This is a genomic window from Mesorhizobium sp. 113-1-2 (assembly GCF_016756475.1).
Taxonomy (GTDB): domain Bacteria; phylum Pseudomonadota; class Alphaproteobacteria; order Rhizobiales; family Rhizobiaceae; genus Mesorhizobium; species Mesorhizobium loti_C.
Genome location: NZ_AP023242.1, coordinates 229,016 through 285,289, shown reverse-complemented (window position 1 = coordinate 285,289; position 56,274 = coordinate 229,016). Strand labels below are relative to the sequence as shown.

General features: G+C 63.3%; 55 protein-coding genes (2 of these 55 only partly in view). 26 read left to right on the top strand and 29 right to left on the bottom strand.

Going from position 1 to position 56,274, the window contains the following annotated elements:
- Window positions 1-630: the 5' portion of a polysaccharide biosynthesis/export family protein gene (locus JN279_RS01310; protein ID WP_202351800.1), read on the bottom strand. The gene continues 630 nt to the left of window position 1, outside the view; the window shows 630 of its 1,260 coding nt (coding positions 1-630); it begins with the start codon at window positions 628-630; its stop codon lies off the left edge, out of view.
- 84 nt (window positions 631-714) lie between these two features.
- Window positions 715-1,392 (bottom strand): sugar transferase, encoded by a 678-nt coding sequence (locus JN279_RS01305; protein WP_096452994.1) that lies wholly within the window; start codon window positions 1,390-1,392, stop codon window positions 715-717.
- A 600-nt stretch (window positions 1,393-1,992) separates the two neighbouring features.
- On the opposite strand from JN279_RS01305, the gene JN279_RS01300 reads away from it, so the two are divergent.
- A complete protein-coding gene (locus JN279_RS01300) occupies window positions 1,993-2,268 on the top strand; it encodes an exopolysaccharide production repressor exox (RefSeq protein WP_096452996.1) in 276 nt (91 codons plus the stop codon).
- Window positions 2,269-2,480: 212 nt separating this feature from the next.
- Here the strand turns inward: JN279_RS01300 and JN279_RS01295 are convergent, their stop codons facing one another.
- The 6 genes from JN279_RS01295 to JN279_RS01270 all read right to left on the bottom strand — a co-directional run bounded on the left by JN279_RS01295 (window position 2,481) and on the right by JN279_RS01270 (window position 8,369).
- Window positions 2,481-4,325: an ABC transporter ATP-binding protein gene (locus JN279_RS01295; protein ID WP_096452998.1), complete on the bottom strand. Its 1,845-nt coding sequence runs from the start codon at window positions 4,323-4,325 to the stop codon at window positions 2,481-2,483.
- 8 nt (window positions 4,326-4,333) lie between these two features.
- On the bottom strand, window positions 4,334-5,365 hold the full coding sequence (locus JN279_RS01290; RefSeq protein WP_096458400.1) for a serine kinase: 1,032 nt from the start codon (window positions 5,363-5,365) through the stop codon (window positions 4,334-4,336).
- A complete protein-coding gene (locus tag JN279_RS01285; RefSeq protein ID WP_096453000.1) occupies window positions 5,362-7,284 on the bottom strand; it encodes a lasso peptide isopeptide bond-forming cyclase in 1,923 nt (640 codons plus the stop codon). The genes JN279_RS01290 and JN279_RS01285 overlap by 4 nt, the downstream gene beginning before the upstream one ends.
- A complete protein-coding gene (locus JN279_RS01280) occupies window positions 7,281-7,631 on the bottom strand; it encodes a lasso peptide biosynthesis B2 protein (RefSeq protein WP_244734354.1) in 351 nt (116 codons plus the stop codon). The genes JN279_RS01285 and JN279_RS01280 overlap by 4 nt, the downstream gene beginning before the upstream one ends.
- A 148-nt stretch (window positions 7,632-7,779) precedes the next feature.
- Window positions 7,780-8,079, bottom strand: coding sequence for a PqqD family protein (locus tag JN279_RS01275; protein ID WP_096453004.1), 300 nt, complete (start codon window positions 8,077-8,079; stop codon window positions 7,780-7,782).
- Window positions 8,080-8,216: 137 nt separating this feature from the next.
- The gene (locus JN279_RS01270) at window positions 8,217-8,369 is read right to left on the bottom strand and encodes a lasso peptide (protein ID WP_010913078.1); all 153 of its coding nucleotides are present in this window, start codon (window positions 8,367-8,369) and stop codon (window positions 8,217-8,219) included.
- Window positions 8,370-8,886: 517 nt separating this feature from the next.
- On the opposite strand from JN279_RS01270, the gene JN279_RS01265 reads away from it, so the two are divergent.
- From JN279_RS01265 to JN279_RS01230, 8 genes are all read left to right on the top strand, one after another.
- Window positions 8,887-10,011 carry a nucleotidyltransferase family protein gene (locus JN279_RS01265; RefSeq protein ID WP_096453006.1) on the top strand — a complete coding sequence of 375 codons (1,125 nt, stop codon included), beginning with the start codon at window positions 8,887-8,889 and terminating at the stop codon, window positions 10,009-10,011.
- Between the two features lie 65 nt (window positions 10,012-10,076).
- Window positions 10,077-11,099, top strand: coding sequence for a glycosyltransferase family 2 protein (locus JN279_RS01260; RefSeq protein ID WP_202351799.1), 1,023 nt, complete (start codon window positions 10,077-10,079; stop codon window positions 11,097-11,099).
- Window positions 11,100-11,387: 288 nt separating this feature from the next.
- Window positions 11,388-11,789, top strand: coding sequence for a hypothetical protein (locus JN279_RS01255; protein WP_202351798.1), 402 nt, complete (start codon window positions 11,388-11,390; stop codon window positions 11,787-11,789).
- Between the two features lie 168 nt (window positions 11,790-11,957).
- A complete protein-coding gene (gene exoK / locus JN279_RS01250) occupies window positions 11,958-12,839 on the top strand; it encodes an endo-1,3-1,4-beta-glycanase ExoK (RefSeq protein ID WP_202351797.1) in 882 nt (293 codons plus the stop codon).
- A 49-nt stretch (window positions 12,840-12,888) separates the two neighbouring features.
- Window positions 12,889-14,220 carry a UDP-glucose dehydrogenase family protein gene (locus tag JN279_RS01245; protein ID WP_202351796.1) on the top strand — a complete coding sequence of 444 codons (1,332 nt, stop codon included), beginning with the start codon at window positions 12,889-12,891 and terminating at the stop codon, window positions 14,218-14,220.
- A gap of 61 nt (window positions 14,221-14,281) precedes the next feature.
- The gene (locus tag JN279_RS01240) at window positions 14,282-15,727 is read left to right on the top strand and encodes a GMC oxidoreductase (protein WP_202351795.1); all 1,446 of its coding nucleotides are present in this window, start codon (window positions 14,282-14,284) and stop codon (window positions 15,725-15,727) included.
- A gap of 13 nt (window positions 15,728-15,740) precedes the next feature.
- Complete coding sequence (locus JN279_RS01235; protein WP_096453016.1) at window positions 15,741-16,190, top strand: hypothetical protein; 450 nt, start codon at window positions 15,741-15,743, stop codon at window positions 16,188-16,190.
- 60 nt (window positions 16,191-16,250) lie between these two features.
- Window positions 16,251-17,330: a glycosyltransferase gene (locus JN279_RS01230; protein ID WP_096453018.1), complete on the top strand. Its 1,080-nt coding sequence runs from the start codon at window positions 16,251-16,253 to the stop codon at window positions 17,328-17,330.
- A 104-nt stretch (window positions 17,331-17,434) separates the two neighbouring features.
- Here the strand turns inward: JN279_RS01230 and JN279_RS01225 are convergent, their stop codons facing one another.
- The 3 genes from JN279_RS01225 to JN279_RS01215 form a co-directional block, all read right to left on the bottom strand.
- Window positions 17,435-18,556 (bottom strand): alpha/beta hydrolase, encoded by a 1,122-nt coding sequence (locus JN279_RS01225; protein WP_202351794.1) that lies wholly within the window; start codon window positions 18,554-18,556, stop codon window positions 17,435-17,437.
- Between the two features lie 431 nt (window positions 18,557-18,987).
- Window positions 18,988-20,010 carry a phosphoribosyltransferase family protein gene (locus tag JN279_RS01220; protein ID WP_202351793.1) on the bottom strand — a complete coding sequence of 341 codons (1,023 nt, stop codon included), beginning with the start codon at window positions 20,008-20,010 and terminating at the stop codon, window positions 18,988-18,990.
- A gap of 52 nt (window positions 20,011-20,062) precedes the next feature.
- A complete protein-coding gene (locus JN279_RS01215) occupies window positions 20,063-21,559 on the bottom strand; it encodes a lipopolysaccharide biosynthesis protein (protein ID WP_202351792.1) in 1,497 nt (498 codons plus the stop codon).
- A 188-nt stretch (window positions 21,560-21,747) separates the two neighbouring features.
- Between JN279_RS01215 and JN279_RS01210 the strand changes: the two genes are divergently transcribed.
- The 6 genes from JN279_RS01210 (at window position 21,748) to JN279_RS01185 (ending at window position 29,479) form a co-directional block, all read left to right on the top strand.
- Window positions 21,748-22,920: a glycosyl transferase family 1 gene (locus JN279_RS01210; protein ID WP_096453026.1), complete on the top strand. Its 1,173-nt coding sequence runs from the start codon at window positions 21,748-21,750 to the stop codon at window positions 22,918-22,920.
- 15 nt (window positions 22,921-22,935) lie between these two features.
- Window positions 22,936-23,925 (top strand): glycosyltransferase family 2 protein, encoded by a 990-nt coding sequence (locus tag JN279_RS01205; RefSeq protein ID WP_202351791.1) that lies wholly within the window; start codon window positions 22,936-22,938, stop codon window positions 23,923-23,925.
- Entirely contained in the window at window positions 23,925-24,875 is a 951-nt protein-coding gene (locus tag JN279_RS01200) for a glycosyltransferase (protein ID WP_202351790.1), read from the top strand. Before JN279_RS01205 ends, JN279_RS01200 begins: the two co-directional genes overlap by 1 nt.
- Complete coding sequence (locus tag JN279_RS01195) at window positions 24,865-25,833, top strand: glycosyltransferase family 2 protein (protein WP_202351789.1); 969 nt, start codon at window positions 24,865-24,867, stop codon at window positions 25,831-25,833. Before JN279_RS01200 ends, JN279_RS01195 begins: the two co-directional genes overlap by 11 nt.
- 74 nt (window positions 25,834-25,907) lie before the next feature.
- Window positions 25,908-26,804 carry a UTP--glucose-1-phosphate uridylyltransferase gene (locus JN279_RS01190; protein ID WP_096453034.1) on the top strand — a complete coding sequence of 299 codons (897 nt, stop codon included), beginning with the start codon at window positions 25,908-25,910 and terminating at the stop codon, window positions 26,802-26,804.
- 287 nt (window positions 26,805-27,091) lie between these two features.
- Window positions 27,092-29,479, top strand: a complete 2,388-nt coding sequence (locus JN279_RS01185) for a polysaccharide biosynthesis tyrosine autokinase (protein WP_096453036.1) — start codon at window positions 27,092-27,094, stop codon at window positions 29,477-29,479.
- Window positions 29,480-29,569: 90 nt separating this feature from the next.
- Here JN279_RS01185 and JN279_RS01180 read toward each other — a convergent pair whose 3' ends face one another.
- The gene (locus JN279_RS01180; RefSeq protein ID WP_096453039.1) at window positions 29,570-30,466 is read right to left on the bottom strand and encodes a LysR family transcriptional regulator; all 897 of its coding nucleotides are present in this window, start codon (window positions 30,464-30,466) and stop codon (window positions 29,570-29,572) included.
- A gap of 269 nt (window positions 30,467-30,735) precedes the next feature.
- Between JN279_RS01180 and JN279_RS01175 the strand changes: the two genes are divergently transcribed.
- The 5 genes from JN279_RS01175 (at window position 30,736) to JN279_RS01155 (ending at window position 34,200) form a co-directional block, all read left to right on the top strand.
- Window positions 30,736-31,470 carry an SDR family NAD(P)-dependent oxidoreductase gene (locus JN279_RS01175; protein ID WP_096453041.1) on the top strand — a complete coding sequence of 245 codons (735 nt, stop codon included), beginning with the start codon at window positions 30,736-30,738 and terminating at the stop codon, window positions 31,468-31,470.
- A 67-nt stretch (window positions 31,471-31,537) separates the two neighbouring features.
- On the top strand, window positions 31,538-32,290 hold the full coding sequence (locus JN279_RS01170; protein WP_096453043.1) for an SDR family NAD(P)-dependent oxidoreductase: 753 nt from the start codon (window positions 31,538-31,540) through the stop codon (window positions 32,288-32,290).
- Between the two features lie 93 nt (window positions 32,291-32,383).
- Window positions 32,384-32,986, top strand: a complete 603-nt coding sequence (locus JN279_RS01165) for an NADPH-dependent F420 reductase (RefSeq protein ID WP_096453045.1) — start codon at window positions 32,384-32,386, stop codon at window positions 32,984-32,986.
- An 81-nt stretch (window positions 32,987-33,067) separates the two neighbouring features.
- Window positions 33,068-33,481 carry a nuclear transport factor 2 family protein gene (locus JN279_RS01160; RefSeq protein ID WP_096453047.1) on the top strand — a complete coding sequence of 138 codons (414 nt, stop codon included), beginning with the start codon at window positions 33,068-33,070 and terminating at the stop codon, window positions 33,479-33,481.
- Window positions 33,482-33,567: 86 nt separating this feature from the next.
- Window positions 33,568-34,200, top strand: coding sequence for a class I SAM-dependent methyltransferase (locus JN279_RS01155; protein WP_096453048.1), 633 nt, complete (start codon window positions 33,568-33,570; stop codon window positions 34,198-34,200).
- Window positions 34,201-34,400: 200 nt separating this feature from the next.
- Here the strand turns inward: JN279_RS01155 and JN279_RS01150 are convergent, their stop codons facing one another.
- Together JN279_RS01150 and JN279_RS01145 are read right to left on the bottom strand one after the other, a co-directional pair.
- The gene (locus tag JN279_RS01150; protein ID WP_096453050.1) at window positions 34,401-35,483 is read right to left on the bottom strand and encodes an acyltransferase family protein; all 1,083 of its coding nucleotides are present in this window, start codon (window positions 35,481-35,483) and stop codon (window positions 34,401-34,403) included.
- A gap of 134 nt (window positions 35,484-35,617) precedes the next feature.
- Window positions 35,618-37,525, bottom strand: a complete 1,908-nt coding sequence (locus tag JN279_RS01145; protein WP_202351788.1) for a propionyl-CoA synthetase — start codon at window positions 37,523-37,525, stop codon at window positions 35,618-35,620.
- A gap of 155 nt (window positions 37,526-37,680) precedes the next feature.
- Here JN279_RS01145 and JN279_RS01140 point away from each other — a divergent pair, with 155 nt between their 5' ends.
- From JN279_RS01140 to JN279_RS01125, 4 genes are all read left to right on the top strand, one after another.
- The gene (locus JN279_RS01140; protein WP_202351787.1) at window positions 37,681-38,529 is read left to right on the top strand and encodes a DUF2259 domain-containing protein; all 849 of its coding nucleotides are present in this window, start codon (window positions 37,681-37,683) and stop codon (window positions 38,527-38,529) included.
- A gap of 573 nt (window positions 38,530-39,102) precedes the next feature.
- Window positions 39,103-39,387, top strand: coding sequence for a PqqD family protein (locus JN279_RS01135; protein ID WP_096453052.1), 285 nt, complete (start codon window positions 39,103-39,105; stop codon window positions 39,385-39,387).
- A 19-nt stretch (window positions 39,388-39,406) separates the two neighbouring features.
- Window positions 39,407-39,841, top strand: coding sequence for a lasso peptide biosynthesis B2 protein (locus JN279_RS01130; RefSeq protein WP_202351786.1), 435 nt, complete (start codon window positions 39,407-39,409; stop codon window positions 39,839-39,841).
- Window positions 39,838-40,824 carry a serine kinase gene (locus JN279_RS01125; protein WP_202351785.1) on the top strand — a complete coding sequence of 329 codons (987 nt, stop codon included), beginning with the start codon at window positions 39,838-39,840 and terminating at the stop codon, window positions 40,822-40,824. The genes JN279_RS01130 and JN279_RS01125 overlap by 4 nt, the downstream gene beginning before the upstream one ends.
- A 10-nt stretch (window positions 40,825-40,834) precedes the next feature.
- Here the strand turns inward: JN279_RS01125 and JN279_RS01120 are convergent, their stop codons facing one another.
- The 15 genes from JN279_RS01120 to JN279_RS01050 form a co-directional block, all read right to left on the bottom strand.
- On the bottom strand, window positions 40,835-41,857 hold the full coding sequence (locus JN279_RS01120; protein ID WP_202351784.1) for a nucleotidyltransferase family protein: 1,023 nt from the start codon (window positions 41,855-41,857) through the stop codon (window positions 40,835-40,837).
- Between the two features lie 73 nt (window positions 41,858-41,930).
- Window positions 41,931-42,917: a dihydroxyacetone kinase subunit DhaK gene (dhaK, locus tag JN279_RS01115; protein ID WP_202351783.1), complete on the bottom strand. Its 987-nt coding sequence runs from the start codon at window positions 42,915-42,917 to the stop codon at window positions 41,931-41,933.
- A gap of 31 nt (window positions 42,918-42,948) precedes the next feature.
- A complete protein-coding gene (locus JN279_RS01110) occupies window positions 42,949-43,374 on the bottom strand; it encodes a hypothetical protein (RefSeq protein ID WP_019862863.1) in 426 nt (141 codons plus the stop codon).
- An 11-nt stretch (window positions 43,375-43,385) separates the two neighbouring features.
- Window positions 43,386-44,960, bottom strand: a complete 1,575-nt coding sequence (gene ptsP / locus JN279_RS01105) for a phosphoenolpyruvate--protein phosphotransferase (protein WP_202351782.1) — start codon at window positions 44,958-44,960, stop codon at window positions 43,386-43,388.
- Window positions 44,961-45,001: 41 nt separating this feature from the next.
- Window positions 45,002-45,304 carry an HPr family phosphocarrier protein gene (locus JN279_RS01100; protein WP_096453060.1) on the bottom strand — a complete coding sequence of 101 codons (303 nt, stop codon included), beginning with the start codon at window positions 45,302-45,304 and terminating at the stop codon, window positions 45,002-45,004.
- A gap of 18 nt (window positions 45,305-45,322) precedes the next feature.
- On the bottom strand, window positions 45,323-45,712 hold the full coding sequence (gene dhaM / locus JN279_RS01095; protein ID WP_010913108.1) for a dihydroxyacetone kinase phosphoryl donor subunit DhaM: 390 nt from the start codon (window positions 45,710-45,712) through the stop codon (window positions 45,323-45,325).
- On the bottom strand, window positions 45,709-46,311 hold the full coding sequence (gene dhaL, locus JN279_RS01090; RefSeq protein WP_096458414.1) for a dihydroxyacetone kinase subunit DhaL: 603 nt from the start codon (window positions 46,309-46,311) through the stop codon (window positions 45,709-45,711). Before dhaL ends, dhaM begins: the two co-directional genes overlap by 4 nt.
- A gap of 72 nt (window positions 46,312-46,383) precedes the next feature.
- Window positions 46,384-48,027, bottom strand: coding sequence for a dihydroxyacetone kinase subunit DhaK (locus tag JN279_RS01085; RefSeq protein WP_096458417.1), 1,644 nt, complete (start codon window positions 48,025-48,027; stop codon window positions 46,384-46,386).
- 71 nt (window positions 48,028-48,098) lie between these two features.
- Window positions 48,099-49,112, bottom strand: a complete 1,014-nt coding sequence (locus tag JN279_RS01080) for an ABC transporter ATP-binding protein (RefSeq protein WP_096453062.1) — start codon at window positions 49,110-49,112, stop codon at window positions 48,099-48,101.
- A complete protein-coding gene (locus JN279_RS01075) occupies window positions 49,105-50,217 on the bottom strand; it encodes an ABC transporter ATP-binding protein (RefSeq protein WP_096453064.1) in 1,113 nt (370 codons plus the stop codon). Before JN279_RS01075 ends, JN279_RS01080 begins: the two co-directional genes overlap by 8 nt.
- Window positions 50,218-50,219: 2 nt before the next feature.
- On the bottom strand, window positions 50,220-50,426 hold the full coding sequence (locus JN279_RS01070; protein ID WP_096453066.1) for a hypothetical protein: 207 nt from the start codon (window positions 50,424-50,426) through the stop codon (window positions 50,220-50,222).
- The gene (locus JN279_RS01065) at window positions 50,423-51,373 is read right to left on the bottom strand and encodes a carbohydrate ABC transporter permease (RefSeq protein WP_096453068.1); all 951 of its coding nucleotides are present in this window, start codon (window positions 51,371-51,373) and stop codon (window positions 50,423-50,425) included. The genes JN279_RS01070 and JN279_RS01065 overlap by 4 nt, the downstream gene beginning before the upstream one ends.
- Entirely contained in the window at window positions 51,370-52,317 is a 948-nt protein-coding gene (locus tag JN279_RS01060) for a carbohydrate ABC transporter permease (protein WP_096458420.1), read from the bottom strand. The genes JN279_RS01065 and JN279_RS01060 overlap by 4 nt, the downstream gene beginning before the upstream one ends.
- Before the next feature lie 221 nt (window positions 52,318-52,538).
- Window positions 52,539-53,870 carry an ABC transporter substrate-binding protein gene (locus JN279_RS01055; protein WP_096453070.1) on the bottom strand — a complete coding sequence of 444 codons (1,332 nt, stop codon included), beginning with the start codon at window positions 53,868-53,870 and terminating at the stop codon, window positions 52,539-52,541.
- Window positions 53,871-54,103: 233 nt separating this feature from the next.
- On the bottom strand, window positions 54,104-54,802 hold the full coding sequence (locus JN279_RS01050; protein WP_096453072.1) for a PIG-L deacetylase family protein: 699 nt from the start codon (window positions 54,800-54,802) through the stop codon (window positions 54,104-54,106).
- 27 nt (window positions 54,803-54,829) lie between these two features.
- On the opposite strand from JN279_RS01050, the gene JN279_RS01045 reads away from it, so the two are divergent.
- Complete coding sequence (locus tag JN279_RS01045) at window positions 54,830-55,720, top strand: DMT family transporter (protein WP_096453074.1); 891 nt, start codon at window positions 54,830-54,832, stop codon at window positions 55,718-55,720.
- A gap of 47 nt (window positions 55,721-55,767) precedes the next feature.
- Window positions 55,768-56,274, top strand: the 5' end (the start) of a protein-coding gene (gene hrpB / locus JN279_RS01040) for an ATP-dependent helicase HrpB (protein WP_096453076.1). The gene runs 1,956 nt beyond the window's last position; 507 of the gene's 2,463 nt are visible here — the first part of the coding sequence; the start codon lies at window positions 55,768-55,770; the stop codon falls past the right edge of the window.

Below are 56,274 nucleotides of genomic sequence, written 5' to 3'. Positions count from 1 at the left end.
CTCGACCTCCTTCGGCGCTTCGAAGCTAGCCTTGCCGGCCAGATCGGCATCGATGCGGGCTCGCCTGACGAGCAGCCGGACGCGCTGGTCGTCGGAAATATCGAAATTGCCCTTGGCGGTGACCAGGTCCTTGCCGAGCTGGGGGCCGTAATCGGTGCTGCGCCTCATGCCGCCGGCGACGCTGATCGCTTTCAGCACCGTCAGTTCGGGCACGTAGGGAAACTGGCCGGGGTTCTGCACTTCGCCCGAAATATAGAAAGGCCGGAATTGCGCCATCTCGACCGAGGCCTCGGGCTTGTCCGACAGGGCGAGCTTGTGCTGCAGCGCCTCGCTGATCGCCGCCGCCACTTCCGCCGTGGTCTTGCCGGCCGCCGGCAACTCGCCGACGAAAGGCACCGACAGCGTGCCGCCCGGGCCGACCGTGTATTCGCCGTTCACCGCCGACCAGTCTCGGAACGTGCCCTCGACGGTCTGCCATTCGGCGATGCGGATGGTGAGCTTGTCCTGCGAGCCGAGATGGTATTCACCTGATATGGCGACCTGGGGAAGAAAAGCCAGCGACATCGCAAGGCAGGTGGCCATAAGCCGAGAGCGGCCGGAAAAACGGCCGCTGCCAAAGGCTTCGAACATGTCTGTTTTCAACTGAACGTTCCGATCCGTTTTAGCCCCATCGCCCGATGAGCTTGCCGCCGGATGCCTGGTGGCGGCGGCCGGTCAGTAAGAGCCGCGTGACATCCAGACGGCCGGCACGGTCTTGATGATGATGCGCACGTCGCCGAACAGCGACCAGTTCTCGACATAGTGGCGGTCGAAGGCGACGCGGCTGTCGTAAGAGACGTCGTTGCGGCCGCTGACCTGCCACAGGCCGGTCAGGCCGGGCCGCGACTTCAGGTAGTAGACGGCGGCGCTGCCGTAGATTTCCAGCTCGTCGCGCACCACAGGGCGGGGCCCGACAAGGCTCATGTCGCCCTGCAGGATGTTGATGATCTGCGGCAGTTCGTCGAGGCTGAGCTTGCGCAGCACCGCGCCGACGCGGGTGACGCGCGGATCGTTCTTCAGTTTGCGGGTCGCTATCCATTCCGCATTGGCGTCCGGATTGGTGGCGAGATAGGCGGCCAGCACCTTATCGCCATCCGGAACCATGGTGCGGAATTTCAGGCACGGAAAAATCCGTCCGCCGCGACCGATTCGCCGATGACCGTAGAAAATCGATCCACCGTCGGAAAACTTGACCAGCAGCGCTATCATGATGAACAGCGGGCTAAGAGCGATCAGACCAACCAGTGAACCGGCAATATCGAAGCTGCGCTTGATGAGGCCGCCGATCGGCGGCGGAAAATCGGTGTCAGCCTGCGAAAAGTCCGCCGTGGCCGACTTGGCAATATCCCTCATACGGAAACTCCATGCGTTGAACGAATGGTTCACCACACGATACCAAAAAAATGTTGCAGCGCAACACACAATTTCCCGGGCCACTGAAATAGTCGCGTCATGAATTGACTAAATAATAAGCTAGCAATGCACATTTTTCAGGATGCTTAGCACATTTGTGACAAGAAATGGGCAAGCCGAAAAAAATGCGGACCTTTTTGGGGCGATTTTTGGGCAAGCCGTTCTCGCTGGCCGGGAACGGTACATATTAGTGCTTTAGGAAGGTGCGAAGTTCGCGAGTATTAACATAAAATACTACATAATATTGCGAGTTGTACTGAAAAGGGCTGGTGGCTTCAGGTTGAGTGAATTGCGGTGGTGTGCATTGCAGCATGGCAGAGTCGACCGCGCAAGCTCAATCAAAAATATGTGCGGTTGCCCTTGCCGCCTCCTGCTCGCCTTAATAGAATTGCAAATTATACCTGTCAGAGTGGCGACAGGTTGAAAGGCCGGAAGCAACCGGTCGATAGCGGGCACCTTTACAAGCCCGCAGAACAAGGGACGGCGCTCGGGTGGGGCTATCGTTTGATATAACCCGGGCCGGTTTATGGGCTGTTGGGTATGTCGCTTCCAAAATTCATCGTTGGGATGATTTTCGCTCTCGCAATCGTTGTTGCCTGGTCTTGGCTTGGCGGCGCTTCGCTGGGCACGACGTTGTTGCGCGTCATCATCTGTGCCGTGATCATCCAGGCCGGCTATTTCGTGCTCGTCTATGCCATGATCGCCAGAAGTGCGCCGACGCCGGCTGACAGGCTGCGTGAAGCCGAGAGAAAGCTGAGTTCGGCCGACGTGACCGAAGGCGAGAAGCTGGGCAATGCCCGGCGCAGCCTGCACTAGGGTATGCTGATATTCAGCTGATGCCGGCCTGCAAACGGCGACTTCCTGCGCTTTCGGCCTTCGCCGGCCGAAGCAATCACAAGTGGCCCGTGGCAGTTAAGGCTACGGCCGGCGTAGGCCGGTTCTCGGAAGCCACCCCGTTTGGTCGCTTCGCGCCCGTCTTCGACTCCGGCGCGGCCTGACCTGAATCTCAACACACCCCAATCCGGCCCTCAGGCCACATTGGCAGGTTCGGTTTCCGACTGTTCTCCCGACAGCATCCTGGACAGCCGGCTCGCCGGCTTTGCCTTCAGCCGCTGATACTGTCCGACTTCCACGACACGGCCGTCTTCCATCGCCACCACCCAGTCGGCGAAGGCGATCATCGACGGCCGGTGCGCGATGGTCAGAATGGTCATCGTGCCGCGCAATCCGTCGATCGATCGGGCGATCAGCGACTGGTTCTGCCAGTCGAGCGCACTGGTTGCCTCGTCGAGGATGAGCAGCGACGGCTTTCGCAGCAGCGCCCGCGCCAGTGCGATGCGCTGACGCTCGCCGCCGGAGAGCCGCACGCCGCGGTCACCGACCACCGTGTCGAGCCGTTGATCGAGCCGTTCGACGAATTCGCCGGCATGCGCAGCGCGCAGCGCGGTCCACAATTCGTCGTCGCTGGCCTGTGGCGCGGCCAGACGCAGGTTCGCCGCGATCGTGTCATGCAGCAGGAACACGTCCTGCGGCACATAGGCCACCTGGTCGCGCCAGCGCCGGCGATTGCCGGCATCGATCTCGACGCCGTCGACGAGGATCTTGCCGGCGGTCGGTTCGAGCAGACCGAGCAGCATGTCGGCGATTGTGCTCTTGCCCGATCCCGAGGGGCCGATCAGGGCGGTGACCTTGCCGGCCGGCAGGCCGAAGGTGATGTCGCTCACCACCGTTTTGCCGGTGCCGTCGTCGTAGCCGAAGAAGACACCGCGAATGTTCAGCCCGGTATCGAGCGACAGCTTCTGCTTATCCGCCGATTCGGCATGGCCCGGCTCGCGCTCGGCGTCGAAACGGGCCTGCAGGCCGCGCATGGCGGTATAGGCGGGCAGGTTGATCAGCACCTGCTGGGCTTGCGTCTGCATGTCCATGAAGCGCGGTGCTATGCGCATGAAGACCAGCAGCAGCACGACGATTTCGGCCAGCGACAGGTTGAAGCGGACCAGTGCCACATAGATGAACAGGCTGAGGCCCACGACGCTCGCCACCTGGAACACCGCGGTGCCGATCGAGCTGTTGCTGACATAGTCGATGTTGTCGGCCTTCATCTTTTCCAGTGTCGCCTGCAGCTGCGCGAAATAGCTGGCCTCGACATTCAGGCTCTTGGCCACCTTGATGCCGCCGAGGAATTCCGAGACCGTCCGGTACTGATCCTGGCGATTGCTGGTCAGGACCCTGCCAAAGGCGGTGGCGCGTGCGCGAAACGGCTGCAGCACCACGAACATCACGATGCCGATGACGATCGCAAACGCCGTCATGACCGGTGAGATGAACATCGAGATCACGAGATAGCCCACCAAAAGCACTGATATCTGCACCAGCATCAGCAGCGAGAAGGCGGCGCCCTGGACACGATCGATGTCGCCGGTCAGGGCGTGGTCGAGATCCGAGCTGCGCATGCGCGAGAAAACGCCCCAGCGCGCCTTGCCGATGCTCTCGAACAGGTTCATGCGCAAACGGTTGATGAAATCGAAGAGAAGCCTCGCCATGTAGACCGACTTGAAGCGGTTGAACGCGGCCTGCACGGCAACGAGCGCGACCAGCGCGCATAGCACCGTCGTCAGCTGCAGCGTTCCGTCCGGCACCAGCCAGCGCACGAAATCATTGTTCGGCAACCGCACCGCGAAATCCTGGTCGGCGCGTCCAACCAGATGCAGCAGCGGCACAAGCAGCAGGATCGAGATGCCTTCCGTCAGGCTGCCGAGGATCAGGAACAGCAGCGCCGTCCAGGTCCGCCGCCCGCCGATCTGGGCGATGACGGCGCCGAACGCGGCGACATCGCGAAACAGCGACAGGCGAAGGATTGAGGACTTCGACATGATTGCGCTCACCGCTGCCGACGGCCAGCCGCCAGATCTCTGACCCCAAGATCCTGGGTCGCCGGATCCTGGGCGGCCAGATCGGCTTCGATCAGCTCCACCGCCTCGCCAATCCTGTCGAGGCCGGTTGGAACTTCCAGCCGGAACACGCCGACATGGTTAGCGATTGCTGAACATTGGCGAAAATGCAGTGCTGCGAAATCGCCGGACAGCGCCGCGCGGCCGAACCGCGTCACATAGGAGAATTTGATGATCGCCGGCAAAGCGGCGATGCCGGGCAAGGGCGTGATCCCGGCCCTTTGGCCGCGCTCGAGGACATAGATCCTGGTCGCCGGCACCGCGCCGCCGGAGAAGGCGCCGTGCAGGCGATGCTGCATCTTCTCGATCGCCGGATGCACTTGCGGTCGCACCTCCGCCTGGCCGAGCGAAATCGCGGCCGCGGCGTCGGCGGCAAGCTTGATCTGGGGAAAGCCCGGAACGATCATCGGCGTGTCGGGGTCCGCCAGATCCAGCGCCACGACATCGTCGGTAAGCAATTCATAACCGGCCCGGATCAGCGCGCTTGCAGTCGTCGATTTGCCGGCGCCCTTGTCACCCATGAAGATGGCGCCCCGGCCGGCCACTGCAATGGCGCTGGCATGCAGGACGAGCAGGCCACGCCGATGCAGCAACAGCGCCATCACCGGCCCGAGCAGCGGGAAGGCTAGCAGCGCGTCGTCGACGCCGGGCGCCGGCTCGATGTCGATGCGGCTGAAATCGCTGATCAGGAAGGCGCCGACGGCATGCCATGCCAGATATTGCCGGTCGGGCCCGAAGCGGAAGATTGTTGCGGTCTCGGGCGAAGGCTTCGGCATGTCGATCGTGCCGATGGCGATCAGTATATCCGGCGCCGCAGGCTCCGCCGGCTCCAGCTCGGGCAGCGCCACCTCGGACGCGATGGTCAGGCCATAGGCCCGGTAGTATCGCCGCTCCCGCATCATCCCGCCATGAGGAGCAGGGTCACCAGGATATGTAGCGAGCGGCTGGTTGCGGGGCATTATGCGGGGCTCCCGCCGTGCTGGACCTGGCGCAACCACAGCGACAGCGAGGCCGAGCGCCAGACATATTGGACATCAAGGGGGGCTGCCTGATCGGGTTGGCTGAGCAGCCGTGCATAGGCGGCGCTCACTTGTGGCAGGTTGACATAGGGCGCGATGCGGCCGGCATCCGAAACCAGCAGCTGTTCCAGCAGGTCGCGGTGGTTGCGCACCATGCCGTTGACGAGATTGGCGGTGAAATCGATCTTGGTGCGCCGCCATTGCACCGCCGCCGGCAGGATGCCTTCCATGGCCCGGCGCAACACATAGCGGCCAAAGCCGTGGCTGAGTTTTTCCTCGCCCGGCAGCGCCAGGCAGAATTCGACCAGCGGCTTGTCCCAGAAGGGGTAACGCGGCTCGACGCCGAAATTGGCCGCCGCCTTGTCGAGCACCTCGAAAGAATGCGGCACATAACCGTTGGACAGGATCCAGCGATGGCTGAGCGCGTCGCTGGCCTGGACGCCAGGCGGCATGTAGCCGGCCCGGTGGAAACGCTCGATGAGCTCGGTACGCCTGGCCAGATCCGGATTGATCAGGTCGCGCCAGCTGCGGCCGCGCTGCATGTGCGTGGGCTTGCGTATTCTGTTCAGGACACGGTTTGCCAGCTGTCTCGCCTTGGCGATCCGCCAGGCCGGTCCGTAGAGGGTCAGGAACTGGAAATAGAGGCCGAGCGTGCTGTCGCCATAGGTGTTGGAGGCGCTGCGGACCTCGCGCCAAAGGTCCAGCCACCTGCCGCCATTGGCAAGCTCGTGCAGATGGCCATGGCCCTGGGAAACGACCTCGTCGCCGCCATGGCCGTCGAGCAGCACCTTGATGCCCCTGGCGCCCGCCGTCCGGTAGATGCCGCGGGTCAGCGTCAGCCCTGGCGCCAGGAAGGTGCCTTCCTGTTCCTCCAGCACCCGTTCGAACTCGGCGAAGGGTGCATAATTGCCGACAGGAATCAGCGTCGGATCTGTCTTCTGCTGATCCAGCACGGCATCGATGAAGGCTCGCTCGTCCATCGGCGAGCCCTTCTCGAAAATCAGCGAGAAGGTCGGCAGCTTTGGTTTTCGCTCGGCGGCGTTCTGCAGGCCGGCGACGCAGGTGATCGACGAGGAATCAAGTCCGCCGCTCAGCATAGCGCCGACCGACTGACTTCCGCGCATGCGATTGCGCACCGATTGCGAGAACAGATGGGCGAATTCCTCCGCCGCATCCGACCGCAACGGCCGCGCCGACGGCTCGATCTGCCAATATCGGCGCAGCACCACCTGTTGCGCGGTGACAGTCAGGCTGTGACGCGCCGGCAGGCTGAAGACATCGCTGTAGGGGGTGGATTGCGGGTCGTCGGGAAGCCCGGCCAGGAATCCCGAAATGCTGCGCTCGCTGATGCGTGCACCGACCCCGTCCAGGCCAAGCATCGGCCCGATCTCGGAAGCGAAGGCAAAACGCCGGTCCGCGGCGTGGTAGTAGAACGGCTTGACCCCGAAATGGTCGCGCGCGCAAAACAACAGCTGCCGCTCGGCGTCCCAGATGGCAAAGGCGAAATCGCCATGCAGATACACGGGGCTGGCTTCGCCCCAGCGCAGATAGGCCCGCATCAGCAATTTCGCGTCGGCAACCGTCCGGTCGCGCATGCCGAGCCTCGCCATCAGCTCGTCGCGATTGTCCAGCCGACAATCGGCGGTGATGGCGAGCTTGCCGCCAGCCATGGTCAGCGGGCCGGGGCCGGCTTCATCCGTGGTGTTGAGCCAGGCGTGGCCAAGCGCGATGCTGTTGTCCAGCCACCACGAATTTCCGTCGGGGCCGCGATGGCGCATGCGGGCCAGCATCTGCTGGATGTCGCTCGCCCCGTCCGCCGCCGGCGGTCCCTGTCGCAGCAGGATTCCGGCCACGCCGCTCATCGGCTGCCGTGATCGACCAGATGCGCGAATCCATCGACGGAGCCGCCAAGCACGACATGGTTGTCGCTGACCAGCCAGGCATGCGCCTTCAACTGCTCGCCCGTGCCGCGTTCGATGCCGATGCGGATGTTGGAGGCATTGCCCTGGCGCGCGAGAATGTATTGCCCCGAAAGCGCCTGGGTAAGACAGGTGGCGCGCGGCACGAAACGTGCGGCCGCGGCAACCCCCCAGGCGACGAGCCGCAACTCGCCCATGCTGGCGCACTGGCGCGCATTGAGCCGGGTCACCATGCCGCGAACACGGTTGTAGGAGAACAATGTCAGCCCCAGCCGGATGGCTGCGACCACCAGCAGGCAATGGCAGAGAAAAAGCGCTTCCGAGCCGTTCAGGGACAGAACCCTGGCCAGGTTCCGGCTGGGCCGGCGTTTCGCAGGCCTCGGTCTTTGGTCCGTCGCAGGTCTTTGCCGTGAGATCATGGCCTTTTGCGAAGCCTGCCTAGACAAGTGCCTCATGCTGCAGCCTCGCAAGTCCGTTTTCGGCCAGGCCTTTCAGCAAGGTGTCGACGTCGGCCTTGCAGCGCTCGGCGTCGACATTGTAGCGCTCCAGCACGGCGCCGCGGATGTCGGCGATCGACTTCGGCTCCTGGATCAGTTCCCAGATGAACGCGCCGACGCCGTTGAGGCTGTAATAAATATTGGATTTCAGGTTGAGCAGCGCGAGGCCATCACCGAATTCGCAAGCTACGGCATCCTTGGTGGCAGTTATGCTATCGCGCTCCGATGGGTTCCAGTTCATGCCAAAACCTCGTTTGCAACACACGGTCTACGCGTCGTCAGTTCAAGAAAGGGAAAGTCGGGGATTCTCATCCCCGGCTCCATTCACGTTGTTAAATCCTGGAGGCCCAACGTCACTCCTCCAGGATCAGGCTAGTCTCAGGAGAACGTCAGGTCGCCAATTGGGGTGTGCGCGGGAAACGACGCGTCGATTGCCGTGCTGCCACCGCCGCCCTGGGTGATGGTCTCAATGGAACCATGTACCGTCAGGCTTGGCGTTTCGTACTCGTGCTTTTCAACATTCTGTTCCATTTTACTCTCCAATGAGGACTGGAAACGGCCTGTCGAGTGCCGTCAGCACTTTCATGCTGCAATGCAATAGCTGCATGGCAGCATTTATGAGTCAAGCCTGATTTACCTCTGATTAATCAATTACGGGTTGCGGACGTCACCATGCGTGTGCGCAATGCCCAAAGTTCCACCTCTTTGCACCTGAAAACAAGTGCGATCAGGCGTTGTGGCTGATGATTCTTTAAGCAATTGATTTTGCTTGCATAAAAAGTTCATAGAGGTGATGCTTTTTTAGGCATCGCTAAAGAGATGGATTTTTGTTAGCCGATCCGTGTTGAAGGTCGGCTGAAGCGCCTCGATAGGGCCGGAATTCCAATCGTATATTCCGTGGTCTTCGGAAACGTCGGCAAACGCCCTGGTTGCAAAATTTCGCACTGCGAAAGGAAAGACTTTACGGCGCCGAGGTTTTTGAGGATGCTTTGCTTCGCAGTTGCAGCATACGCGTCGCGCAAACCGCATTTTGGAGATCATGCGCTTAATGGCCTTGCCGGAAAGTTCCTATGAACGACTGCGCGCCGCCGACTGCGCCGGCGAGATCGCCTATGTGCAGGCCTGCCTGCGGTTGTATTTCGCTGGGCCGAAGGCCTCGACCGGCGAGGTCTCGGCGCCGAGCCTTTCCGCCGCCGTCGTCGCCGACATCGCCAGGCTGAACAAGGTCGCCATTTTCGTGCTGAAGGCGTTGTCGCGCGCCCCCGCGGGCGAAGGGCCGGTGGAGCTTTTCCAGTGGCTCGATACCTATCGCCGGCGGACGGTTTCGATGAATGCCGCCTGCCTCATGGATTCGATGGCAATCCACCAGGCGCTACGCGACAGGCAGATCGATTTCGTCTTTCTCAAAGGCCCGTTCCAGCAACATCTGCTTTACGACGACCATTTCATGAAGCCTTCGGGCGATGTCGACATATTGGTTTCCCCGGCCGGGTTCGCGAGAGCGCGCGACGCGCTGCGCTCGATCGGCTACGAGGTTGCCGGCAAGTCACGTTCCGTCTGGTGGGTCCGTTTTCTTGGCGAACAGCACATGATCCGCGGCAACGGGCCGTCCACGGTCGATCTTCACTATCGGCTCCAGCAACCCGGCTCGCCCAGCCCGCGCGATGCCGACGGGTTCCTGCGGCGCAAACGGCTGGTCGAGATCACCGGCACGGAAGTGCCGTTCACGTCGGTTGCCGACACGCTGATGCTGTCCTGCATCAGCGTCGCCAAGGCATTGTTCAACCGCGAGCCTTGCGCCGGCTATGTCTGCGATATCAGGGCCAGCGCCAACCGTCTCGACGAAGCCGATCAGCAGCTTGTGCTCGATGCGGCGGTGAGCCAGGGGCTGGACGATACGCTGCTGCTCGGCCTGCGCGCCGCCGATGTGCTGCTGGGCGGTACCGGCACGCTTTTGTCGGAGCGGGCCAAGCCGATCCTGTCGCGCATCGGCAATGAGGACCTGCTCAACATGGTCATCGCGCCATGGCTGTCGTCGCTGCGCTGGCCGCAGCGGCGAACGGTGTTATGGGAATTGTGCGGCCGGGCTCCCGTCCGCTACCTGGCCGAAGCCGGCTGGGCAGCGTCGGCGGACATCAGCCGCCGTATCTTCGAGCGGCCGGCCAGTCCGTGATGGCTGTCGCGTCGCAATACGTACAGGGCGAGGGCATATCGGAACCTGTGCAAGAGGCAAAACCCATGTCGATGACGAAATCAGAGGTCTGCGTGATCATCGCGGCCAAAAATGCGGGGCGCACGATCGCGGTCGCCATCGCATCCGCGTTGCGCGAACCTGAGGTGTCGGAGGTCGTCGTCGTCGACGACGGCTCCACCGACAATACGGCCGAGGTCGCCCGCTCCGCCGACGACGGCAGCGGCCGGCTTGCGGTGATGCGCCTTGACGTCAATCGCGGCCCCTCCTTTGCCCGCAATGCCGCGATCGCCGGCTCGAAAGCGCCGTTCATCAGCATTCTGGACGCCGACGACTTCTTCCTCGAGGGCCGGTTTCGCAACCTGTTTGCCGCCTCCGACTGGGATTTCGCAGCCGACAACATCATGCTCATCAGGGATGATGCGACGAGCGACGCAACCAAGATCGTCGCCCCCGATTTTGCCGCCGATCCGGAATTCCTCGACTTCGAGCGCTTCGTCGAAGGCAACATCTCCAGGCGCCGCGTGCAGAGAGGCGAGCTTGGCTTCCTGAAGCCGGTGATCAGCCGCGCCTTCCTCGACCGGCACCGGTTGCGCTACGACGAGAGCCTGCGGCTGGGCGAGGATTACGAACTCTACGCCCGCGCGGTCGCCCATGGGGCACGGTTCAAGGTCATCCGCTCCTGCGGCTACGGCGCCATTGTGCGCGCCGATTCGCTCAGCGGCCGCCACAAGACACAGGACCTGCAACGGCTGGCCGACGCGGATCTGGCGCTGCTGGCGATCGACAGCCTGCCGGAAGGCTCCAAGGCGGTGCTGCGGCGGCACGAGCGGCATGTCCGCGACAAATACCGGCTGCGCAATTTCCTCGACGTGAAGGCCGAGCGCGGGCTGGCTTCGGCCGCCGCCTATGCCTTGTCAAGTCAGTCCAACCTGGTTCCCATCGTCCAGGGCGTGGCCTCCGACAAGATCGAGGCGCTGTTTCGCCGCGTTGGCCTTGTCTCCGGCCAAAAGCGCGTGCCGCCGCTGCGTTTCCTGATGGCCGGGACCAGTGCCGGCAAGGAGCGGTAAGGCGCGGGGAATGCCCGGTTTAACCGCCAGCAGCACGCTCACTGCGCAAAGCATTTCCACCGGATTTATGAGTTTACGAATTGGGTGGTTGCCTCACGGCTCTGACGATGGCAGTCTATGTTGCGGTGCAGCAAATCGAACGACCAACCGAACTGGCCCCCGATCGGATTGGTCCGAGTCTCTCCTCTTCAGGGGAGTTGGACGATGCGGTACGCGTTTTTCAGCCCCGCTTGCGGGGATCGGCCAGGTGTCCGGCATGCACGCCGGCGATGACAGGAATTTAAGCTCATGGCCTCGATATTCGGCTTCAGATCAAGGGATCCGGCCCGCGACCGGCAGGCGGACGTTGCACGCCTCGACCGGCTGGCGAAGCTGTTCGAGCAGATTGCTGCCGAGATCGAAGCCGAGAAAACCGGTCTGGAGAGCCGCTACCGCAAGACGGCGACCAACGCGGCCTTTCTCGTCGAAGCCATGGAAAACGGCTCCGCTTCCGACAGACGCTCATCCGAAGTCAGTGCGCTGACGGAATCGATCCTGAATTGCGAGCGCCGCATCGCGGCGCTTTCACGCCAGAACGGCATGATGAAGGAACTCCGCCATTCGCTGGATTTGGTCTTCGACGCGGGCGGGCCGTCCGATACGGCCGCCGCTGTCGATTTCGCCCGGCCCGCGGGCGCAGGCCGGGCGTGACGATAGGGGCGTGGGACTACTTCAAAGGCATGATGCAAGCTTCAAAGGTATGATGCAGACACGAGAGGGAATTCGGGAGGGTCAAGAGAAGGCCAAGGTTGGCCCGTTTGGAAGCGGTTCAAACGTCGACTTTGGGTTGGGGACGCACAGCACAAAGGTGAGTTTGGTATGAATTCGGATCCGAAAACCACGTCCACGACAGCAATTGACGCAACGTCCTTCTCGCATGAGACCCGGCAAGCCGACCTGAGGCGGTTGGGTTTGATCGGCGGGCTGTTGCTGGCTGCGCTCGGCAGCCTCTTTGCGGCTCCCGCCCATGCACAGGATATCCAGTCGGCTCCCTCTTTCGTCGATGATTTCAAGAGCTTCGATCGCTCGCGCTGGTATGTGTCCGACGGCTGGAACAACGGCAGTCATCAGAATTGCACCTGGTCGAAGGGACTGGTCGCGCTTTCCGACGGCGTGCTGTCGCTTGGCTTCGAAAAGCAGAAGCTGAAGGATCGCGAGTTCGCCTGCGGCGAGATCCAGACCAAGCAGCGCTTCGGCTACGGCACCTACGAGGCGCGAATGAAGACCGACACCGGATCCGGCCTCAATGCGGCGTTCTTCACCTATATCGGGCCGTCCGATAAGCAGCCCTGGGACGAGATCGATTTCGAGATCCTGACCAAGGACACCTCCAAGGTGCAGGTCAACGCCTATATCGACGGCAAGGGCAAGAACGAGAAGCTGGTCGAGGTGCCGGGCGGCACCGACAAGGGCTTCAACGATTACGCCTTCGTCTGGCAGAAGGACAGTTTGCGCTGGTACGTCAACGGCCAGCTGGTGAACACCATCACCGACCCGGCGAAGCTGCCCAGCCATGCGCAGAAGATCTTCTTCAGCCTTTGGGGCAGCGATACCATGAAGGGCTGGATGGGCGCGTTCGCCGATCCGGGCCGCAAGCTTTCGCTGCAGGTCGAGCGTGTCGCCTTCACCGCGCTCGGCGAGCCCTGCCAGTTTCCGGAATCGCTCGTATGCAGCGTAAAAGAGTTGGGAAAGACCAATTGAACCGGCCGGACCGAAAACGGGTCGCGGCCATGGATGGGAATGAAACCGAATGAACTTGACGGTGTTTGGAATTGGCTATGTCGGCCTCGTGCAGGCAGCGGTGCTTGCCGAGGTTGGCCACCAGGTTGTTTGCGTCGACATCGACGAAAACAAGGTGGAGCGCCTCAACCAGGGCTTCGTTCCGATCTTCGAGCCCGGCCTCGAAAGCATCGTCAGGGAAAATCACGCCGCCGGCCGCATCAAATTCACCACCGATGCGGCGGCTGCCGTCAGGCACGGTGAAATCCAGATGATCGCGGTCGGCACGCCGCCCGGCGAGGACGGTTCGGCCGACCTCAAATACGTGCTGGCCGTCGCCGAGACCATCGGCCGCGAAATGGACACGGCCAAGATCGTCGTCGGCAAGTCGACCGTGCCGGTCGGCACTTGCGAAAAGGTGAAGGCCAGGATCGCCGAGACGCTGAAGAAGAGAGGTCGCGAGGACCTCTCCTTCGACGTCGCCTCCAATCCCGAATTCCTCAAGGAAGGCTCGGCCGTCGCCGACTGCATGAAGCCAGACCGCATCATCGTCGGCACATCGAGCGAGGCGACCGAGGCGGTGATGCGCGAGCTCTATGCGCCCTTCAACCGCAACCACGAAAAGATGATCGTGATGGATGTGCGCAGCGCCGAATTCACGAAATATGCCGCCAACTGCATGCTGGCGACCAAGATCAGCTTCATGAACGAGATGGCCAATCTGGCCGAGCAGCTCGGCGCCGACATCGAGGAGGTGCGCAAAGGCATCGGCAGCGACCCGCGCATCGGCTACCACTTCATCTATCCGGGTCTCGGCTATGGCGGCTCGTGCTTTCCCAAGGACGTCCGCGCCCTGATCAAGACCGCCGAGGGCGTCAAATTCGACGCCAAGCTGCTGCGTGCCGTCGAGGAGCGCAACAACGACCAGAAATCCGTGCTGTTCGACAAAGTGAACCGCTATTTCAAGGGCAGTCTCAAGGGCAAGACCTTCGCGCTCTGGGGCCTGGCCTTCAAGCCCAACACCGACGACATGCGTGAGGCGCCGGCGCGCGTCCTGATGGAAGCATTGTGGAAGGCCGGCGCCACCGTGCAGGCCTATGATCCCGAGGCGATGCAGGAATGCCAGGCCATCTACGGCCTGCGCGATGACCTGATGCTGTGCGGTACCAAGGAGGCGGCGCTGCGCGGCGCCGATGCGCTGCTCATCGCCACCGAATGGAAGAGTTTTCGAGCCCCGTCCTTCGACGCGCTGAAGGACGCGCTGACGACGCCGGTCATTTTCGACGGCCGCAACCTCTACGACCCCAAGGTCGTGGCGCGCCATGGCATCGAATACCACTCGATCGGCAGAATGGCGGCATGAGAGCCGCGCAGAGCAAACAGAGTCTGGCACACGCGCCCGGCGCGGAAAGGAGTTGTGGCTGATGGTGCTGGACGTAAAGCCCGAGCAAATCACCGGGGATCATTTCGATCTTGTCGCGATCGGTTCCGGTTTCGGTTCGGCCTTCTTCCTGCATGAGTTCGCCAAGCGGCGCAAGGCGCGCATCCTTGTCCTGGAATGGGGCCGGCACAACACGCATGAATGGCAGCTCGACCAGAACGCCAACACCGACATCGATGACGAAACGACCTACAAGACCGACAACGCCGACAAGCCGTGGAATTACACGATCGGGCTGGGCGGCGGCACCAACTGCTGGTTCGCGCAGACGCCTCGGTTCCATCCCAACGATTTCAGGCTGAAAAGCACCTACGGCATCGGCAATGACTGGCCGATCAGCTATGACGATGTCGAGCCTTTCTACTGCGACGCCGAAGAGATCATGTCGATCTCCGGCGACCCCGACATGGCGGCGATGCTGCCGCGCTCGAAGCCATTTCCGCAACCGCCGCATCGCATGTCGACGCCCGACAAGATGATGAAGGCGGCCCAGCCCGACCAGCATTTCGTCATGCCGACCGCGCGGGCGAGGGTGCCGACCGCGCAGCGCAGTTCGTGCTGTGCCAATCTGCGCTGCTGGCTGTGTCCGGCCGACGCCAAATTCACCGTCAACAACGGCTTGATGCATGTCTTCGAGCATCCCGACGTTTCGGTCTGCCTCGGTGCTGAAGTGCGCAGGCTCGACCATGTCGGCGGCACGGTCCGCTCGGTCACCTTCGTCCATGACGGCAAGGAATATCAGGTCAGCGGCGATCTCTTCATCCTCGGCGCCAATGCCATCCAGAGCGCCGCGATTATGCTGCGATCCGGCCTGGGAGACGAATTCGTCGGGCGCGGCCTGCACGAATCCTATGGCTGGAATTTCGAGGTCTATCTCGACGGCGTCGACAATTTCGACGGCAGCACCATCACCACCGGCCTGAATTTCGGCCTCTATGATGGTCCGCACCGGTCCGAGCATGCGGCGGCACTGGTCTATTTCGAAAACCGCTGGCAGCACGGGATGCGCGCCGAGAAGGGGCGGTTGCGCCAGACGCTGCCGCTGGTCGTGGTCACCGAAAACCTGCTCGATCACGAGAATTTCGTCACCCTCGACGACGACGACAACGCCTTCGTCTCCTTCAAGGCACCGTCGGACTATGCGGTCAAGGGCATGGCCCGGGCGCTGGATAAATTGCCGGCGCTGCTTGCCCCGCTGCCGGTCGAACGGCTCTTCGACCGCGGCATCCGGCCAACGGAATCGCATGTCCAGGGTACGCTGAGGATGGGCACTGGCCCGGCCGATTCGGTGATCGACAGCAACATGATCCATCACCGGTTGAGAAACCTGGTTGTCGTCGGCACCAGCACCTATCCGAGCTGCTCCTGCGCCAACCCAAGCCTGACCGCGGCAGCTTTGTCGCTTCGGGCGGCGAGCCGCATCGCGTGAGAGGAGCGGGCCGATGATCGAAGTCACACGGCGCTCTGCACTGGCCATCCTGGCAGGCGGTGTTGCCTCGACGGGCGTTGCCTATGCGGCCGTCTCTTCGTTTTCGGACGAGGATCTGGTCCGCGTCACGCTGGAAAAATATCTCGGCAGGCTGAACATGCGCATCGAGCATCTGCAGCAGTTCGTGCTGGAGTTCCGCAACCGGAATCCGTGGGTCTTTCCAAGCGAGAAATTGAGCGATGCCGTCACTCTGGTGGAGGAGCTCAAATTGGGTGCGGCGCGTCGCCTCCTGCCCCAGCAGAAGCGGGAAGATCTCTTACAGTTCGACCGCTGGGTCATTGCAGAGTTTCATATGCTGACGGACTACGCCTGGCGCAGTTCACTCGACGATCCGATCCGGTTCACCGGATGGCACTCCTGCACCAACCCGTTCGCGACGCTTGACCCGCCACAGAGCGCGTGAGGCGCAAGTGGCCCCTGATCAGACGAGCCAGAATATCAGAATGCGACAAGGAGCCGGTTCATGAAAGTCCTCTTTGCCAGCGGCAACGGCTACCCGCCAGAGTTCGGCGGCGGCGTCCAGTCCAGCACGCATCATCTGGTGCAGCAGCTGATCGAACACGGGCATGAAGCGTCGGTGCTCGCCGCTTTGTTCGGCGACGGCATGTTCGGCCTCAAGGCGCGCGCCAAGATGAAGCTCTTGCGGCAACCCGCGGTCGTCGACAGCTTTCCCGGCTACCCGGTGATTAGGACATGGTTTCCTTGGGAAGCAGCACGCTTTGCCGTCAAGAAACAGAAACCGGATGTGACCGTGGTCCAGTGCCACAAATCGGTTCCGCTGGGCAAGGCACTGCAAGCCGAGGGTGTGCCGCTGGTCGTCTATCTCAGAAATGTCGAGTTCCACGAACTGGGCGGCGACCTGCGCGAATTGCGCTCCGCGCTCTACATCGCCAATTCCGAGTTCACCGCGCGCGCCTACAGCAAGGAATTTGGCATCGAGGCGACGGTGATCCCGCCAACCATCAATCCGATGCAATACAGCACGCCGACCACGGGCCAGTTCGTCACCTTGATCAACCCCTATGAGGAAAAGGGTTTTGAGCTGGCGGTGCGCATTGCCGGCGCCTGCCCGGAAATCCCGTTCCTGTTCGTCGAAAGCTGGAAGCTGGAGGACGACCATCGTGCGCGCATCGAAGAGACGATCAGGCCACTCGGCAATGTCACGCTGGAGAGCCGCACCAACGACATGAAGACGATCTATGGCCGCACCAGGATCCTGCTTGCGCCCTCGAAATGGGAGGAGGCCTGGGGCCGTGTGGCGTCAGAGGCCCATTGCAGCGGCATTCCGGTCGTCGGCTCGCGGCGCGGCGGCCTGCCCGAAGCGATCGGGCCCGGCGGCGCGGTGCTCGATTATGACGCTCCGCTCATCGACTGGGTCGCGGCCGTCAGGCAGCTGTGGAACGACAAAAAGGAATACGAGCGGGTTTCAAGCCTCGCGCGCGGCTTTGCGGGCCGCCCGGAGCTCGATCCCGATCGCCAGTTCGTCACCTTCTTCTCGATACTGGACAGGGCGGTGCAGCAACGAGCGCGCCAGGCAGCCTGATATTTCGGACAGGTCGGGGCGCCTGCAGGACCAGGCGCGAATTCGATCTTGGAGGCGGCATCAGCTGGCTTCAACGCTCGGTGGTGCGCTGAGTTTTTGACGGCTCACTTTGGTTTCTTGATCCGGTATCGTCCCTGCGACACGGCGGTCCTGTTTGTGACCTTGTTCTGGAGTACGCCCTTCAGCACCTGAACGATGTCGTCTCGGACGACAGGGAAAATCCGGTAATACTGATGCTGCTCCGGATCCTTCGCGAAGGTCGTCACGTCGGAACAGTCGATGGCAGTCACTTTGTCGCTGATGGTCGCCATATTGTCCGGGCCATCATTGCCCAGCCTTGGCCCGTTGAATTTTGTCCCGGCGCTCAATGTGTTGAGGACCCAGTCTTTTGAGGAATGGTAGACGGAGACGGATTGGCCAATCCGTGGCAGGAACTTCAATTTTGCCGGGTCATCGAAGGCGTCGGCGTCCTCGTCGGCGGCGGCCAGCACGATCTTGTCGAAGGTCCGCCTCAGAACCGCAGGGTTGGGGTTGTTCTGGCCAAGCGGCACCATTGCCGAGACCGACTCTCCGGTCTGCTTCGCCACCACCGGGTCGGGTAGTCTGAGAAGGGCCTGAAGCGCGTTCCGGAGCACATAGTTTCCCATGCTGTGGCAGAGCAGGTGGATGCTCTGCTGGCAGCGCAACTCCTCCGGCAAGGAGTCGACATAATCGTGCAACCGTCGGATCGTTCGGGCGACGGATGGACCCGATGCGGAAGCAGTCCCTCGATCATGTGTGTAGTCGTTGTAAGGCAGGGGAACCCCAAGTGGCGAAGCGATCGAGGGCCAGGTGAACACGAACATATTGGCGTTGAGGCCATAGAAGGCCGAGATCCAACCACCGCGCTCGATCGCATCGAAAAAGCTGTTGCTGAACCCGTGAATGAAGGCGATGGTCGGCCGTTTCGAAGCCACCATGTCATTCCTCAGCGCGTCGAATATCGTGTTGCTTCCCAACTGGGGCGTGTCGCCTTTGGCGAAGATCAGCTGTTCATCAGCGACCTCAAGAGAGCCGGGAACGAACACGTTGGTTCGCGCCTGGAGATCGACGTCGACGTCGGCGCTGCCGTAGCGAACGTTAAGCCCGCCCACAGGTCCGAGTTCGGAGCCGAAGTCGACGATACGACTGCCGCCCGGCTCGGTAAACGGCTGCCGATTTGTAGCGAAATAGACCTTGATCCTCATGGCTGCCCCCCAAGCTCCACTGCGTCCGTGCAAAGGTCAAACTGGATCTTATGCGTCATAACCCGCGCTTGGGGGAACGAATTCGCTACGCGGCGTCAGGATTTTCTGGCATTGCTTCCCCCATTTCCGCAAGGCCATGTGAAACATCAGCACATCCAAAGAATTTACTCAAGGCTTAGAGAAGTGAGGACCATGAAATGGTGTTCACGTCTTCGTCACAGGCCGCATGGAATCGATTCAAAGCGGGTTACTAGTGCCCCGCCAGATAAAGCGCTTGGTGCGAAGGCTGGAAGCCACGCGCTGATACTTCGACTCTTGGGTTGATCCCCCGGGCATTGACCGGCAGCGCGCGTGTGCGATTGGCATCGGAGCCAGAACAATTGCGTCGAGTCTCGGCCGGAGCATCGCGTCAGGGCAAATAGCGTTCGGGATCAGGCCGGGCGCTTGACCCGGCTTTTCAGCGTCTCGTAGCCACGCGCGCCCAGCAGGGCGCGGGCCAAGGCCTTGGCGGCGCCCTTGCGGCCTTCCTGCGAGTTGACCTGCCGCAGCCTGGCCGGCAGGTTGCGCGCCGCCTGGCCGAGCGCCGGCAGCGACAGCGTGTCGGGAAAGCTGACTATGTGCGTTTCGACGCACAGCACCGGCTTGCCCGACAGCTCCGTGATCTTCAGCGCCTGCGCGTGCTCGCTTTCGATGAACAGGATGGCGTTGGATTTCCGGTAGAAATCGGCCTTGAAACTGCCATGCGCGCCAAGCCGCTGGCGCTCCGCCTTGCTTGGCAGGTCGAGCATGATCAGTTGGTCGTAAAGGATCCCATTCCTGGCCAGCCAGGCCTCGGTCAGCGCGCGGTATTTCTCCAGCCGGCTGGTGACCAGCCAGCCGATCCTGTGGGTCGGGGCATGAAGCGGCCGCGCTTCGCTGAGGAATTTCTCATAGGCCGGACCGTCGTCGTTTTCCGCTTCGGTCGGGTCGAGGCACAACACGCCGTCGATATCGACGCAGCATTGCGCCAGGAATTTGTGATGCATGAAATTCCACTGGAACATGCGCGGATGCCGCACCACCTCGAAGACGAGGTCGGTTTCCGGGTGCTTCGGCTCCAGGCCGAACACCGCGGCATAGATGAAATCGCCCTCGATGCCGGCGGCCTCGATACGGGCGCGGGCATCGCGCATGGCGTTGCCGCCGGCGATGCTGTCGTCGATCACCAGCACCTTGCGCATGTCGGAGACCTTGCGGTCGAGTGCGGCGCGGCGCTTGGTGATGCCTGACGTGTAGACCCGGCCTTCCAGGAAGGAGTCCAGGTCGGTCATCGGAATGTTCGCCGCAAGGCTGACAAGCGTCGCCGCCAGCACGCCGCTTCTGGGGACGCCGACCACCAGGTCGATGTCGCGCGGCAGCCGGTGAAGGTTGCTGACGATCGTGTCGTTCATGTCGGAGATCGATCGGTAGTGCATGGATCAGACCTATGCTCGTGTGGATATTGGGTAGCCGGCAAAGGCGCCGAAATTATTGCGCCTCGCGCGGCGTTGCCGCCGGCTGTCTGGCCGGCAGCATCTTCAGGGCCTCGCGCAAGGCCTCACGGCCGGATGCGAAGGCCAGCGCGATGACGATGGTGATGAGGTAGGCAAGAATGGCGCCGCTGGCCAAGGCGATGACATGCTGCTGCGGCAGCATCGGCTTGATCAGCCAGATCGCCGCCAGCGCCAGATGGGCGCCGAGCACGAACGGCGTTGCCGCACGCAGCACATGGCTCGCCTGCAGCGGCCCGCTTTTGCCGACATAGAGCCACAGGAACGGCGTGCGCAGATATTCGCTGACGGCGTAGGCGATCGCCACGCCGAGCGCGCCATAGGGCAGGCCGATCGCGAAGGCGAGCACGGACGTCACGGCGGTGATGATGCCCCAGCGCATGAAGTCGCCGGAGCGGCCCTGGCTGACGAAAAGCCAGCCCGCCGGGTTGTTGAGCGGCTGCAGCAGCCCGGCAAAGCCGAGCGCCAGGAAGATCGCGGCGCTTGCGCGCCACTGCTCGCCGAGCACGAAGGGGATCAGCACGTCCGACATGGCGGTGGCGAAGGCGACACCGGGCAGCGCCACCAAAAGGATGAGCGGCATCACGCGCAGGTAGGCGCTGCGGTAGCGGTCCGGCTCGTCCTTCAGCCTGGACAGCGCCGGCACCATGACCTTCGACAGCGGATTGGTGATCTGGCTGAGCGGGAACAGAAGCAGCTTGTAGGCACGGTCATAAAGGCCGAGTTGCTGCTCGCCCCAATATTTGCCGATCAGCACATTGTCGAGGTTGCGGGCGAAGAAATTGGCGAAGTTGAAACCGGTGATGCCGGCGCCGAAATTGATCAGCTCGCCGATGCCGGAGACCTTGCGCGGCAGGCCGGGCCGCCAGCGCGAGCTTGCCCAGTAGCACAGCGTCGGCAGCACCGCACCGGTCAGCGTGCCCGCAAACAGCGCCCAGTAAGAGCGGTCGATGAAAGTCCAGGCTATCGATACGGCCAGCCCGGCGATGGCGCTGGCGACATCGATGACCGCCAGGCGGCCGAACTGCATGCGCCGCGTCAAAAGCGCCAGATGTTGGGCGCCAAGCCCGTAGGCCATGATCTGCAGCCCGAAGGCAGCCACCAGCCCGGCCACGCGCGGCTCGCCGTAGAAGGCGGCGACCAGTGGTGCCGCACCCGCGAGCACGCAGGCCAGGATGGCACTGACGGCGACATTGATCCAGAAGAGGTAGTTCACCTCCTCGTGCCTTATGCCGGATTTCTGGATCGTCGCCTGGGTCAGGCCGAAATCCTGGAACAGCGCGATGAAGGCCAGCACCGGCGCACACATCGCCACCACGCCGAAATCCTGTGGCGACAACAGCCGCGACAGCACGATGACGGATATGATCTGTGTCGCGACCCGCACCGATTGCGACATGGCGGTCACCACCGCGCCGCGCCCGACCGATTTGCGCAGCGAGCCTTCCGGCGGATCGAATGGGTTGGCTTCCAAATTCAGGATTCCTGATTTTTGCGCGGATTTCCGACACCTTGAAAATCCACGACCGCCGCCGTCCCCAAACTACGGCAATAATTTTGCAGTGCAACAGAAAATGTCCATCGCCGCGCCAAAAATGTTGCGATGCAGCAAGAGCTGTACTAGCATCCCTTTGGGTGGGGTCAAACAGCGGTCGAGTTTTCATGCTGCATGTCTTGTACCTGGTGCACGATGTCTCCGATCCGGCGGTTCGCCGACGGATCACAATGCTCAGGACAGGCGGTGCCCGGGTTACCCTGGCTGGCTTTCGCCGCACCGCGACCCCGATTGCCGATATTGAAGGATTGCAGCCGATCGACCTTGGCGCGACGCGTGATGGCCGATTCGCCCAGCGCCTGGCGGCGGTGGCGAAAGCGACGGTTTCGATAGGCTCGAAGCTGAGGGGCACGCCGCGGCCGGATCTCATCATCGCGCGCAATCTGGAAATGCTGGCGCTGGCCCGTCGCGCCAGGTCGGCTTTCGGTGCCACGGTGCCGATCGTCTATGAATGCCTCGACATCCACCGTCTGGTGCTTCGCGACGATGTTTTGGGCAAGGCACTGCGCGCCACCGAGCGCCATCTGGCGCGCGACGTGAAGCTGCTGGTGACCAGTTCGCCCGCCTTCATCGCCAATTATTTCAAACCTTTCCGCCAGGTCGCCGCCCCCGTCGAGCTGGTCGAGAACAAATATTTCGAGGCAGCGGCGATCTTGCCCGGCGAGCGTGAGGCGGTGGAAGCGCCTGTCGCCCCACCATGGCGGATCGGCTGGTTCGGAGCGCTGCGCTGCCGACGCTCGCTCAAGCTCTTGGCCGATTTCACGCATCGCATGGATGGACGTTTCGAAGTCGTGCTGCGCGGGCGTCCGGCGCTCTCCGAATTCCCGGATTTCCATGCCTTCGTCGATGCCGAGCCCTATCTGTCGTTTCGCGGACCCTACCGCAACCCGGAGGACATGGCGGCGATCTATCAGGACGTCCATTTCTCCTGGGCGATCGATTTCTTCGAAGAGGGGCAGAATTCGGAATGGCTGCTGCCCAACCGACTCTATGAGGGCTGCCGCTTCGGCGCCGTGCCGATCTCGATGGGTCACACGGAAACCGGACGGTTCCTCAGCCGACAGGACATCGGCATCCTGCTGCCCAAGGCGACGCCTGACGCGCTCGAAACAGCACTCGGCAAGATGGAGGAGCACCGCTTCGGCAGGTTGAAGGCGCGTGTGCTGGCTCACAATCCGAGGACGTGGAGCTACGATCGCAGCGACTGCAGGGCGCTGGTCGAAAAACTGCGCCGCCTGACCACCGTGCGCGAGCCCCTCGCGACCGAGGCCCTGGCATAGGATGAACATCGCCCGATGACGCAAGCGCTTCCCTCCAGCCTGATCGTGATCCCCTGCCTGAACGAGGCAGCCCATATCGGTGCGCTGCTCGGCCAGCTTTGCCCGGCGGCGGCAAGGCTTGGCGCCCGAATCGTCGTCGCCGATGGCGGCAGCACCGACGGCACGCTGGCCATTGTCGAACAGATCGCCGCCAAGGACCCGCGCGTTGTCCTGCTTCACAACAAGCGGCGCATCCAGAGCGCGGCGATCAACCTCGCCGTCGGCACTTATGGTGAAGGCGCGCAGTATCTGATCCGCATCGACGCGCATGGCGGCTATCCCGACGACTACTGTGATCGGCTGCTCGAGGAAGCGCTGGCCACGTCAGCCGATTCGGTCGTCGTTTCGATGCTGACCAGTGGCAGCGGTACCGTGCAGAAATCGGTTGCGGCGGCGCAAAATTCGAAACTCGGCACCGGTGGTTCCAAGCATCGCCACCTCTCCGCCGGAGAGTGGGTCGACCACGGCCATCACGCGCTGATGCGGATTTCGGCCTTCGGCGCTGTCGGCGGTTATGACGAGACCTTCAGCCACAATGAGGATGCCGAGCTCGACTACCGGCTGCGGCAGGCCGGCTACAAGATCTGGATGAGCGGCAAGACGCAGATGGTCTACTATCCCCGTGCCTCGCTCAAGGGTCTCTATTTCCAGTATCTCGGCTATGGCCGCGGCCGCGCCAAGAATGTGCTGAAGCATCGCGTCATTCCGAAAGTCCGGCAGATGGTGCCGCTGGCGGTCTTCCCGGTGGTGCTTCTGGCCGCCTTCTCCTTCGTGCACTGGATCGCGGCGGTGCCGCTGCTGGTCTGGGCCGCGGTGTGCCTGGGTTACGGCCTGGTGACGGCCATTCGCCAGCGCAATGCCGATATCGCGCTGGCCGGCGTCTCGGCCATGGTCATGCATTTCGGCTGGTCTGTCGGCTTCTGGCTGCAGCTTCTCGGCCTCGGCGCGCGACGTGGGGTGGCGTGATGGCGGTTCAGGTCAAGAACCGCAGCATCGACATCGGCGTGTGCACGTTCCGCCGGCCGGAACTGGCCGACACGCTGCGCTCGCTCGCCGCCATGCAGATGCCTGAAGGCTTCGATGTCAGCGTCATCGTCGCCGACAATGACGACACGCCGAGCGCCCAGGCGCTGGTGACGGCGCTGTCGCAGGAATTGGCGCTGCCGGTCCGCTATCGGCATGCCCCGGCGCGCAACATTTCGGTCGCCCGCAACGCGTGCCTTGATGCCAGCGAGGCGGATTTCCTCGCCTTCATCGACGACGACGAGACTGCTTCCACCCGCTGGCTGGCCGAACTGGTGGCGACGGCCGGGGACAGTGGGGCAACGGCCGTGCTCGGCCCGGTGCGGGCGCTTTATCGCCCGGATGCACCGGACTGGATGCGGCGCGGCGATTTCCACTCGACCTTGCCGGTCTGGGTGCGCGGCGAGATCCGCACCGGCTACACCTGCAACGTCCTGCTGCGCATGGGTTCGGACAGCCTGCGCGGCCGTCGCTTCAGCCTGGCGCGCGGCCAGACCGGCGGCGAGGATACCGAGTTCTTCGATCAGATGGTCAAGGCCGGCGGGCGCATCGCCTTTGCGCAAGAGGCCTGGGTGGACGAGGTGGTGCCGCGCTCGAGGGCCGCGTTCGACTGGCTCGGCCGCCGCCGTTTTCGCGTCGGTCAGACGCATGGCCACCTCCTGGGCAACAATGCGCGTGGCATCGGGCTGATCAAGCATGTCGGCCTGGCCTCCGCAAAGGCAGTCTTTTGTTTCGCCGCCGCACTTCCCGTCGTCGCCAGCCCGGTGCGCAGGAACCGCAGCGTGCTGCGCGGCATCATGCATGTCGGCGTCGTCAGCGGCCTTGTCGGCGTCCGCGAAATCCGCCTCTACGGCCAATCCTCACCTGGGGAAGGAGGCAAGCGTGCAGCCTGACGTCTCCTTCGTCCCCGATGTTTCCGTTGTGATTGCGGCCTACAATGCCGAGGCGACGCTCGACAGGGCGATCGCCAGCGCCATCGCGCAGAAGGGCGTCAGCGTCGAGATCATCGTTGTCGACGACCAGTCACATGATGCCACGCTCGATGTTGCGCGGGCCTACCCGCAGGACATCGTGCGCGTCGTCGCCCTGGCCACGAATCGCGGTCCCGGCGGCGCCCGAAATGCCGGGCTCGACGTCGCCCGCGGCAGGTGGATCGCGGTTCTCGATTCCGACGATGCCGTCTTTCCCGGCCGTCTCGCCGCCATGATCGGCCGCGCCGAAAAAGCCGATGCCCAGATCGCCGTCGACAATCTCCAGGTCGTCCGCGAGGACGGGGTCGTCGAGGATGCGATGTTCCCGCGGCAGTATCTGGAAAGCCTGCGCGAAATTTCGCTGGCCACCTACATCGCCGGCAACATCGTCTTCGAATCGAAATTCAACCTCGGCTACCTCAAGCCGATCTTCCAGCGCAAGTTCCTGGACGAGAACCGGCTTCGCTATGACGAGAAACTGAGGATCGGCGAGGACTACATCTTGTTTGCCCAGGCGCTCGCCAAGGGCGGCAGATGCGTGGTCGAGCCAGAGATCGGCTATGCCTATCATATCCGCAGCGGCTCCATCTCGCGTGTGCTCGAGCTTCACCATGTCGAAGCCATGCGCAAGGCGGATGCCGCATTCGCTCAGACCCATCGGATGGACGAGGCAGCCCAGGCGGCTTTCACCCGGCGCGGCCGCAGCCTGCGCAAGGCGGCCTCCTTCCTGGCGATGGTTCAGCACATCAAGGCGCGGTCCCCGCTCAAGGCGATCCGGACGGCGCTCAGCGACCCGGCGGCGGTCAGGCATATGGGGATGCCGATCGCCGTGCGGTTGCGACGAGTAGCGGCACAGTTTGCCGTGGGGGCGGGGAGGTGAAGATGCAGGCACATGGAGGGATTTTTCGTGGCCTGTGAAGGAACTGCAGTCGATCTCCTCAGAAGGAATTTGCGATGAAGAAAATCAGGAAGGCCGTGATACCGGTGGCGGGGCTTGGAACACGGTTCCTGCCGGCGACCAAGTCGATGCCGAAGGAAATGCTTCCCGTCGTCGACAGGCCTGTCGTGCAATATGCGGTGGACGAGGCCTTCGAAGCCGGCATCGAGCACATTGTGTTCGTGACCGGCCGCAACAAGGCGGTCATCGAGGACTATTTCGACCTGCATCCGGAATTGATTGGAACCCTGGAGCAGACCGGCAAGAAGACCCAGCTGGAGGCGCTCGAAAGCATGCTGCCGGTGGCCGGCGCCACCTCTTTCATCCGCCAGCAGTCGCCGCAGGGCCTCGGCCACGCCGTCTGGTGCGCCCGCGAGGTCATCGGCAATGAGCCCTTCGCCCTGCTTTTGCCTGATATGGTCTCCTTCGGCGGGCGCGGCTGTCTGGCCGAAACCGTCGACCTTTATGAGCGCACCGGCGGCAACGTTATCGCCGTGGAGCGTTGCGATCCGAGCGAGACCAACAAATACGGCATTGTCGGTCGCGGCGCCGATGTCGGCGGTGGTTTCGAGGTCTCGGCCATGGTTGAAAAGCCGGCACCGGCCAACGCGCCGTCGAACTTCTACATCAACGGCCGCTACATCTTGCAGCCCGAGATCTTCGCGCTGCTGGGCAACCAGCAACGCGGCGCTGGCAACGAGATCCAGTTGACGGACGCCATGGTCCGCCTGTCGAAGGACCAGCCATTCTTCGCCCAGCCTTTCCTGGGTCGCATGTTCGATTGCGGGTCCAAGGAAGGCTTCATCCAGGCCAACATCGCCTTCGCGCTGTCGCGCAATGACATGAAGGGCCCGGTTTTCGAGATGCTTCAGGAGTTCGTCCGGTCGCATGAACGCCAGGAAGAAGCCGCATAATGCCCATCTTTCGGGAGTATTGCCGGATGGCTGGCGGCGAGGGGCCGACAGGCCCCCGCCGTCTGGCATGAAGCTTGCGTTGCTTCTTGGCAATGCTCCCGATCGTTGCGGCGCCTGCAAGCCCAAGCATGATCCCGGAAAGTGGCTCCCGGTTTCCGGAAAGACAATGCTTAAAAACTGAGACAGGTCATGATCCCGGAAGTTTCGGAAAAGATCATGCCCAAACAAAGAGATAGAGCCTCAACCCGATGATCGGGAACGCAACAGGCTCTGGGATTGGACCGACGATGAATTATGCCAATTTTCCTCTCGACAAGAGGATGCCATTGCCGAATTCGGACGCAGCAAATGGCGAAGACTTCATCGATATCGAGCGGCTGCTTGGCATGGCTGCGCGGCAGGCCAAGGTGGTTGCCGTGTGCGCTGCCATCGGTCTTTTCCTGGGCATGCTCTATCTGCAGACAACGCCCCCCAAATATGTGTCGGTCTCGAGCGTGCTGATCGACGAGGGCCTGAACAAGATCGTCGACGATATTTCGGCGGCGTCGACGACCATGCAGACCGATTCCGCCATTCTGAGCCAGATCGAGATCCTGACCTCGACGCGGCTCGCCGCGGTGGTCGTCGACAAGCTCAAACTCGACCAGAACGAAGCGTTCATGAATCCGCCGCAGTCGGCGCTTGCCCGGGGCGTCGGCCTGATCCGCAGCCTGATCCAGTATGTCCACCCCAGCGCCCCCATGCCGGGCATGGGTGACTTCAGCAAGCTCGACCCCGCAACGCGCGATGCGCTGATTGCCGCGGCGGGCCGCGACTACGCCATCCTCAAGCTGCAGAACGAGATCCGGGCGGATCGTGTCGGACGAAGCTACGTCATCGCGCTTGGCTATCAGGCGACGGATCCAGGACTGGCGAAAGCCATCACCAAAGCCTATGCCGACGCCTATCTTGCCGATCAGCTCGATGCCAGCTTCGACGCCACCGAGCGCGCGGCGGTCTGGCTGCAGGGCCGGCTGACGGAACTGCGCGAAAGCTCGCAGCAGGCATCGCTGGCGGTCGAGAAGTTCAGGGCCGAACACGGGCTGTCCGCCAACAGCGACGGCCAGCTGATGAGCGACAAGCAGCTTGCCGACCTCAACGCCCAGCTCATCGTGGCGCAGGCCGACACGGCGCGCGCCAGCGCCCGCTACCAGCAGTACAAGTCGATCGTCGACAGCGGCTCGGACAACGCTTTCAAGGACGCCGCAATATCGGCCGACCAGCCGAGCAGCTCGGTCATTTCGGCGCTCAAGACCCGCTATCTCACCGTCGCCAAGCGGCAGCAGGATGTCGAGGCGAATTTCGGTCCCGATCATCCTCAGGCCGTGGCGCTTGCCAAGGAAAAGGCCGACATATCGAAGCAGATCTTCGGTGAGCTGAAACAGCTCACCGAAAGCTATCGCAACGAGTATGAGGTCGCGCAGGCGCGCGAGACCGCGCTCCGGGCCAATGTCGCCGCCGCACAGGGCAAGAGTTCCATCGACAACCAGTCGCAGGTCCAGTTGCGCGACCTCGACCAGAAGGCGACAGCGCTCACCACGCTCTATCAGACGTTCCTCGGCCGCTACGAGGAAGCCGCGCAGCAGCAATCCTTCCCGGTCGGCAAGATCCGCATCATCTCAGATGCCTCGACGCCGCTCTCCGCCTCGAGCCCGCGCACCGTCATCGTGCTCGGACTGTCGCTCGTGCTCGGCGTGCTGATGGGCGCCGGCTTTGGCGGCCTCAACGAATTCAACGAGCGGTTCTTCCGGACCGGCGAGGAGGTCCGCGACCGCGTCGGCCTCAAATTCCTCGGCTACCTGCCGACCGTCGGCAGCAGACCCGCCAAGGAGGACAAGCAGGCCGAGGCTCAGCCGGATGCCAAGACAGTCAGGTCGCCGGCCGCCAACGAAAGGCGGGCGCGCATGCGGGTCAGCATCGACGCTCCGTCATCGATGTTCGCCGAAACGCTGCGCAGCGCCAAGATCGCCTTCGATGTCGTGATGGAAGGGCAAGGCAGCCGCGTGGTCGGCGTCATCTCGGTGCTTCCCGGCGAAGGCAAGTCGACGGTCGCGGCCAATCTCGCAGGGCTGCTGGCCGCCAATGGCGCCAGGACGCTGCTCATCGATGGCGATTTGCGCAATCCGGGCCTCAGCCGCAGCCTCGGCATGGAGGCCGAGCAGGGCCTGATGGAGGCCGTGGTCAACGGCCAGACCTGGCAATCCGTCGGCAAGATCGACCGGCAGACCAAGCTCGCCATTATCCCCGCCGTGCTGCGCGGCAACTTCTCGCACACCAGCGAGCTCTTGTCCTCAGCCGGAATGCGGCGCTTCATCGAGAACGCCAAGGAGACCTTCGAATACATCGTCGTCGATCTGCCGCCGCTCGGGCCGGTGGTCGACGCCAAGGCCTTCGCGCCGTTGGTCGACGGCTTCGTGCTGGTCACCGAATGGGGCCGCACGCCGCGCGCCATGGTGCGCTCGATGCTGGAATCCGAACCCTACGTCGCCAACAAGATCGTCGGCGCGGTGCTGAACAAGGTCGACCTGAAGAAGCTCGCCAGATATGGATCGTTCGGGGCTTCGGAGAAATTCTTCGACAAATATTCGACCTACTATCTCGACAAGTCGGAAGTACGCACCAAGGCAGCGGTCTAGGCAGCGGCTACCTGGATTTCCGCCTTGACGGAATGGGCGGTGAAGCACTGTTCATGCGCCAAGGTTGGAATCCCGGCGACCAGCCGCGCGTCAGTCGCGCGATAGGGACAGTCCCGCGAGAAGCGGCGCGTACGCGGCGAGCCTGCGGGATACGAACTCGGTGAAGAGCCGCACGCGCTTTGTCTTGCGTGTCTCACCCTGTGTGAGAAGCCAAACCGTTCCGTACATGTGCAGGTCGGTACCTGGCACCCTCGCCAGCAGGGGGTCGGCATCGCCGATGAAGCACGGCAGTGTCGTCATCCCGAGCCCTTGCCGTACAGCAACGATCTGCGCCTCGCCGTCCGTGGTCCTGAATGGAACCGCCGTGGTGCGAACCTCACCCTCGCTGGCCCATTGCGGAATTCCATGACTGCTTATGACGATCCAGCGGATAGGATCAGGGGCGCCCGCACGCCATGCGGCCAGTCGATCCCGGGACATGTAGACGCCGCCGAACAGCTCCGCTCCCTTCAGGCCGTGAAGATTGAGCGGCAGGGTTTTGCGGTCGTAGACGACGCGCACCGCGACGTCGGCGTCTCGGTTGGTCAGATTTGCCAGCTCGCCGGACGACAAGATTTCCATCTCGATGTCCGGATGCAGACGCGCGAAGTCGGCGAAGTCCGGCATGAGCAGGTGTGTCGCGAGCGTCGGAGCCAGCGTCACCCGCAGAAGCCCGCGCACGCTCTGGTCGCGACCGAAGACGCGTGTCTCCAGCTGGTGCGACGACGCTTCCATCCGCTCCGCGAGCTCGAGGACCTCCTCGCCCGCGGCCGTCAGGCGGTAGCCCGAAGGCAGCTTTTCGAACATCTGCGCCCCAAGGCGGTCCTCGAGCTGGGCGATGCGTCGCAGCACGGTCGCGTGGTTGACGCCGAGGCGCTTGGCGGCGGCCCGCACCGAGCCTCCGCGTGCGACGGCAAGAAAGTAGCGAACGTCATCCCAGTCGATCATGGTGCAATCCCGCACCGCGCGGTGCGCCTTCCAAAGCCCTGACTATCGTACAACAGTACAGGGCGGCCATCATAACACTTGTCGACGAGCGGGCCCAATTCCGAACGGCGGAACCTTATCGTCACGGCTGCCGTTAATAGCCGTGCCGGATCGATTTCGCACCACCGATGTGCGCGCTTCCTCACTCAATGCCTGACCTCGGCAGACCCATCTTCAGGTCTCGGGACTTTCCCGAATGACCAAGGCGGAAGCCTGGAAGGATGCACGTCATGACCAGATTGAATGGAAAGACCGCCGTCATCACCGGCGGCGCTACCGGCATCGGCCGCGCCGCAGCAAAGCGCTTCATCGAGGAGGGCGCCTTCGTCTTCATCTTCGGCCGCCGGCAGGAAGCGCTCGACGCCGCTGTGGCGGACCTCGGGCCCAATGCCCGCGCGGTGAAAGGCTCGGTCTCGGATGAGGTCGACCTCGACCGGCTCTACGCGGCTGTGAAGGCCGAGCGCGGAAGCCTCGACATCGTCTTCGCCAATGCCGGGGCCGGAGGCCCGCTTCCGCTCGGCCAGATCACCGCCGAGCACATTGACGAAACCTTCGATACCAATGTGAAGGGTACGATTTTCACGGTCCAGAAGGCGTTGCCGCTGATGGGCCCGGGCGCTTCGATCATCCTGACCGGGTCGAGCGCCGGCACGACGGGCGCCCCGGGATTCACTGCCTACAGCGCGAGCAAGGCGGCAGTGCGCAATCTCGCGCGGACCTGGGCGGAGGACCTGAAGGGCACCGGCATCCGGGTCAACGTGTTGTCGCCCGGGGCGACGGCGACCGAACTCGCCAAGGAAGCGCTGGGCGAGGAGGGCCAGAAGGCCTACGGCGCGATGACTCCGCTCCAGCGCATGGCCGATCCCGCGGAGATCGCGGCGGTGGCTGCCTTTCTCGCGTCGTCGGACAGCAGCTTCATGACCGCCAGCGAGGTCGCCGTCGACGGCGGCCTGGCACAACTCTGACCCCGGCGCGGGCCACGCTTCTCAAACTTTACGAAAAACCAAAACACACGACCAAAGGCGAAAGATTATGAAAAAGCTCGAAGGTAAGGTTGCAGTCATCACAGGCGGAAGCAGCGGGATTGGCTTGGCGACGGCCAAGCGTTTTGTGGAAGAAGGTGCGCAGGTCGTGATCGTTGGACGACGCGAGAAAACCTTACAAGAGGCCGCGACCCTTATCGGGAGAAACGTGACAACAGTCGTGGGCGACGTCTCGCGCTTGGAAGATCTGGACCGGCTCTACGCCACCGTCAAAGAGAAACATGGTCACATCGACATTCTCTTCGCAAACGCGGGCGCAGGGACAGTCGCGCCGCTCGCGGCAGCTACTGAGGCCCATTTTGACCAGACCTTCGATGTGAACGTGAAGGGGTTGTTCTTTACGGTGCAGAAGGCCCTTCCCCTTTTCAAAGACGGCGGATCGATCATTCTGAACTCTTCGGTCTCGAATGTGATGGGGCTGCCAGCGTTCAGCGCCTACGCAGCAAGTAAGGCAGCTGTTCGCAGCTTCTCGCGGTCTTGGACACTGGAACTGAAGGACCGCAATATTCGCGTCAATACGATGAGCCCTGGCGCGATCGAGACTCCCGCCTTGGCGACAACGACCGGCCTTAACGCTGAGCAAGCCGAGCAGGCGGTCGCCCAGTTTGCTGCACAGATCCCAATGGGTCGCAGGGGCAAGCCAGAGGAAATCGCGGCTGCCCTCACGTTCCTCGCCTCGGATGAAAGCTCCTACATCACCGGTATAGATCTCGCGGTCGATGGTGGTTGGGCGCAGGTCTGAGCCCCGGCGCGGTCCCGTGGCTGGCCCTTCAGCCCCGCCAGTAGTGATCCCGCTTCTCAAACTTTAGTTCCAACACAAGATAGGAGAAACATTGTGAGCTACGCAATTGTCGGCTTCGGCAATATCGGCAAGGCCCTGGCCAAGGCGTTTGCCCGCAAGGGCATCGACGTGTCCGTTGCAACCACGCGCGACCCGGAAAGCTTTGCAGCCGATGCGGCCGCGATCGGACCCACGATCATTCCCAAAAAGCTGGCGGACGCGGTCAAGGCGGACATCATCTTTTTAGCTGTCCGTTTCGAGTCGCACCCGGATGTCGCGAAGGCGCTCGCCACCTGGCAGGGAAAGACCATCGTCGATGTGACCAATGCCTACGGCGTGCCTCCTGAAAAATTGGGGGGACAGCCTTCTTCCAAGTTCGTTGCACAGGCATTTTCGGGTGCAAAACTGGTCAAGGGCTTCAACCATCTGGTCGCTGCTGTCCTTGATCAGGATCCGGCCCTACATGGTGGCAGAAGAGTCGTATTTCTGGCGAGCGACGATGACGCTGCCGCAGCGGAGATTGCTGCGCTCGCGGAAAAGCTCGGTTTCGCGCCGATCAAACTTGGCGGGCTTTCGGAAGGTGGGTTGCTGGTCCAGGCGCGCGGAAATGGCTGGGGTCATCTGATCTTTAAGGACTTGGCCAAGTTCGACGGATGAGCACGACGTGCCAACAGGCAGGCGCACGATGCACGGATCGGGTCGAGCACGATCCGACCCAAGCGAAATGGAGAAATTCCCATGAGTATCGAGAAGAACATCCAGACCGTGAAGGACTTCTTCGCCGCGATCGGCAGCGGCGACAAGGAGGCTCTGTTGGCGCTGGTCGCCGAAGACATCGAGTGGATCATCCCGGGCGAGGACTGGCCGCTGGCAGGAACGCGCCACGGACACGCCGGGCTGGCGGATTTGCTTGAGACGGCATCCAAGTCGATAGAAACGTCCACCGAACCCCGGGAATTCGTAGCGCAGGGGGACCGGGTTCTGGTCGTCGGCTCCGCCAGGGGGAAGATCAAAGCCACGAACAAGACGTTCGAGGACGACTGGATCTTCGCCATCACCGTCCGGGACGGCAGACTGACCACCATCCGGGAATACGTCGACACGCAAGCGCTGGCCCGGGCCTCGCGGATGAACGCGTCCGGAACTGCGTAGCGCTTGCCCTCTGCAGCCATCGGCCCGTGGATTGCCCCATTGTACGCCGCGCGCTCGTCTAATGCCCAACCGTAAAGGAGATTCCGATGTACGACCAATCCAAGCTATCCGAGTTGATCCGGTTCGCACGTGTAGATGCGGGCTCCACAGTCATTGACGTCTACCCAGGCGACGGCGATTGGACGCGCCTGTTCTCCGACGCCGTGGGCCCCGGAGGTCGGGTCTACAGCTTCGTGCCGGCCGAAGTCGCCGACTTCAAGAACGATCCGGTTGGCCGCATGCGGACGCTCGCGAAGGAGCCGGGCCGAGAGAATGTCGAAGCCGTCTCGGCGGATCTCGTCGCGATGCCGGAGGTCACGCAGCCAGCGGATGTCCTGTGGCTGCACCTGTTCTACCACGACCTCCACACCGCGCTGATTCAGAAGAAGGGTGCGACGGCGGCCGACTTCAATCGAGCCGTCTACAAGCGGCTGAAGCCCGGCGGGTCCTACGTCATCGTCGACCACGCCGCCGCCGCTGGGTCGGGCACGAACGACACCCAGGCGCTGCATCGGATCGACCCTGCCTCTGTTCGCGAGGAGGTGGAGGCGGCCGGCTTCGTACTGGACGCGGAAAGCACAATGCTCGCGAACAAGGACGATCCGCACGCGATCAAGGTCTTCGATCCCTCGATCAAAGGCGAGACCGATCGCTTCGCCTATCGGTTCGTGAAGCCCTGACACGTCCCGGCGCTGAATTCATGTCGACCTCCATGATGGCAGCGTCATTGGAGTTTTCCGTGAAGAGCTGGAGGTCGGCTGCCAGACAGCAGCCGTGGCGGCGCCATCGCCTGATCAGGTTTTGCAAAGCCTGGACGTCGACGCCCCAGACCTGATGCCGGCATGAACGAACACGAATTTCCTCAACCGGCCGATGGCGTCTAAGCGGCCTTGAGCCGGTAGCGGAAGACGGTGTGGTCGAGCAGCAGCCGGATACGCGGTTCGGCCTCGGTGGCGACCAGCCAGCTTGCCGCGATCATGGTCGCGCCGACGACCGCCATCGACAGGAGATAAGGCACTCCGGCACGGACCATCGGCCCAAGCATTGCCGCGCCGACGACGTCGTGGATCAGGTAGAGCGGATAGGTCATCAGGCCGATGCGGCGCCAGCCGCTCCAGCTGAGGTCGAGCCGCAGCGACCACGCCATCAAGGCGATGGCGACGAGGAAGATCAGCATCGGTGGCGCATAGGGCATCACGGCATTGACCTTGATGCTATGGACGTCGACCGAACTGGCGATCTGCAGCACGCCGCCGCCGAGGAACAGCAGGCAGAAGGCAAGGCGCGAGGGCGTCAGCGCCTTGAACCGCATCAGCCAGAGCAGCACGCCGACGGCGAAGAAGCAGCCATGGTGCACCAGGGTGAGTTGCAGCCAGCGTGTCTCGGCGAAGTCCGCCCAGCCGAGCGGATAATAGAGGCACCAGAACAGCGTGCTGACCAGGCCGATGAAAATGGCGACCGCCTCCATCAGATGGAAGCGGCCAAGCCGCAGCAGGATCCAGACGACGGCGTAGAAGGCGATCTCGATGCCGAGCGTCCAGTAGACGCTGTCCACCCAGGGACCATAGGGCGCGAACAGGCCGGTGCGGACCAGCCTGACCGCCGCATCGGTCGGCCAGCTCAGGCCGATGAGAAGAAGCAGCACGGCGGTAACCGGTGCGCAGATCCAGACGGCCGGCGCCAGCCGCTTCACCCTGGCCTCGAAAAACCGCAGCGGCGTCGACTTCTCGGCGCTGAAGGCGATGACGAAGCCGCTGATGACGAAGAATATCTCGACGCCGACCCAGCCTGACCCGACCCAGGCGCCTATATCGGGTTGCGGGGGGATACCACCCGTGGCCTGCGCCGAGATGCCATCGGGATAGGCCCACACCCAGAAGCCATAGTGGTAGACCATCACAAGCACGGCGGCGAGGAACCGCAATATGTCGACGCCGCCAAACGTAATTTTCTGCTGAGCCATACCGCACCGTCGGATGGCCCCCCACCCATCACTGTAGGGTGGCTTGCTGCATTGCACAATAAAAGTATTGCTTGCCAATCAGCTTCAGCCAACCGGCAAGGAAAGGTTGTGCGGGGATCGCTCCCGCTTCAGCCTCAAACCCCGATCCCGCGCGCCTTCATCGCCGCGGTGATCTCGTCGAGGATGGCCGGGTCGTCGATGGTCGCTGGCATCGTCCACGCTTCCTTGTCGGCGATCTTCTGCATGGTCCCGCGCAGGATCTTTCCCGACCGCGTCTTGGGCAGGCGCTTGATTGTCACCACGGTCTTGAAGGCGGCGACCGGGCCGATACGCTCGCGCACCAGCGCGACGACCTCCTTCTCGATGGCGCCGCCGTCGCGCGCGACGCCGGCGTTCAGCACCACGAAGCCGAGCGGAATTTGCCCCTTCATCGCGTCGGCAATGCCGACGACCGCGCATTCGGCGACATCGGGATGGGCGGCCAGCACCTCCTCCATGGCGCCGGTCGACAGCCGGTGGCCGGCGACGTTGATGATGTCGTCGGTGCGGGCCATCACATAGAGATAGCCGTCCTCGTCCATCATGCCCGCATCGGCAGTCTTGTAATAGCCGGGGAACTCCTCGAGGTAAGCCTGGCGGAAGCGCTGGTCGGCGTTCCACAGCGTCGGCAGGCAGCCCACCGGCAGCGGCAGCTTGACCACGACATTACCGAGCGTTCCGCGCGGCACCTCATGGCCGGCATCGTCGAGCACGCGGATGTCGTAGCCGGGCATCGGCACGCCGGGCGAACCGTATTTCACCGGCAGCAAGCCGAGCCCGGCCGGGTTGATCGTCATCGGCGAGCCGGTCTCGGTCTGCCACCAATGGTCGACCACCGGTACGTTGAGCTTCTGCTCCGCCCATTTGATGGTTTCGGGGTCGGCGCGCTCGCCGGCCAGGAACAGCGTGCGGAATTTCGACAGATCGTATCTGGGAACGAACTCGCCCTTGGGGTCCTGTCCCTTGATCGCCCGGAACGCCGTCGGCGCGGTGAACAGCGCCACCACGCCATGGTCCGAGATCACCCGCCAGTAGGTGCCGGCATCGGGCGTGCCGATCGGCTTGCCTTCGAACAGGATGCTGGTGCAGCCATGCAGCAGCGGTCCGTAGACGATGTAGGAATGGCCGACCACCCAGCCGACATCGGACGCCGCCCAGAACACTTCGCCCGGCTTCACGCCGAACTCGTTCTCCATCGTCCATTTCAGCGCGACCATGTGGCCGCCATTGTCGCGCACGATGCCTTTGGGCTGGCCGGTCGTGCCTGAGGTGTAGATGATGTAGAGCGGGTCGGTGGCGAGCACCGGCACGCAGTCGACATTGGCGCCCGCCGCCCGCTCGCGCGCGACGGCGTCGGCATAGTCGATGTCGAAATGCTCCTTCAACTCGCAGCGCAGCTGGTCGCGCTGCAGGATCAGGCAGGCATCCGGCTTGTGGCGGGACATCTCGATCGCTTTGTCGAGCAGCGGCTTGTAGGCAACGATCCGGCCCGGCTCCAGGCCGCAGGAGGCCGAGATGATCAGCTTCGGTTTGGCGTCGTCGATGCGGGTGGCCAATTCATGCGAGGCAAAGCCGCCGAAGACGACCGAATGCACCGCGCCGATGCGGGCGCAGGCGAGCATGGCGATGGCCGCCTCCGCCACCATCGGCATGTAGATGATGACGCGGTCGCCCTTGCTGATGCCCCGGTTCTTCAGCACCGAAGTGAGCGCCACCACCTCGCGCTTCAGCTCGGCATAGGTGAATTTTTTCACCGTTCCGGCGATGGCGCTGTCATGAATCAGCCCGATCTGGTCGGCGCGTCCGCCGGCGACATGCCGGTCGATGGCGTTGTAGCAGGTGTTGCAGGTCGCGCCGGTGAACCAGCGGCCATAGACGCCGGCGGTGGCATCGAACACCTTGTCCCAGGGCGAATACCAGTCGATCGCGCCGGCCGCGTCCGCCCAGAATTTCTCCGGATCGCGTTTCCAGCCGTCATAGACCTCGTGATAGCGTGAAGCCATCCGTAACCTCCCCAGGAACCATTTGCCGTCTTTGCCAATAGCCTATGCTGTTTTTTCCGGCGCTGTCTCCCCTGATTTTCGTCTGAACCGGTCCCGGCTTGACCCTTGGCGCGCCGCATCGTGAAGTGAAGCCTTCTCGGGGGAGGATCTGAGCAATGCGTCATCCAGTGTCGATCATGGCAAAACCGGTGTTTGCGCTGACGATCGGCGCGGTGCTCGCCATCTCCACTGCAACCGCCCTGGCCGGAGATGCCGCGGCCAGGCGCATTATCGGCTTCTCACCCGACGGCGCCTACTTCGCCTTCGAGCAATATGGTGAGCTCGATGGCGGCGCCTCGGCTTCCGGTTATTCCGAAATCGATATCATCGACACGCGCAGCGATGAGTTCGTTGGCGGCAAGCCGATCCTGATCGTCGATGAATCCGAGGCGTCGACGCTGACGCTTGAACAGGCGAGAGCGCAAGCGGCTGCCAAGGCAAAACCCATCCTGGCCAAATATGCCATCGCTCCGCGCGGCAAGCAGACCGCCTCCGACAAGTTCACCTTTCCGGGCGAGATGGTTGCCTATTCCGACATTTCCCGCCTCGAACAGGCATCGCAGAAATGGCTTTCGCCGCTCTACGACGAGACCGGAATTTCGACCATCCAGCTCGACGAGATCCTGGCAGGCAGCACCAACGATTGTTCGGCGAGTTTCGACGACGCTCAGCAAGGCGGGCAGGCACCTCAAGGCGACAAGACCCTTCAGGGGGACAAGACTGGCAAGGCGCTCGGTTTCCGCCTGACGCTGCAGGGCCAGGACGGCAAGCTGTTCAAGACCTTGCATGAGGACAAGACCGTGCCGGGCTCGAGAAACTGCCCGACCTCCTACAGCCTGTCGGAATCCTACGAATACACGCCATCCGGCAAACCGGCGGTGATCGTCGTGCTAGTGCAGCGCTTCAGCCAGGGCTTTGAAGGACGCGACCGCCGTTTCATCGCCGTGACCGGGCAGCCCCGCTGAGAGACCGGCCGATAGCCGTCAAGAGAGGTTCACCGTTTCACGGAAACGGCGACCCTCTCTAACTCTTTGTTTTTACGCAATTCCCAAGGGAAAGCGCTACGCGCTTTTCCCGGGAAAACCGGTTCCCACTTTTCCTGGAATTAGTCTAACGAACGGTATTCATTGGACAAAATGTCGACTGCACTAGATCGGCAGGGCCACAAGCATGAGGCCTACGCCGCCGAAGATCAAAATGGCTGCCGCCAGGGTTTTCCGATGACGTTCGAAAGTCGTCGGAGCCCGCTCCCAGTTGTAACGCATACGCTATCTCCCCAAAACCCCGGGAGTCCTTACCTTACTTAGGGGAAGAAATGCAACTGTCCGGCCCGTCAACACACTTGCCTGTGGCGTCATCGCGACGACTATTTCTGGGACGGTTTTCGGCAGGGAGCAGTTGAGGCCGCATTCTTCGATCGGCAGGACTCCGTCGCAGAGGCAAAGCAGCGTGGGCCATCTCCCCGGCCGGCCGATAGACAGCGCCCCACCACCGCGCTATCTCATTTCGGGGTTCTTGCAGGCTTGTCGGGGTTGGTGATGGATATTGTCTCTGGAACGATCTTGCGGCTGGCGGACGACGCCTCGGTCCAGCATGTCGGCGACGGTGCCGTCGTGCTTCTGGCGCGCAGCGGCCAGCTCTATACCTGCAACGGCACCACCGAAGCCTTTCTCGACAAAGTCGATGGCGCGCGCAGCCTCGATCAGATCGTCGGCCTGCTTTGCGAGGAGTTCGAGGTCGACAAGGATACGCTGGGTGAGGATATGGCGGCATTGGCCGCCGATCTGGTCTCGGAAGGCATCCTCGCCGCCCCAGGTGCTTGATGGCTGAGGTAGGCGCATGATGGCTGACGGTCCGCTCCTGCGTGCCCTGTTTCGCTGCCATCTCTGGGCAAGCGCCCGGCTGATGCCGGCCCTCATTGCCGGGCGCAGCTTCGAGGACGTGCTGAAATGGGCGCCGCTCGCCTCCTCGACGCCCTATCGCGGCCTGCCTGCCGCCTACATCATCGCCCACGTCAACCGCACTGTGCGCCATCCCTGGTTGATGCGCGACCGCAGATGCCTGCGTGAAGGCCTGCTCGGCCATCGTTTCCTGCGCCTCGCCGGCTTCGATCCGGAGCTGCGTTTTGGCGTCGATCCGAAGTCGCTGCAGACGCCACGCGTCTCGGCGCATTGCTGGGTCTGCCTCGACGGCAGGCCGGTGGTCAGTGACAGCCTTCCCGGCATGGTCGAGATCTATCGCCACCATGCCGATGCCTCAAAGGCGCGCCCCGCGTGAGCAGGCCTTCAGCGTGTTATAGTCTCAACGGTCAAGTCCTCGGCATCTCGGCCGAACGCTCCGAGCTGTGGCAGGATTTCGACAGGATGCTGGGCATTCTGCGTATCGAAGGCGCCGTCGAGCCGGACTTTCGCCTTGATATTAACGAGGCGGATATCCTGGACGAGGCACCCGGCGGATCGCTCGTCTTCGACGGCGAAATACCCGAAGACGGCTACTGCCGGATGATTGCCGACGGCGGCACCACCCATCTCGTCTTTCCCGGACGCCAGACCGTTGCCATCAATGACGAGGAAGGGTGGGCCGAGCTCAGGATTCGCGCTGGTGCGAAGGCCGCCTGGACGCCGTCAATGCTGGTGCTGGATGCCGCACTCGACGCTGGCGGCCAGCATATGCTGCACACCGCCGGGCTGACGCTGCCGGGGCACGATGCCGTAGTCCTGATCCACGCGCCAAGCGGCACCGGCAAGACCACGACGTCGCTGGCGCTGGCAACGCAAGGCTTTGGCCTGTGCTCCGACGATGCCATGATCCTGAACGTCGTTTCGGGCAAGCCTCTGGCCTGGGGTCTGCCGCGCCACGTCAAGATCCACCAGAAGACCGCCGAAATGATCCCGCTGGTTGCGCCTTGCCTTGGCCCATCATGGGACAGGAATGGCGAACAGGCCGTCTCGCTCGAGCGGTTGAGCGAGATCGTCCGGATCGAGAGCCCGGTCGCCAGGCCGGTGGCGGCCCTGCTGCATCTGGCGCGGTCCGCCGACAACGAGACCCGATTGGTGCCCATGGCGCGGACCGACGCGATGGTGGCGCTGGCGATGGACAATGTCCGCACCGGCATGACCGGCCTGCTGCCGCTGCAGAAGCGCCGGCTGGCAACGATCGGCAGACTGGTGTCCTCGGTGCCGACCTTCACCCTCGAAGTGGGCGCGCGCCCGGCCGACGCGGCGGCGTTGATCAACGCCACATTGACCGAGCAGGACTGAAACCGGAGGTTCAGCCTGGGTACGGCCTGGCCCTGGCCAGCCGCTGGATCCAGCGGAAAGCATCGCGGCGCAGGCGCGAGCTGATTTTTTCCCGGGAATTGACCCGGAGCAGCGTGTTCGTCGTGATCAACCGCTTGGCGAGCCTTATCGAAAGGTCTGGTTTGATGCGCCCGGCGAGCTCGAGCGCGCGAGCCTCGCCGAACAGTTCACCGGTCACGTTGAGCACGATCGCCAGTTCGAGTTCGACGCCGGTCATGCGGGCGGCGTCGAGCAGGCGGGTTTCGGATTCCTCTGATTGCAGCGCTCGCACCCCTTGCAGCACGTCGACACAAAGCTGCAGGCGATGGAATTTGTGCCCGCCGGCCGCATGCACGATGGCGATCGTCAGAAGCGCGGCTGGCGTGTCCGTCGCCTCGCCGTCGATGATGCCCAGTTCGCGGAACCCCAGCGACAGGCGCCGCCGCATCCCGCTGTCATGCACCAGGTCGCCATGCAGTTCCACCAACAGGCTGGAATTCTCCTTTTCCAGCCATTTGAATTCCTGCAGTTGGTAGGATTCGGCCTCGTCGCTGCCGAGCACGAAGCCGCATGCCGCGATCACTTGGTTCGCCCGTGCCAGATTGGCGGGCTCGACCAGGATGTCGATGTCGGTGAACGGCCGGTCGGATACGTTGCGATAGAGCTTGCGCGCGAAGACCGGTCCCTTGACGATCCGCGCCGGAATGCCTTGCGCCTCCATCCCCTTCATGATGCGGGCGCCATGATATTGCAGCAGCATCGACTGGCCGGTGGCGATCGTCGCCTTGTCGCGCAAATCGTCGAGCTTCCCCCGTACGCCGGCGTCCGGCGGCGGATGCGCGTCGCCACGCTCCTGCAATTTACGCAGCATGATCGGCAGGACGCCGTGGAATTCGGCATTGTCGAGCAGCGCCGACAGTGCCTTTGCCGACAAATTGTCCTCGACCGCCGCGGCCTCCGGATCGGCGAAACGCAGCAGCAGTCTTTCTTCGGCTGACGTAAGCGATGGCAGCATCAACGCGGACAATGTCGCAAATCAGGGGAATGTTCCGGGAGATGGTTGCAGAAAAGCGTAGCTGAAGCCAGCTTTACATGCCCCAGCGCAAGGCCGCCGTGTGGACGGGCGCGTCCCACCAGCCGGTCATCTCGTCATCGAGCATGGTGAGCGTGATCGAGCAGCCGGCCATGTCGAGCGAGGTGACATAGCTGCCGACCAGCGAACGGCTTATCGTCACGCCGCGCGTCTCGAAAATCTTTCGCGCGCTGTTGTACATCAGATAGAGCTCCATCAGCGGCGTGCCGCCGAAGCCATTGACAAACAGCAGCGCCGGTCCTTTTGCCTTGTCGCCGAGATCGCCCAGGATTGCGGTACAGATCTCCTCGGCAATCGCATCGGCGCTCTTCAACGTGTCGCGGCGGCGGCCCGGCTCGCCATGGATGCCGACGCCGAATTCCATCTCGCCGTCGCTTATGTCGAAGGTTGGCTTGCCGGCCGCCGGCACCGTGCCGCTGGTCAGCGCTACGCCCATCGAGCGGGTGGCGGCATTGACGCGTTCGCCCAGCGCCTTCAGCACCGGCAACGCCAGGCCATGCTCGGCCGCCGCGCCGACGATCTTTTCCACCACCAGCGTACCGGCGACGCCGCGCCTTCCGGTCGTGTAGGACGAGTTCTCGACGGCGACGTCGTCATTGGTCACCACCTGCAAGACGCCATCCGACATTTCCGCCGCCATGTCGAAGTTCATCACATCGCCCTCGTAGTTCTTGACGATGAACAGGCAGCCGGCGCCGCTGTCGACGGCCTGCGCCGCCGCCAGCATCTGGTCCGGCGTCGGCGAGGTGAACACCTGGCCGGGGCAGGCGGCGTCCAGCATGCCATGGCCGACAAAGCCGGCATGCAGCGGCTCGTGGCCCGAGCCGCCGCCGGAGATCAGCGCCACCTTGCCCGGCCGCAAGGTCTTGCGGCGGACGAATTTATGGTCCTCGCCAAGCGCGAGGATATCGGCATGGGCGGCCACGAAACCGTCGAGGCTCTCGGTCAGCACCGTGTCCACCGCGTTCATAAATTTCTTCATGGCGTCCTCCCAAACAGCCCGGCAAGAATGGTCAGCTGCCACCCTTGCCGGCGATGCTGGTGATCTTCTGGATGAATTCGTTGATCGCCCGGTCGAGCGCCGCATTCTGCTTGTCGTCGCCGAAATCCGGCACGACAAGCGACACATGCCGCGTCTTGCGCATGCCCGCGGCGATCGACATTTTCCCCGGATGCGCCTGATGGTAGGCGGCGAGGAACTGATCCCGCTCGGCCGGACTGAAATGGCAGACGGAAAAGATAGCCGGCAAATGCTTGGATGGAATCGGCACCGTATAGGCCGGGCTCGAAATCTGCGTCACGAAGCTGCGGTGCTTGCCGAGCGCGTCGGCCAGGCGCTGGCGCATGCCGGACGGGCGCTGGTCGATCACCTGCGACAGGATCGTCTTGTAGGCGCGGATCGCCTCTTCGGAACCGGGTTCGGGTTTGATGTCAACCATGCCGGCCGCGCCTAGACCGAAACATAAGATATGGCCGCCTTGGCCATGGCGAGCTGCGCCGGCGCGACGGACAGGTCGCGCAAGCCGGTTTCGAGCAGCGAAGGGATCGCGGCCGGATCACCGCCGGCATCGCCGCACAGGCTGACGGGAATGTTGTTTTCCCGTCCAAAGGCCGTGACCGAGCCAATCAGCCGCAGCACCGCCGGATGGCGGACCGAATTGAGGTGGGCCACAGCAGCGTTGTCCCGCGCGGCCGCCATCACATATTGCGTCAAATCGTTGGAACCGATCGAGAAGAAGGCGACGCCGGCGAACGCCTCCGGCGCGATGGCGACTGAAGGCACCTCGACCATGATGCCAAGCGGCGGCATTTTGTGGGCAACACCGCGCACGGCAAGTGCTGCCTGCTCCTCCGCAAACAATGCGGCTGCTCGTTCATACTCATCGGCCATGGCGATCATCGGAAACATGACCCTGAGATTGCCGTGTGGCGCAGCGCGCAGCAATGCCCTGATCTGTACGCGAAAAATGTCGAGCCGCGCCAGTGACAGCCTGATGCCGCGCAGCCCGAGGAACGGATTGCCTTCCTCGACGGTGAAGCCCGGCACCGGCTTGTCGCCGCCGGCGTCGACAGTGCGGATCGTCACCGATTTCCCGTCGGCCCATTCCAGCACCTTGCGATAGGCGCGATACTGCGTCTCCTCGTCCGGCAATGTCTTGCCGAACAGGAATTCGGTGCGCATCAGGCCGACCCCGTCGCAGGTCGCGATGTCGATGCCGTCGACATCGGACGGGTCGGCGATGTTGACCTGCACCCGCACCGCCGTGCCGGCCTCGGTCATCGCCGGCCGCGCCAGAAAACTTTGCGCCATGCCCTGGCGGGTCGCGAAGGAGGCGGATGACTGCCGGAACGCGCCGATCTCCGCCGGCGAGGGCGCCAGCACGATGCTGCCATGCTCGGCGTCGAGCAGCGCGACGCCGGCAAGATCGGCAGGCGGTTCGCGCAGCCCCACGACCATCGGCACGCCACGCGAGCGCGCCAGCATGGCGACGTGGCTGGCCGTGCTGCCCGCCTTCAGCGCGATGCCGCCGCCATGGCTCCAGTCGGTTTCGAGAAAGCGCGTCGGCGCGATGTCCTCGCCACACAGGATGGCGCCGGAAGGCGCTGTGCTGCCGCCGTCCTCGGTCAGGGCGCGCAGCACCTGGTCCCTTATGTCGCGCAGATCCGTGGCGCGGGCGCGGAAATAGTCCTGGTCCGAGGCCTCGTAGCCGGCGATCTCGGCATCGAGTGCCTCTCGCCAGGCCACGTCGGCGGTCTGCCCCGAAGCGATCGATGCGAAGGCCGGCCCGCTCAGCGCGTCGTCTTCCAGCATGGCGATGTGGAATTCGAGTATGCCTGCGGCGTCGCTGTCGACAGTTTCGACCATTGCTGAAAGCCGCTTTACCGCCTTGCCGATCGCGGCTTGCAGCGATGTCGTCTCTTCCGCTGATGTGGCTTTGCCTGCATAGACGGCCGACGGCCGGTCGAGGTCGAACAGCGGCCCCTCGGCATAGCCGGCCGAGGCCGGAACACCCTCAATCCGCATGGCCCGCATTCCTTGCGGGCCGGCGAAGCCGCGCGTCAGCCTCACGCCGAGCGGACATGACCGGTGTCCTCGTCGAAATCGCGCTGCACAAGGTCGATCAGCGCGCGCACCGCATCATCGGCGCCATTGCCGCTGGCCCTGATGTGCAGCACCGTGCCCTTCGGCGCCTTGGCCGCCATCACCTTGACGATGCTCTTGGCGTCGAACCATGGCCCGTTGGCGGCCAGCGCGATTTCCACGTCGGCGGCAAAGGTCTTGGCCAGCTTGGTGAACTTCACCGAGGGACGCGCATGCAGCCCCACATCGTGGGTGATCAGGACGGTCGCTTCGGCGGCTGCGGACATTTCAGAGATCCCGTTCACTCACGACGGCGACAATTCATGCGCCGTCGCCACCACTTCCTTCAGCGAGGCGCCGCCGGAGGATTCGGTCGCCGCCATCACCGCACCTTCGACGATCGGCGCGTTGCAGACGATGATCTTCTGCGCACGCGGCTCGCCGATCATCTCCACTGCCATTTCCGAATTGGTCTCGGCGCCGCCGAGATCGACGAGGATGGCGACACCGGCTTCCGACCAGGCCTTGTCGATGGCGCCCATGATCGCCTCGACATTGGTACCGAGCCCGCCATGGCCGTTTCCGCCGCACCATGCAAGCGGCACTTCGTCGCCCACCATCTGGCGTACCATGTCGGCCGTGCCCTCCGCGACCAGCGGCGAATGCGACACGATCACGATCCCGACATTGCTCATGCGCTTTCCCCGATCGCTTGCCCCACAGAGCGCACCAGCAGCGCGCTCGAGCGCGCGCCGGCATCCATATGGCCGATCGAGCGGTCGCCGAGGAACGAGGCGCGGCCGCGCAGCGCCTTCATCGGCACGGTCGCTTCGGCAGCGGCATCGGCGATGTCGGCGATCTCCGCCGCCGTCTTGCCGCCGGCCAAGGCGTCATGCACCGGCTGCAGCACATCGAGCATGGTTTTTTGGCCAGGCTGTGACTTGCCGCGCGCGGCCACCGCTTCGATCGCCTTGCCGAAGGCGGCCGTCAGGCTGGCGCGATCGGGGTCCGTCGCGATCTCCTTGCCCAGTGCCATGAACAGCGTGCCGAACAGCGGACCGGAGGCGCCGCCCACCGTCATCACCAGCTTGGTGCCGATCGCTTTCAGGGCGTCGGGCAGCGGCTTGGCGGCGAACGCGTCAGCCTCGGCCCGCACGGCCTCGAAGCCGCGCTTCATGTTCAGCCCATGGTCGCCGTCGCCGATCGCCTGGTCGAGCGCCGTCAATTCCTCGGCGTGAGCGGCAATCGTATCGGCGGCCGCCGTGATCAGCCTGGCAAGGTTCAACGCCGCCATGTCGCCCAAAATCCCGGTTTCCAGTCTGCCGGCAGTAGCGAAAGAACGATCATTCGACAACTGGTGCATGAGTCAGGCCGAAACAAGCAGTGTGGCGGCGGCCGCGAACACCTCAGCCACCGCATGGGCGCCGGGGTCGACCACACCCTGCAATTTGGTGCCGACATAGGCGGATCGTCCGGCCTTGGCCTTCTCCATGGCGGCCGTGGCCTCGGCGCCGCGCCGGGCGGCCGCCGCTGCCTCTTCCAGACCGTTGGCGTCGAGCGCTTTCAGGGCTGGCTCCAGCGCATCGACCATGGTGCGATCGCCAGGCTTTGCGCCGCCGTAGAAAGTCATCCGCTCAAGTCCGGCAAGCAGTGCCTTGGACAAGCTGGCGCCGCCGTCGTGGGCCTGTGCCGCCGCCGTGAAGAAGATCGACAGCAGCACGCCGCTCGAGCCGCCCATCGATGCGCTCAGTATGTCGCCGATTGCGCCGAGCGTCGCCGCGCGGTTGACCAGCGGCAGCGTGTCGAGCCGCTCAACGATGCTGCGCGCTCCGGTCGCCACCGTCGAGCCGGTGTCGCCGTCGCCCGCCTTGGCGTCGAGCCCGTTCAACGTCGCTTCGAGCGAGATCAGCCTTTCGCAGACCGTGACGATCAAGCGCCTGGTGCCGGCATCCTGGCTGGGCTTGTGTGCCGCGCTTTGTCCGGCTGCTTTCGCCATCGGCACGACGGCAGGCGCCGCGACCGGCTTTGCCGGCATCCAGGCGTGTGGGCCGACCGGCGACAGCAGGGCGGCCTCGCGCGCTGCGTCGAGCCGGATCAGCGACAGCGAGAAGCCGTTCATGTTGAGCGCCGTCATCAGCGGCCCAGGACCGATCGCCAGCTTGACGGTCTTGGCCAGCGGCGAGGCCAGCACCGCATTGGCAACCAGCGACATTTCGAGCGGCGGCACCGAGCCGAGATTGTTGATCAGCAAGGCATAGCTTGCTTTCGGATCGAGCCCTGCCGCGAGGCGATCCGCCATGATCGCGACCAGCCTGTCGACACTTTGCAAGGCAATCCGCTCGACGCCCGGCTCGCCATGAATGCCGAGGCCCAGTTCACCGTCGTCCGCGCCAAACCTGTCTTCATGCGGCTGGCCGGGGATGGAGCAGGACGACAGCGACATGCCGAGCGAAACAATGTCCTTCGCAGCCGCCCGCGCCGCTGCCGCGATGTCTGCCAGATCACGGCCGGTCTCCGACAAATGCCCCGCGATCTTGTGCACGAACAGAGTGCCGGCGACACCGCGTGGCTGGGTGATGTCGGGCAGCGCGATGTCGTCGGCGACGATCACCATCTCGACGCGAAACCCTTCGGCGCGCGCCTTCTCGGCGGCCAGGCCGAAATTGAGGCGGTCGCCGGTATAATTCTTGACGATCAGCAGGCAGCCGGCCGGTCCGGTGACCGCGCGGATTGCCGCCAGCACCGCCTCGACGCTCGGCGAGGCAAAGATCTCACCCGACACCGCCGCCGTCAGCATCCCCTTGCCGACAAAGCCGGCATGGGACGGCTCGTGCCCGGCGCCGCCGCCTGAGACGACGCTGACCTTCGTCTTGTCCCAGTCGGCGCGCAGCACGACCTTGATCTCGGGATAGCCGTCGAGGCGCGCCAAATCGCCCGAGCCGATGGTGCGCAACAGGCCGTCCAGCGCCTCGGTGACGATCGTTTCCCTGCGGTTGAAAAAGTGCTTCATCGAATTCGTCCCGTATTCGCGATCGTCAATCAGAAGCGGCGTGGCCCCTTGGCGGGAAACGCCGAAACCGTTCACATCAATCTTTGTCCATCGGCGCCGAAATAGAGCGGCGAGCGGTAGCGGATCACCACTTTGTCGCCTTGCCCCAGATCGGTGTCGGGGTCGGTCAGCGTCACCAGCTTCTTCGATCCCACTGTCACATGCAGATGGTTCTGGTCGCCGAGATGCTCGACCCAGTCGACGACACCGTCGGCATGGCCATTCATCGCTTTCTCGATCGTCAAATGTTCGGTGCGCGCGCCGATCGTCTTGGTGCCCGTCGGCGCGCCGCCATCGGGCAGCAGGCCGGTCGGCAAAAGATTGATCGCCGGCTGGCCGAGCCTGGCCGCGACATGCAGGTTCGCCGGCTCCGAATAGATCGTCCTGGGTGAGCCGATCTGCACCAGCACGCCGTCGGCGAGGATGCCGATGCGGTCGGCCATGGTCATCGCCTCGATCTGGTCGTGCGTGACGTAAAGCATGGTGGCGCCGAGTTCGGACTGGATGCGCTTCAGTTCGAGCCGCAGATCCGCCCGCAGCTTGGCGTCGAGCGACGACAGCGGTTCGTCCATCAGATAGATAGCCGGCTTGCGCACCAAAGCCCGGCCGATGGCGACGCGCTGCATTTCGCCGCCGGAAAGCTTGGTCGAGCGGTTGGCGAGCTTGTGATGGATGCGCACCATCTTCGCCACCTCTTCGACGCGCCGGCGGATCTGGTCTTCCGGGATTTTGCGCGCCGGCGAGCGCAGCGGGAAGGCAAGATTGTCGAACACCGACAGATGCGGATAGAGCGAATATTGCTGGAACACGAAAGCCGTGTCGCGCTCGGCCGGCGACAGCGTCGTCGCATTGTGGCCGCCGATCTCGATCGTGCCGCTGTCTGGCCGTTCCAGCCCGGCGATCAGCCGCAGCGTCGTCGTCTTGCCGGCGCCTGTCGGCCCGAGCAGCACGACGAATTCGCCGTCCGCTATATGCAGGTCGAGGCCGTTGACGGCGACATGCTCGCCAAAGCTCTTGGTCACGTTCTTGATGTGCACGTCAGCCATGCTGCGCTCTCCCCTGGGAGGCGGTGTCGTGGACCGCGGTTCTCACCGCGCGGCCCGATCCCTTGTCGAACAGCGACAGCCGCGCGCTGTTCAGGGCCAGACCGACATGGTCGCCGGCATTGAGCCGGATCTCGGCCGGCACCCGCGCCTTAATGATGCCGTCCGCCGTTTCCACCGCAACGATCTGCGTGGTGCCGAGATATTCGGTGCCGTAGATGGCGCCGCGCAGCTTCGAGGCGTCGTCGAAGCGAATGTGTTCGGGCCGGATCCCAAGCGCCATGTCGGCCGCCGCGATCTCCTCGCGCACCTCCGGCACCGCGACCTTCGCGCCCTGGACGACGATCTCCTTGGCGCCCTTGGCAAGTCCGCCTCCGAAGCCCAGAAAATTCATCGGCGGCGAGCCGATGAAATCGGCGACGAACATGGTCGCCGGGCGGTCGTAGATTTCGCGTGGCGTGCCGAACTGTTCGATGACGCCGTGGTTCATCACAGCGATCTTGTCGGCCATCGACATCGCTTCCATCTGGTCGTGCGTGACATAGACCGTGGTGGCGTGGATGCGGTTGTGCAGCTCGCGCAACTCATGGACCATGAGGTCGCGGAATTCGGTGTCCAAGGTGCCGAGCGGCTCATCCATCAAAAAGCACTTCGGCCGCCGAACGATGGCGCGGCCGAGCGCCACGCGCTGGCGGTCGCCGCCGGCAAGGCCGGAGACGGATTTGTTGAGCAGATGGTCGATGCGCAAGAGTTTTGCCGTCTCCTCGACGCGGGTGCGGATTTCGGCCGATGGCATGCCTTGCGCCAAAAGCGGGAAGCCGATGTTCTTGCGCACATTCATGTGCGGATAGAGCGCGAACAGCTGGAAGACGAAAGCGATGTCGCGCTCGCGGGCCCGCAGCATGGTGACGTCGTCGCCGCCGAGCAGGATCTCGCCGCCCGTCGGCAGTTCGAGGCCCGCGATCATGCGCAGCGTCGTCGTCTTGCCGCAGCCCGACGGGCCGAGCATGACGAAGAACTCGCCATCCTCGACGACGAAGTTGGAATCCTGCACGGCGACGAAATCGCCGAAGGCCTTTCTCAGATGCTGGACACGGATCTCGGCCATGATTATTCCGGGAATTTCGAGACGATGATGAACATCACGGTGCCGGCAAGCATGGTGATGAAGGAATAGGTGTAGAGCGACAGCGCGAAAGGCTGGAACAGCATCAGGAAGCCGATGGCGATCAGTGCCGTCGCGATGTTTTCCATCAGGCCGCGCCGGGCCCAGGCCGGCCAGCGCGATTTGCGTTTGACGGGCTTGGTCATGCTCATTTGCGCACCGCACCGAAGGTGATGCCGCGCAGCAATTGCTTGCGAAGCAGGATGGTGAAAACCAGGATCGGCACCAGGAAGATCGTCGTGCCGGCTGCCACCGCCGGCCAGTCCTGGCCGCCTTCGCCGATGATGGTCGGGATGAAGGGCGGCGCGGTCTGCGCCGTGCCCGAAGTCAGCAGTGCCGCGAAGGCATATTCGTTCCAGGCGAAGATAAGGCAGAAGATGGCGGTCGCGGCAATGCCGGTGGTCGCTTGCGGCAGCACGGTGCGCCAGAAGGCCTGCAGCCGCGTATAGCCGTCGATCATCGCCGCCTCTTCATATTCGCGCGGGATTTCGTCGATGAAGCCCTTCAAGAGCCACACCGCCAGCGACACGTTGACCGCCGTGTAGAGCAGGATCATGCCGAGCGCCGTGTCCGATAGGCCGAGCTCGCGGTACATCAGATAGATCGGGATGGCGACCGCGATCGGCGGCATGAAGCGCGTCGACAGGATGAAGAACAGAAGGTCGTCGGCGAGCGGCACCTTGAAGCGCGAGAAGCCATAGGCCGACAGCGTGCCGAGGAAGACGGCGCAGAAGGTCGAGCCGAAGGCGATGATCAGCGAGTTGACGAAGCGCGGCAGGAAGTTGGACGGGCCGGCGATCACCATGTTGCGCTTGCGCGTGGTCTCGTCGCAGAAGCCGGTCGCTGGCCCCAGCGAGTTGATGTATTCCGGCGTCTGCCGCGTCCGCGTCGTGAACAGATTGCAATAGCCTTCGAGGCTCGGCTGGAACAGCAGCTTCGGCGGATAGGCGATCGAGTCCGGCGGCGTCTTGAAGCTGGTGGCGAATATCCACAGCAGCGGCACGATCGAGATCAGCGCGTAGGCGATGATGATCGCGCCGGCGATGCGCTTCGAATTGGCCGAAGGGGCGACGACCGAATGGGCTGTGGTCAGGCTCATCTCTGCTTCACCTTGTTGAGCGCCTTGACGTAGATGTTGGCCAGACCGAACACCGCGACGAACAGGATGATGGCGAAGGCCGAGGAATAGCCGGTGCGCCAGCTCTCGAAGGCCTGCCGCTTCAACGTGATGGACGCTACTTCGGTGGTCGAACCCGGCCCGCCGCCGGTCAGCAGGTTGACCATGTCGAACATCTTGAAGTTCTCGATGCCGCGAAACAGCACCGCCAGCATGATGAAGGGCAGCGCCATCGGCAGGGTGATCGACCAGAACTGCCGCCAGTTGGAGGCGCGGTCGACCTCGGCCGCCTCATAGATGTATTCGGGGATGGAGCGCAGTCCGGCGAGGCAGATCAGCATCACGTAGGGCGTCCACATCCAGGTATCGACGATGATGATCGACCACGGCGCCATCGACACGTTGGAAAGCATCTGGATGCTTGTCGGCGGAATGCCGCTGACGAACGAGATGACATAGGAGAACAGGCCGATCTGCGGCTCGTAGAGGAAGCGCCAGAAATTGCCGACCACCGCCGGCGACAGCATCATCGGCACCAGGATCAGCGTCGTCCAGAAGGCGTGACCGCGGAATTTCCGGTCGATCAGCCAGGCCAGCGTGAAGCCGATCAGCGTCTGCAAAAGGATCGTCCAGAACACGAAATGCGCCGTCGTCTGCATGGCGATCCAGATGTCCTGGTCGCCGAGGATGCGCTGGTAGTTGGCAAAGCCGAGATTCTTCACCACCTCGTTCGGCCGGTTGGCCCGGTAATTGGTGAAGGACAGATAGATCGCCCAGAACAGCGGGAAGATGTTGATGGCGAGCAGCAACAGGATCGTCGGCGAGATGAACAGCCAGGCGAGGCCTTTGTCGCTGATGCCCCGGACCTTGCGGGCCAACGGTTCCGGGGTCGCCCGGGCAACGTTCTCCGCGGTCCGATTGAGCATGGTCAGTCCTGCTTCGGTCACTTGGGTCGTCTCTGTGATGGAATTTATCTGAACTGCGTCCCGTGCCAAGTGCGGCACGGGACCGAGAGCATGGTGCCGAAAAGTGTGAAGCGGTTTTCGGACGACATCATGCTCACTCTCTCTTTGGTCCGGAGCGGATGATTTCAGGTCTGTTCGACCCGAAATCATCCGGCTCTGGGGCCTAGCTCGGGAGGAGCCGGTTACATCTTGCCATCGTCCTGGAACACCTGGGTCCAGTCCTTGACCAGGCCGTCGAGCGCATCCTTGGCCGAACCCTGGCCGGCGACGACATAGTCATGGAAGCGCTTCTGCGACGCCTGCAGCAGCGGCGCGTAGCTCGGTTCAGCCCAGAAGTCCTTCACGATGGCCATCGAGTCGAGGAAGGCCTGCGCATAGGGCTGGCTGGCCGGGAACTTCGGATCCTTGACGACCGCGTTCAGGCAGGAATAGCCGCCGAGCGACCACCACTTGGCCTGCACGTCCTTGTTGGCGAACCACTTGATGTATTTCAGCGCCGATTCGTGCTTGTCGGAATAGGACACCACCGAGATGCCCTGGCCGCCAAGCTGCGCGAACTGGGCGCCGCCGGGACCCTTTGGATTGACGAAGTAGCCGATCTTGTCGCCGCCGACATTCTCGTCCTTCTGCAGGCCTGGCCAGGTGAAGGCGAAGTTCATGTGCATCGCCACCTGACCGGATTTGAAGGCATCGACGCCTTCACCCATGTAGCTGTTCGATGCGCCCGGAGGGGTGCAGCAGTCGTAAAGCGCCTTGTAGAATTCCAGGCCTTTGACCGAGTCGGCCGAATTCACGAAGCCTTCCATCTCGTAGGGCTTCTTCGGGTTCTCATACTGGAAGCCGTAGCTGTAGAGCACGTCCATGGCGCCCATGGTGATGCCTTCCGAGCCGCGCTCGGTGTAGATCGAGGCGCCATAGACGGTCTTGCCGTCGATCTGCCGCTTCTGGAAGAATTCGGCGATCTGCTTCAACTGGTCGAAGGTCGCCGGCGGGCCGAGATCCCAGCCGTATTTCTCCTTGAACTCCTTCTGCAGTTCCGGCTTGGAGAACCAGTCCTTGCGATAGGTCCATCCGACGACGTCGCCCATCGCGGGCAGCGCCCAGTAGTTCGGCGTGTTCTTCGGCCATTCCGAATAGCCGACGACGGTTGCCGGCACGAAGTCGTCCATGCTGATCTTCTCCTTGTCGAAGAAGTCGTTCAGCTTGACGTAGTGGCCGTTCTCCGCCGCGCCGCCGATCCACTGGCTGTCGCCGATGATCAGGTCGCACAATTTGCCGTGCGAGTTCAGCTCGTTGAGGAAACGGTCGGCATAGTTGGTCCACGGCACGAATTCGAATTTCATGCCGATGCCGGTTTCCTTGGTAAAATCCTTGGACAGTTCGACAAGTGCGTTGGCCGGGTCCCAGGCGGCCCAGCAAAGCGTCAGGTCTTCAGCGTGCGCGGCGTTTGAGACAGCTGTCGACGCAACCATTGCTGAGGCCAGTCCCAACGCCATTTTCAAGCTCGATTTCATGCCTTCCTCCCATTTGCGAAACGCGCCCGGATGACGGTTTCAAGAGCCCTCAACCTCTCTCCTCAGAGGCCCAAACATGGCGGCGCCAGAGCGCGGCAGATGTTTAGTAATTTGTTTAGTGATGCAATTTTTACTAAACAACGCAAGCGAATTCGTTGCTGCGCCGCAACATGACGAAACGGGTGATTGAAATCGTTGGGAAATGATCGCCGGATGGTTTCTCCGACAGCCGCTCAGCCGGCCTCGCCGATGATGTTCGTCTGTGGCGTCACCGGCCGCACAGGCGGCGCCGGCGGCAGCAAGGCGCGTATGTCGGCGAAGGGAAATGTCGGCTCGAAGCGAAAAGCCTCGGCCAGAGAACCGGGGACAGCGTTGCATTGACCGGCGCGAAATTCATTCTGGATGCGCGCCCTGTCGACATATTGTTCCGGCCGCTGTGACCGGTGCATGAGGATCGCCTGCGTCTTGATATCCTGGTAGGCGGAAATATCGACATAGTGCGTCGGAGCAAACCCGGTGCCACCCATCGTGTCGGCATGCAGCACCGGAACCGCGAACGAGGCCGCGATGCGTACGCCGTCCGACAATGCGCGGTGGTCGGCGTGATAGTCGTTGGGCGCATGCGTGATCACCAGCTCTGGCCCGGTCTCGCGGATCAGCGTTTTCAGCGCGCCGATCAGTGCGGCATCGGCCACCAATTCGCCATCGGGAAAGTCGAGGAAGCGCGGCGCGGCACCTAGCAACGCGGCGGCCGCCATGGCTTCTTCGCGGCGAACACGGGCGAGAACGGCGGGATCACTCTTGCCGCCTCTGGCCCCATCCGTGGCCACGGCAAAAGTCAGTTCTGCGCCTTGCGCCGCATAGGCGGCCATCGTACCGAACATGAAGATCTCGATGTCGTCCGGATGCGCACCGAGCGCCAATATCTGCAAACGACTCTCTCCCGGAAATGGAATAACGTGCCGAACGGAATCCTGCTCGCCCTGATCGCCTATGCAAGCTATTCGGGCAGCGATGCCGTTATCAAGAGCCTGGGCGGACAGTTCACCGTCTTCGAGATCGGCTTCTTCGGCACCCTGTTTGCAGGTTTTTTCCTGTTCTTCACCCGCCCGGCGGGCGAGCGCTGGCGCGATTTCTGGCGCATGAAGCGGCCATGGGCCGTGCAGGCGCGGGCCTGGGCCGGCATCGCGTCCGGCGTGCTCAGCGTCTATGCCTTCACCCACATTCCGCTTGCCGAAGTCTACGCGCTGATCTTCCTGGCGCCTTTGCTGGTCACCATCCTGTCCACCGTCATCCTGAAGGAAAAGGTCGGCCCCTGGCGGTGGCTGGCCGTGTTTGCGGGCTTTGCCGGGGTGATGCTGGTGGTGCGGCCGGGCTTCCGCGAATTGAACCTCGGCCATTTGGCTGCCTTCGTGAACGCCTTCCTCGCCGCGACCAGCGTCATTTTGCTGCGCTCGCTCGCCCAGCAGGAGAAGCGCACGTCGATGCTCGGCGTGCTTGTCGGCTACGGCCTGCTGTTTAACGGGGCCGGCGCCGCCGCGACGTCCTTCACCTTGCCCAATGCCATGCAGCTTGTCTGGCTGGCGATGGCGGGAGCCTTCACCGCGGGCGGACAATTCATGCAGTTGCTCGCCGCCAAATACGCCCCCGCCTACCGGATCGCGCCGACGCATTATTCGCAGATCGTCTGGGCGGTGATCCTCGGCGCGCTGTTCTTCCAGGAATATCCGGACTGGCTGTCGCTGGTCGGCCTCGCGATCGTCGGTGGGGCAGGGCTGCTGACGATGGTGCGCGAGGAGGTGCGGCTCGGCACGGTGCGCTGGAACCCGTTTGCACGGACCCGGCTTTGAGCCGGTGCCGGTTGCACGGCGACCGTGACCGCTGATATGCGGACGCGATGACGACAAGATCCCTGCCGGAGCTTCCGGTCACAGCCGTGCTGCCGGCGCTGGGCGAGGCGCTTGGCGCCGGCAACAGCGCGGTGCTGGTGGCGCCGCCCGGCGCCGGCAAGACGACGCTGGTGCCGCTGGCGCTGCTCGATGCGCCGTGGCTGGGTAAGGGCAAGATCGTGCTGCTCGAGCCGCGCCGGCTCGCCGCCCGCGCCGCCGCGCGCCGCATGGCGCAATTGCTGGATGAGGAGCCGGGCGCGACCGTCGGCTACGCCATGCGCATGGAAAACCGCACCTCGGCCAGGACCCGCATATTGGTCGTCACCGAAGGCGTGCTGGCGCGCATGATCCTCGACGATCCGGAATTGCCCGGCGTCTCGGCGGTGATCTTCGACGAATTCCACGAGCGCTCGCTCGATGGCGATTTCGGCCTCGCGCTGGCGCTCGACGTGCAAGGCGCGCTGCGGCCGGATCTGCGGTTGCTGGTGATGTCGGCGACGCTGGATGGCGCCCGT

Excerpts from the sequence above, each read along its gene's own strand:
- JN279_RS01220 (WP_202351793.1), bottom strand. The coding sequence starts at position 20,010 with ATGCACTACCGATCGATCTCCGACATGAACGACACGATCGTCAGCAAC.
- JN279_RS01145 (WP_202351788.1), bottom strand. The coding sequence starts at position 37,525 with ATGGCTTCACGCTATCACGAGGTCTATGACGGCTGGAAACGCGATCCG.
- JN279_RS01300 (WP_096452996.1), top strand. The coding sequence starts at position 1,993 with ATGTCGCTTCCAAAATTCATCGTTGGGATGATTTTCGCTCTCGCAATC.
- JN279_RS01255 (WP_202351798.1), top strand. The coding sequence starts at position 11,388 with ATGGCCTCGATATTCGGCTTCAGATCAAGGGATCCGGCCCGCGACCGG.
- JN279_RS01100 (WP_096453060.1), bottom strand. The coding sequence starts at position 45,304 with ATGTCCGCAGCCGCCGAAGCGACCGTCCTGATCACCCACGATGTGGGG.
- JN279_RS01285 (WP_096453000.1), bottom strand. The coding sequence starts at position 7,284 with ATGAGCGGCGTGGCCGGAATCCTGCTGCGACAGGGACCGCCGGCGGCG.
- JN279_RS01270 (WP_010913078.1), bottom strand. The coding sequence starts at position 8,369 with ATGGAACAGAATGTTGAAAAGCACGAGTACGAAACGCCAAGCCTGACG.
- JN279_RS01170 (WP_096453043.1), top strand. The coding sequence starts at position 31,538 with ATGAAAAAGCTCGAAGGTAAGGTTGCAGTCATCACAGGCGGAAGCAGC.
- JN279_RS01225 (WP_202351794.1), bottom strand. The coding sequence starts at position 18,556 with ATGAGGATCAAGGTCTATTTCGCTACAAATCGGCAGCCGTTTACCGAG.
- dhaK (WP_202351783.1), bottom strand. The coding sequence starts at position 42,917 with ATGAAGAAATTTATGAACGCGGTGGACACGGTGCTGACCGAGAGCCTC.
- JN279_RS01200 (WP_202351790.1), top strand. The coding sequence starts at position 23,925 with ATGGCGGTTCAGGTCAAGAACCGCAGCATCGACATCGGCGTGTGCACG.
- JN279_RS01230 (WP_096453018.1), top strand. The coding sequence starts at position 16,251 with ATGAAAGTCCTCTTTGCCAGCGGCAACGGCTACCCGCCAGAGTTCGGC.
- JN279_RS01140 (WP_202351787.1), top strand. The coding sequence starts at position 37,681 with ATGCGTCATCCAGTGTCGATCATGGCAAAACCGGTGTTTGCGCTGACG.
- JN279_RS01080 (WP_096453062.1), bottom strand. The coding sequence starts at position 49,112 with ATGGCTGACGTGCACATCAAGAACGTGACCAAGAGCTTTGGCGAGCAT.
- JN279_RS01245 (WP_202351796.1), top strand. The coding sequence starts at position 12,889 with ATGAACTTGACGGTGTTTGGAATTGGCTATGTCGGCCTCGTGCAGGCA.
- JN279_RS01295 (WP_096452998.1), bottom strand. The coding sequence starts at position 4,325 with ATGTCGAAGTCCTCAATCCTTCGCCTGTCGCTGTTTCGCGATGTCGCC.
- JN279_RS01155 (WP_096453048.1), top strand. The coding sequence starts at position 33,568 with ATGTACGACCAATCCAAGCTATCCGAGTTGATCCGGTTCGCACGTGTA.
- JN279_RS01175 (WP_096453041.1), top strand. The coding sequence starts at position 30,736 with ATGACCAGATTGAATGGAAAGACCGCCGTCATCACCGGCGGCGCTACC.
- JN279_RS01190 (WP_096453034.1), top strand. The coding sequence starts at position 25,908 with ATGAAGAAAATCAGGAAGGCCGTGATACCGGTGGCGGGGCTTGGAACA.
- exoK (WP_202351797.1), top strand. The coding sequence starts at position 11,958 with ATGAATTCGGATCCGAAAACCACGTCCACGACAGCAATTGACGCAACG.
- JN279_RS01135 (WP_096453052.1), top strand. The coding sequence starts at position 39,103 with ATGGATATTGTCTCTGGAACGATCTTGCGGCTGGCGGACGACGCCTCG.
- JN279_RS01180 (WP_096453039.1), bottom strand. The coding sequence starts at position 30,466 with ATGATCGACTGGGATGACGTTCGCTACTTTCTTGCCGTCGCACGCGGA.
- JN279_RS01070 (WP_096453066.1), bottom strand. The coding sequence starts at position 50,426 with ATGAGCATGACCAAGCCCGTCAAACGCAAATCGCGCTGGCCGGCCTGG.
- JN279_RS01060 (WP_096458420.1), bottom strand. The coding sequence starts at position 52,317 with ATGCTCAATCGGACCGCGGAGAACGTTGCCCGGGCGACCCCGGAACCG.
- JN279_RS01075 (WP_096453064.1), bottom strand. The coding sequence starts at position 50,217 with ATGGCCGAGATCCGTGTCCAGCATCTGAGAAAGGCCTTCGGCGATTTC.
- JN279_RS01240 (WP_202351795.1), top strand. The coding sequence starts at position 14,282 with ATGGTGCTGGACGTAAAGCCCGAGCAAATCACCGGGGATCATTTCGAT.
- JN279_RS01205 (WP_202351791.1), top strand. The coding sequence starts at position 22,936 with ATGACGCAAGCGCTTCCCTCCAGCCTGATCGTGATCCCCTGCCTGAAC.
- JN279_RS01160 (WP_096453047.1), top strand. The coding sequence starts at position 33,068 with ATGAGTATCGAGAAGAACATCCAGACCGTGAAGGACTTCTTCGCCGCG.
- JN279_RS01110 (WP_019862863.1), bottom strand. The coding sequence starts at position 43,374 with ATGGTTGACATCAAACCCGAACCCGGTTCCGAAGAGGCGATCCGCGCC.
- JN279_RS01210 (WP_096453026.1), top strand. The coding sequence starts at position 21,748 with ATGCTGCATGTCTTGTACCTGGTGCACGATGTCTCCGATCCGGCGGTT.
- JN279_RS01185 (WP_096453036.1), top strand. The coding sequence starts at position 27,092 with ATGAATTATGCCAATTTTCCTCTCGACAAGAGGATGCCATTGCCGAAT.
- dhaM (WP_010913108.1), bottom strand. The coding sequence starts at position 45,712 with ATGAGCAATGTCGGGATCGTGATCGTGTCGCATTCGCCGCTGGTCGCG.
- JN279_RS01150 (WP_096453050.1), bottom strand. The coding sequence starts at position 35,483 with ATGGCTCAGCAGAAAATTACGTTTGGCGGCGTCGACATATTGCGGTTC.
- JN279_RS01130 (WP_202351786.1), top strand. The coding sequence starts at position 39,407 with ATGGCTGACGGTCCGCTCCTGCGTGCCCTGTTTCGCTGCCATCTCTGG.
- ptsP (WP_202351782.1), bottom strand. The coding sequence starts at position 44,960 with ATGCGGATTGAGGGTGTTCCGGCCTCGGCCGGCTATGCCGAGGGGCCG.
- JN279_RS01275 (WP_096453004.1), bottom strand. The coding sequence starts at position 8,079 with ATGAACTGGAACCCATCGGAGCGCGATAGCATAACTGCCACCAAGGAT.
- JN279_RS01120 (WP_202351784.1), bottom strand. The coding sequence starts at position 41,857 with ATGCTGCCATCGCTTACGTCAGCCGAAGAAAGACTGCTGCTGCGTTTC.
- dhaL (WP_096458414.1), bottom strand. The coding sequence starts at position 46,311 with ATGGCGGCGTTGAACCTTGCCAGGCTGATCACGGCGGCCGCCGATACG.
- JN279_RS01065 (WP_096453068.1), bottom strand. The coding sequence starts at position 51,373 with ATGAGCCTGACCACAGCCCATTCGGTCGTCGCCCCTTCGGCCAATTCG.
- JN279_RS01055 (WP_096453070.1), bottom strand. The coding sequence starts at position 53,870 with ATGAAATCGAGCTTGAAAATGGCGTTGGGACTGGCCTCAGCAATGGTT.
- JN279_RS01305 (WP_096452994.1), bottom strand. The coding sequence starts at position 1,392 with ATGAGGGATATTGCCAAGTCGGCCACGGCGGACTTTTCGCAGGCTGAC.
- JN279_RS01265 (WP_096453006.1), top strand. The coding sequence starts at position 8,887 with ATGGCCTTGCCGGAAAGTTCCTATGAACGACTGCGCGCCGCCGACTGC.
- JN279_RS01235 (WP_096453016.1), top strand. The coding sequence starts at position 15,741 with ATGATCGAAGTCACACGGCGCTCTGCACTGGCCATCCTGGCAGGCGGT.
- JN279_RS01085 (WP_096458417.1), bottom strand. The coding sequence starts at position 48,027 with ATGAAGCACTTTTTCAACCGCAGGGAAACGATCGTCACCGAGGCGCTG.
- JN279_RS01260 (WP_202351799.1), top strand. The coding sequence starts at position 10,077 with ATGTCGATGACGAAATCAGAGGTCTGCGTGATCATCGCGGCCAAAAAT.